Origin of the sequence: Streptomyces sp. NPDC059787 (genome assembly GCF_042732315.1) — a bacterium.
GTDB classification, from domain to species: domain Bacteria; phylum Actinomycetota; class Actinomycetes; order Streptomycetales; family Streptomycetaceae; genus Streptomyces; species Streptomyces atrovirens.
On the sequence record NZ_JBHWHX010000012.1, the window covers coordinates 166,117 to 211,702 of the forward strand.

Annotated in this window: 47 protein-coding genes; 30 read left to right on the forward strand and 17 right to left on the reverse strand. The window is 72.4% G+C overall.

What is annotated here, in order from left to right:
• The first annotated feature begins 161 nt into the window (after positions 1-161).
• From dhaK to ACFV5H_RS14485, 3 genes are read left to right on the forward strand one after another with little or no spacing between them, the layout of a single operon-like run.
• Positions 162-1,154: a dihydroxyacetone kinase subunit DhaK gene (gene dhaK, locus ACFV5H_RS14475; RefSeq protein WP_385048783.1), complete on the forward strand. Its 993-nt coding sequence runs from the start codon at positions 162-164 to the stop codon at positions 1,152-1,154.
• A 35-nt stretch (positions 1,155-1,189) separates the two neighbouring features.
• The gene (dhaL, locus tag ACFV5H_RS14480; RefSeq protein WP_385048904.1) at positions 1,190-1,789 is read left to right on the forward strand and encodes a dihydroxyacetone kinase subunit DhaL; all 600 of its coding nucleotides are present in this window, start codon (positions 1,190-1,192) and stop codon (positions 1,787-1,789) included.
• Positions 1,782-2,192: a PTS fructose transporter subunit IIA gene (locus ACFV5H_RS14485; protein WP_385048787.1), complete on the forward strand. Its 411-nt coding sequence runs from the start codon at positions 1,782-1,784 to the stop codon at positions 2,190-2,192. The genes dhaL and ACFV5H_RS14485 overlap by 8 nt, the downstream gene beginning before the upstream one ends.
• Before the next feature lie 24 nt (positions 2,193-2,216).
• Here the strand turns inward: ACFV5H_RS14485 and ACFV5H_RS14490 are convergent, their stop codons facing one another.
• Complete coding sequence (locus ACFV5H_RS14490; protein WP_385194907.1) at positions 2,217-3,140, reverse strand: glycoside hydrolase family 75 protein; 924 nt, start codon at positions 3,138-3,140, stop codon at positions 2,217-2,219.
• A 393-nt stretch (positions 3,141-3,533) separates the two neighbouring features.
• On the opposite strand from ACFV5H_RS14490, the gene ACFV5H_RS14495 reads away from it, so the two are divergent.
• Entirely contained in the window at positions 3,534-4,532 is a 999-nt protein-coding gene (locus ACFV5H_RS14495; protein ID WP_385194863.1) for a fibronectin type III domain-containing protein, read from the forward strand.
• Between the two features lie 168 nt (positions 4,533-4,700).
• Entirely contained in the window at positions 4,701-5,231 is a 531-nt protein-coding gene (locus ACFV5H_RS14500; protein WP_385048792.1) for a hypothetical protein, read from the forward strand.
• 68 nt (positions 5,232-5,299) lie between these two features.
• Here the strand turns inward: ACFV5H_RS14500 and ACFV5H_RS14505 are convergent, their stop codons facing one another.
• The 3 genes from ACFV5H_RS14505 to ACFV5H_RS14515 all read right to left on the reverse strand — a co-directional run bounded on the left by ACFV5H_RS14505 (position 5,300) and on the right by ACFV5H_RS14515 (position 8,396).
• A complete protein-coding gene (locus ACFV5H_RS14505) occupies positions 5,300-5,875 on the reverse strand; it encodes a PadR family transcriptional regulator (RefSeq protein ID WP_385194866.1) in 576 nt (191 codons plus the stop codon).
• A 31-nt stretch (positions 5,876-5,906) separates the two neighbouring features.
• Positions 5,907-7,922 carry an FAD-dependent oxidoreductase gene (locus ACFV5H_RS14510; protein WP_385194869.1) on the reverse strand — a complete coding sequence of 672 codons (2,016 nt, stop codon included), beginning with the start codon at positions 7,920-7,922 and terminating at the stop codon, positions 5,907-5,909.
• A 102-nt stretch (positions 7,923-8,024) separates the two neighbouring features.
• Positions 8,025-8,396: a hypothetical protein gene (locus ACFV5H_RS14515; RefSeq protein ID WP_385048800.1), complete on the reverse strand. Its 372-nt coding sequence runs from the start codon at positions 8,394-8,396 to the stop codon at positions 8,025-8,027.
• Positions 8,397-8,639: 243 nt separating this feature from the next.
• On the opposite strand from ACFV5H_RS14515, the gene ACFV5H_RS14520 reads away from it, so the two are divergent.
• Entirely contained in the window at positions 8,640-10,724 is a 2,085-nt protein-coding gene (locus ACFV5H_RS14520) for a SpoIIE family protein phosphatase (RefSeq protein ID WP_385048803.1), read from the forward strand.
• A 106-nt stretch (positions 10,725-10,830) separates the two neighbouring features.
• Here ACFV5H_RS14520 and ACFV5H_RS14525 read toward each other — a convergent pair whose 3' ends face one another.
• Positions 10,831-11,640, reverse strand: a complete 810-nt coding sequence (locus ACFV5H_RS14525) for a putative protein N(5)-glutamine methyltransferase (RefSeq protein WP_385194871.1) — start codon at positions 11,638-11,640, stop codon at positions 10,831-10,833.
• A gap of 857 nt (positions 11,641-12,497) precedes the next feature.
• Here ACFV5H_RS14525 and ACFV5H_RS14530 point away from each other — a divergent pair.
• From ACFV5H_RS14530 to ACFV5H_RS14550, 5 genes are all read left to right on the forward strand, one after another.
• Positions 12,498-13,103 (forward strand): sulfite oxidase-like oxidoreductase, encoded by a 606-nt coding sequence (locus tag ACFV5H_RS14530; protein WP_385194874.1) that lies wholly within the window; start codon positions 12,498-12,500, stop codon positions 13,101-13,103.
• Positions 13,104-13,125: 22 nt separating this feature from the next.
• Positions 13,126-13,902 carry a ferredoxin reductase gene (locus ACFV5H_RS14535; RefSeq protein ID WP_385048909.1) on the forward strand — a complete coding sequence of 259 codons (777 nt, stop codon included), beginning with the start codon at positions 13,126-13,128 and terminating at the stop codon, positions 13,900-13,902.
• A 163-nt stretch (positions 13,903-14,065) separates the two neighbouring features.
• Positions 14,066-14,647 (forward strand): hypothetical protein, encoded by a 582-nt coding sequence (locus tag ACFV5H_RS14540; RefSeq protein WP_385194877.1) that lies wholly within the window; start codon positions 14,066-14,068, stop codon positions 14,645-14,647.
• Between the two features lie 149 nt (positions 14,648-14,796).
• On the forward strand, positions 14,797-15,765 hold the full coding sequence (locus ACFV5H_RS14545; RefSeq protein WP_385048814.1) for an acetylxylan esterase: 969 nt from the start codon (positions 14,797-14,799) through the stop codon (positions 15,763-15,765).
• Positions 15,766-15,886: 121 nt separating this feature from the next.
• Positions 15,887-16,630, forward strand: coding sequence for a GntR family transcriptional regulator (locus tag ACFV5H_RS14550; RefSeq protein ID WP_385048817.1), 744 nt, complete (start codon positions 15,887-15,889; stop codon positions 16,628-16,630).
• On the opposite strand, the gene ACFV5H_RS14555 is transcribed toward ACFV5H_RS14550, so the two are convergent.
• Entirely contained in the window at positions 16,600-17,358 is a 759-nt protein-coding gene (locus tag ACFV5H_RS14555; RefSeq protein ID WP_385194880.1) for a class I SAM-dependent methyltransferase, read from the reverse strand. The genes ACFV5H_RS14550 and ACFV5H_RS14555 overlap by 31 nt on opposite strands.
• A 4-nt stretch (positions 17,359-17,362) precedes the next feature.
• Complete coding sequence (locus tag ACFV5H_RS14560) at positions 17,363-17,926, reverse strand: PadR family transcriptional regulator (protein WP_344555583.1); 564 nt, start codon at positions 17,924-17,926, stop codon at positions 17,363-17,365.
• Between the two features lie 69 nt (positions 17,927-17,995).
• Between ACFV5H_RS14560 and ACFV5H_RS14565 the strand changes: the two genes are divergently transcribed.
• The 3 genes from ACFV5H_RS14565 (at position 17,996) to ACFV5H_RS14575 (ending at position 21,154) form a co-directional block, all read left to right on the forward strand.
• Entirely contained in the window at positions 17,996-18,394 is a 399-nt protein-coding gene (locus tag ACFV5H_RS14565) for a nuclear transport factor 2 family protein (RefSeq protein WP_385194883.1), read from the forward strand.
• Between the two features lie 371 nt (positions 18,395-18,765).
• A complete protein-coding gene (gene rho, locus ACFV5H_RS14570) occupies positions 18,766-19,905 on the forward strand; it encodes a transcription termination factor Rho (RefSeq protein ID WP_385048826.1) in 1,140 nt (379 codons plus the stop codon).
• Between the two features lie 91 nt (positions 19,906-19,996).
• The gene (locus ACFV5H_RS14575) at positions 19,997-21,154 is read left to right on the forward strand and encodes a D-alanyl-D-alanine carboxypeptidase family protein (protein WP_385194886.1); all 1,158 of its coding nucleotides are present in this window, start codon (positions 19,997-19,999) and stop codon (positions 21,152-21,154) included.
• Between the two features lie 134 nt (positions 21,155-21,288).
• Here ACFV5H_RS14575 and ACFV5H_RS14580 read toward each other — a convergent pair whose 3' ends face one another.
• A complete protein-coding gene (locus ACFV5H_RS14580) occupies positions 21,289-22,305 on the reverse strand; it encodes an asparaginase (RefSeq protein WP_385048832.1) in 1,017 nt (338 codons plus the stop codon).
• Positions 22,305-22,979, reverse strand: coding sequence for a FadR/GntR family transcriptional regulator (locus tag ACFV5H_RS14585; protein ID WP_385194910.1), 675 nt, complete (start codon positions 22,977-22,979; stop codon positions 22,305-22,307). The genes ACFV5H_RS14580 and ACFV5H_RS14585 overlap by 1 nt, the downstream gene beginning before the upstream one ends.
• Positions 22,980-23,190: 211 nt before the next feature.
• On the opposite strand from ACFV5H_RS14585, the gene ACFV5H_RS14590 reads away from it, so the two are divergent.
• Positions 23,191-24,231, forward strand: a complete 1,041-nt coding sequence (locus tag ACFV5H_RS14590) for a fatty acid desaturase family protein (protein ID WP_385048835.1) — start codon at positions 23,191-23,193, stop codon at positions 24,229-24,231.
• Here the strand turns inward: ACFV5H_RS14590 and crcB (ACFV5H_RS14595) are convergent.
• The 6 genes from crcB (ACFV5H_RS14595) to ACFV5H_RS14620 all read right to left on the reverse strand — a co-directional run bounded on the left by crcB (ACFV5H_RS14595) (position 24,228) and on the right by ACFV5H_RS14620 (position 29,611).
• Positions 24,228-24,602: a fluoride efflux transporter CrcB gene (crcB, locus tag ACFV5H_RS14595; protein ID WP_385194889.1), complete on the reverse strand. Its 375-nt coding sequence runs from the start codon at positions 24,600-24,602 to the stop codon at positions 24,228-24,230. The two genes, ACFV5H_RS14590 and crcB (ACFV5H_RS14595), sit on opposite strands and share 4 nt — an antisense overlap.
• Entirely contained in the window at positions 24,599-24,979 is a 381-nt protein-coding gene (locus tag ACFV5H_RS14600) for a DUF190 domain-containing protein (protein ID WP_385194891.1), read from the reverse strand. The genes crcB (ACFV5H_RS14595) and ACFV5H_RS14600 overlap by 4 nt, the downstream gene beginning before the upstream one ends.
• The gene (gene crcB / locus ACFV5H_RS14605) at positions 24,976-25,419 is read right to left on the reverse strand and encodes a fluoride efflux transporter CrcB (protein ID WP_385048843.1); all 444 of its coding nucleotides are present in this window, start codon (positions 25,417-25,419) and stop codon (positions 24,976-24,978) included. Before crcB (ACFV5H_RS14605) ends, ACFV5H_RS14600 begins: the two co-directional genes overlap by 4 nt.
• Positions 25,420-25,494: 75 nt before the next feature.
• Entirely contained in the window at positions 25,495-25,752 is a 258-nt protein-coding gene (locus ACFV5H_RS14610) for a helix-turn-helix domain-containing protein (RefSeq protein ID WP_385048845.1), read from the reverse strand.
• Between the two features lie 163 nt (positions 25,753-25,915).
• A complete protein-coding gene (locus ACFV5H_RS14615) occupies positions 25,916-27,475 on the reverse strand; it encodes an arabinogalactan endo-beta-1,4-galactanase (protein ID WP_385048848.1) in 1,560 nt (519 codons plus the stop codon).
• 114 nt (positions 27,476-27,589) lie between these two features.
• The gene (locus tag ACFV5H_RS14620) at positions 27,590-29,611 is read right to left on the reverse strand and encodes a beta-galactosidase (RefSeq protein ID WP_385194893.1); all 2,022 of its coding nucleotides are present in this window, start codon (positions 29,609-29,611) and stop codon (positions 27,590-27,592) included.
• A 184-nt stretch (positions 29,612-29,795) separates the two neighbouring features.
• On the opposite strand from ACFV5H_RS14620, the gene ACFV5H_RS14625 reads away from it, so the two are divergent.
• The 6 genes from ACFV5H_RS14625 (at position 29,796) to ACFV5H_RS14650 (ending at position 34,873) form a co-directional block, all read left to right on the forward strand.
• Positions 29,796-31,115: an ABC transporter substrate-binding protein gene (locus ACFV5H_RS14625; protein ID WP_385048854.1), complete on the forward strand. Its 1,320-nt coding sequence runs from the start codon at positions 29,796-29,798 to the stop codon at positions 31,113-31,115.
• On the forward strand, positions 31,112-32,038 hold the full coding sequence (locus ACFV5H_RS14630) for a carbohydrate ABC transporter permease (protein ID WP_385048857.1): 927 nt from the start codon (positions 31,112-31,114) through the stop codon (positions 32,036-32,038). The genes ACFV5H_RS14625 and ACFV5H_RS14630 overlap by 4 nt, the downstream gene beginning before the upstream one ends.
• The gene (locus ACFV5H_RS14635) at positions 32,035-32,928 is read left to right on the forward strand and encodes a carbohydrate ABC transporter permease (protein WP_385048860.1); all 894 of its coding nucleotides are present in this window, start codon (positions 32,035-32,037) and stop codon (positions 32,926-32,928) included. Before ACFV5H_RS14630 ends, ACFV5H_RS14635 begins: the two co-directional genes overlap by 4 nt.
• Positions 32,925-33,956, forward strand: a complete 1,032-nt coding sequence (locus ACFV5H_RS14640; RefSeq protein WP_385048861.1) for a LacI family DNA-binding transcriptional regulator — start codon at positions 32,925-32,927, stop codon at positions 33,954-33,956. The genes ACFV5H_RS14635 and ACFV5H_RS14640 overlap by 4 nt, the downstream gene beginning before the upstream one ends.
• Positions 33,957-34,070: 114 nt before the next feature.
• Positions 34,071-34,421 (forward strand): VOC family protein, encoded by a 351-nt coding sequence (locus ACFV5H_RS14645; protein WP_385048864.1) that lies wholly within the window; start codon positions 34,071-34,073, stop codon positions 34,419-34,421.
• Between the two features lie 62 nt (positions 34,422-34,483).
• On the forward strand, positions 34,484-34,873 hold the full coding sequence (locus tag ACFV5H_RS14650) for a MarR family winged helix-turn-helix transcriptional regulator (RefSeq protein WP_385048867.1): 390 nt from the start codon (positions 34,484-34,486) through the stop codon (positions 34,871-34,873).
• 18 nt (positions 34,874-34,891) lie between these two features.
• On the opposite strand, the gene ACFV5H_RS14655 is transcribed toward ACFV5H_RS14650, so the two are convergent.
• Positions 34,892-35,296 (reverse strand): SseB family protein, encoded by a 405-nt coding sequence (locus ACFV5H_RS14655; RefSeq protein WP_385048870.1) that lies wholly within the window; start codon positions 35,294-35,296, stop codon positions 34,892-34,894.
• A gap of 199 nt (positions 35,297-35,495) precedes the next feature.
• Between ACFV5H_RS14655 and ACFV5H_RS14660 the strand changes: the two genes are divergently transcribed.
• Together ACFV5H_RS14660 and ACFV5H_RS14665 are read left to right on the forward strand one after the other, a co-directional pair.
• The gene (locus tag ACFV5H_RS14660; RefSeq protein WP_385048872.1) at positions 35,496-36,941 is read left to right on the forward strand and encodes a glyceraldehyde-3-phosphate dehydrogenase; all 1,446 of its coding nucleotides are present in this window, start codon (positions 35,496-35,498) and stop codon (positions 36,939-36,941) included.
• Between the two features lie 160 nt (positions 36,942-37,101).
• Positions 37,102-38,070: a hypothetical protein gene (locus tag ACFV5H_RS14665; protein WP_385048875.1), complete on the forward strand. Its 969-nt coding sequence runs from the start codon at positions 37,102-37,104 to the stop codon at positions 38,068-38,070.
• Between the two features lie 24 nt (positions 38,071-38,094).
• On the opposite strand, the gene ACFV5H_RS14670 is transcribed toward ACFV5H_RS14665, so the two are convergent.
• The gene (locus ACFV5H_RS14670; protein WP_385048878.1) at positions 38,095-39,957 is read right to left on the reverse strand and encodes an FAD-dependent oxidoreductase; all 1,863 of its coding nucleotides are present in this window, start codon (positions 39,955-39,957) and stop codon (positions 38,095-38,097) included.
• Between the two features lie 235 nt (positions 39,958-40,192).
• On the opposite strand from ACFV5H_RS14670, the gene ACFV5H_RS14675 reads away from it, so the two are divergent.
• From ACFV5H_RS14675 to ACFV5H_RS14705, 7 genes are all read left to right on the forward strand, one after another.
• A complete protein-coding gene (locus ACFV5H_RS14675) occupies positions 40,193-41,317 on the forward strand; it encodes a SchA/CurD-like domain-containing protein (RefSeq protein WP_385194895.1) in 1,125 nt (374 codons plus the stop codon).
• Between the two features lie 69 nt (positions 41,318-41,386).
• The gene (locus tag ACFV5H_RS14680; protein WP_385048883.1) at positions 41,387-41,854 is read left to right on the forward strand and encodes a cupin domain-containing protein; all 468 of its coding nucleotides are present in this window, start codon (positions 41,387-41,389) and stop codon (positions 41,852-41,854) included.
• The gene (locus ACFV5H_RS14685) at positions 41,851-43,119 is read left to right on the forward strand and encodes a beta-ketoacyl-[acyl-carrier-protein] synthase family protein (RefSeq protein WP_385048886.1); all 1,269 of its coding nucleotides are present in this window, start codon (positions 41,851-41,853) and stop codon (positions 43,117-43,119) included. Before ACFV5H_RS14680 ends, ACFV5H_RS14685 begins: the two co-directional genes overlap by 4 nt.
• Positions 43,116-44,360, forward strand: coding sequence for a ketosynthase chain-length factor (locus ACFV5H_RS14690; protein WP_385048889.1), 1,245 nt, complete (start codon positions 43,116-43,118; stop codon positions 44,358-44,360). The genes ACFV5H_RS14685 and ACFV5H_RS14690 overlap by 4 nt, the downstream gene beginning before the upstream one ends.
• A gap of 27 nt (positions 44,361-44,387) precedes the next feature.
• Positions 44,388-44,648, forward strand: a complete 261-nt coding sequence (locus ACFV5H_RS14695; RefSeq protein ID WP_073934959.1) for an acyl carrier protein — start codon at positions 44,388-44,390, stop codon at positions 44,646-44,648.
• 2 nt (positions 44,649-44,650) lie between these two features.
• Positions 44,651-45,133: an SRPBCC family protein gene (locus tag ACFV5H_RS14700; RefSeq protein ID WP_385048892.1), complete on the forward strand. Its 483-nt coding sequence runs from the start codon at positions 44,651-44,653 to the stop codon at positions 45,131-45,133.
• 26 nt (positions 45,134-45,159) lie between these two features.
• Entirely contained in the window at positions 45,160-45,495 is a 336-nt protein-coding gene (locus tag ACFV5H_RS14705; protein WP_073934961.1) for a TcmI family type II polyketide cyclase, read from the forward strand.
• Positions 45,496-45,586 lie beyond the last annotated feature (91 nt).

Sequence of the window (45,586 nt, forward strand, 5' to 3'; positions counted from 1 at the left end):
CCTCCGTAGGACTCCGGTCGGCATGCCGCCGATCCGCCGCGAGAGCCTGACACCATGTCACCGAAGTCGGCGTCAAGTCAGCATCAGTACCGCCACAGCCCGCTTCGACCAGCAAAAATACAGACCGACGACCCACCCGCTGAGCACACCAGGAGGTACCCATGAAGATGCTGATCAATGTCCCGGAGACCGTGGTCGCGGACGCTTTGCGGGGGATGGCGGCGGCCCATCCCGAGCTGGCGGTGGACGTGGAGAACCGGGTGATCGTACGCAAGGACGCACCCGTGGCCGGGAAGGTGGGCCTGGTGTCCGGCGGGGGATCCGGGCACGAGCCGCTGCACGGCGGGTTCGTGGGACCGGGGATGCTGTCGGCGGCCTGTCCCGGCGAGGTGTTCACCTCCCCGGTGCCCGACCAGATGGTGCGGGCCGCGGCGGCCGTGGACAGCGGGGCCGGGGTGCTGTTCATCGTGAAGAACTACACCGGGGACGTGCTCAACTTCGACATGGCCGCCGAGCTGGCCGAGGACGAGGGCATCCAGGTCGCGAAGGTGCTGGTCGACGATGACGTGGCGGTGACCGACAGCCTGTACACGGCCGGCCGGCGGGGCACGGGCGCGACCCTGTTCGTGGAGAAGATCGCGGGCGCGGCGGCCGACGAGGGGCAGCCGCTGGAGCGGGTGGAGGCCGTCGCCCGGCAGGTGAACGAGAACTCCCGCAGCTTCGGGGTGGCACTGAGCGCCTGCACCACGCCGGCCAAGGGCAGCCCCACCTTCGATCTTCCCGGCGGTGAGCTGGAGTTGGGCATCGGCATCCACGGCGAGCCGGGCCGGGAGCGGCGGCCGATGATGACGTCCGGTGAGATCGCCGAGGTGGCCCTCGACGCGATCCTGGAGGACCTCACGCCGCGCAACCCCGTCCTGGTCCTGGTCAACGGCATGGGCGCCACCCCGCTGCTGGAGCTGTACGGCTTCAACGCCGAGGTGCAGCGGGTGCTCGGCGAACGCGGGGTCCCCGTGGCCCGTGTCCTGGTCGGCAACTACGTCACCTCCCTCGACATGGCGGGCGCCTCGGTCACCCTGTGCCAGATCGACGAGGAGCTGCTGCGGCTGTGGGACGCGCCGGTGCGGACTCCGGGACTGCGCTGGGGCATGTGAGGGACGCTGGGGCCATGACCACACAAGGAGTTCCCGTGCTCGACGCCGACTTCTTCCGCCGTTGGATGACGGCCACCGCCACGTCCGTGGACCGCGAGGCGGAGCGGCTCACCGCGCTCGACTCGCCGATCGGGGACGCCGATCACGGCAGCAACCTGCAGCGCGGGTTCCGGGCGGTGAAGGACGCGCTGGACAAGGAGCCGCCCGCCACTCCCGGAGCGGTGCTGACCCAGGCCGGGCGGCTGCTCATCTCGACGGTGGGCGGTGCGTCCGGTCCGCTGTACGGGACGCTGCTGCGCCGCACCGGCAAGGCGCTCGGTGACGCCGCCGAGGTGGACGGCCGGCAACTGGCCGAGGCGCTGCGCGCCGGGGTGGACGCGGTGCGGCAGCTCGGTGGTGCCGCGCCGGGTGACAAGACGATGATCGACGCACTGGTGCCCGCGGTGGACGCCCTCGGTGACTCCTTCGCCGCCGCGCGCGACGCCGCCGAGGAGGGTGCCGTGGCGACGACTCCGCTGCGGGCGCGCAAGGGCAGGGCCAGTTATCTGGGTGAGCGCAGCATCGGGCACCAGGATCCGGGGGCCACGTCGGCGGCCCTGCTGATCGCCGGGCTCGTGGAGGCCGACGGTGAGTGACGGGAAGCCGGTGGGGATCGTGCTGGTGTCGCACAGCGCGGCGGTGGCCGCGTCGGTGGCGGAGCTGGCGCAGGGTCTGGCAGGTGCCGGCGGGGTGGTTCCCGTGGCGCCGGCGGGTGGCACCGAGGGCGGCGGGCTGGGCACGAGCGCCGAGCTGATCGCCGCGGCGGCCGCGTCCGTCGACCGCGGGGCGGGGGTGGCCGTGCTGACCGACCTGGGCAGCGCGGTGCTCACCGTGAAGGCGCTGCTCGCCGAGGGCGACGAACTCCCCGAACGGACCAGGCTGGTGGACGCGCCGTTCGTGGAGGGCGCGGTGGCCGCGGTGGTCACGGCCGCCACGGGGGCGGACCTGGCGGCGGTGGAGGCGGCGGCCGTGGAGGCGTACACGTACCGGAAGGTGTGAGGAGGACGGCGGCACCCGGCCGGTTCAGTCGTCCGTGTCCACGAACCGCCGCGCCAGCCGTTCCCCTTCCGTCACCGCGGCCCGGTGGTCCTCGATGGGGGTCACCCGGCTGTCCTTGAACACGATGTAGGTGACGCCGGAGGGTGTGCCGCCGCTGCGCGGGTCGGGGTCGATGCCGAGCGACTCGGCCATGGCGTAGGACGCCTCGCCGATGATGTCGGCGGGGCCGGTGTCGCCGACGACCGCGTACCGCACCCGGTCGCGGTACACCACCGCCACGACCGATCCGCCGCGCACGCCGTGGGACCGGTGGTTCCACACAGCGCTGGGCGCGGGCACCACCACGTAGGGGGTCTCCTCGGAGCTCAGCGGACGGCCGTCGGACTGGGCGAAGGCCGTGGAGGAGGAGAAGTACGGGTCGGTGCGGGCGTTGCAGCGGAGACCGGGGCGGCCGTCGCAGTCGATGTCCATGTCGGCCTTCCAGAACACGGCGTCGCGTGTGCCGCACACCGGGACGGTGGCCTTGGCACCCTGGTCCTCGCGGTAGCGGCCTCGGGAGACGGGGGCGCAGGTGCGCACCTTGGCCAGCAGGTCGGCGGCGGAGACGGGGGCCGTGCGCCGTGCGGGTGGTTCGTCGACACGTACCTCGGCCGGCGCGGTGACGGCGGGGGCCGTACGCCGCATGGCCGGATCCGCGTGTGCCTCGGCCGGCGTGACGGCGGGGGCCGGATCCGTGCGTACCTCGGCCGACGCGGTGGCGGCGGGGGCCGGACCCGTGCGCCGCATGGCCGGATCCGCGCGTACCTCGGCCGGCATGGCGGCGGGGGCCGGGGCCGTGCGCCGTGCGGCCGGTTCGGTGCGGGGCTGGGGTGCGGTGGCGGGGGGAGCCGAGGGAGCCAGCAGGGCGACACCGGCCATGGCCAGGGTGAGTGACTGGACACGGGACACGGTCAAGGGGGGCCTCTCGTCGGGGACACGGACGCACACTCACGGGCACTTTGCACCATTTCGTCCCGACACAGGTGGCGTGACGGCCCCGACAGGGCCGGACGGAGCACGATCACACCAGCGACCACGACAAGGGGCCGGGGCCCGGGTCCGGGTCGACCCGGGCCGTCCGGCCACCCGCGCCGGCGCGGGATCTGCGACGACAGCGGTCCGCGCCACGGACCCGAACTCCCTTGCCTCAAGGGGTGGTTCGGCCCGTTCGGACTTCAGCATACGTAACGCGCGCGAACACTCCTCCACCCCCACCCTCTTGATGTGATCGCGTCAGTCCGGCCATATTGGTACGGACCATTGTCCGGGCAGTCCCGTGTGTCACCCCCGGGAGGCAGAGTCGTGCGTGGCGTTCCCCCAGCCGTGTCCCCGCGTCGCCTTCTCGCGCTCGGCGGGGTTCTCCTGCTGCTCACCTCCTGCCGCTGGGGAGGCTCGGACGACCCCGGTGCCGGTGAACGGCCGCCCGGAGCGCCGACCGGTGTGACGGCCGAGGCGGGCAGCGCCACCAACGTGCACGTCATGTGGAACACGGTCGCCGCCGACACAGAGGTGAGCCAGTACGAGATATATCGGGGCACCACAAAGGTGAAAGAAGTGCCCGGTGCCGAGCACATGGTGGACGTCACCAGGCTCCGGCCCGCGACCACCTATGTGTTCACGGTGCGGGCCCGGGATGCGGACGGACGGCTCGGGCCGCACAGCCGGGAGGTCCGGGCGACGACACCCGGGGGGACCACGGCCGACGACACCGCCCCCACCCGTCCGACGGAGCTTCGCGGCCGGGCCGCCGGGAACCGGGCGGTCCAGTTGTCGTGGTCCGCCTCGAAGGACGACCGAGGTGTGGTGTCGTACAACATCTACCAGGGCGGAACGAAGATCCACAGTGTGGGCGGGAACCAGACGGCCGCCGTGGTGACGGGGCTGCGGCCGGGCACCCGCTACTCCTTCACGGTCCGGGCCCGGGACGCGGCCGACAACCTCTCCCCGGCCGGCGCCGCCGTCCGTCTCACCACCGCGGGCGGCGCGGACGGCCGGACCGGCGCTCCCACCGGCTTCCGGGCCACGAGTGAGCGGTCCGACGGCGCGTACCACATCGTCCTCCACTGGGTGCCGCCGCGCGTCGACGGGGTGGTCACCGAGTACGAGGTGCACCTGGACGGCCGGGTCGCCACCTCGCTCGTCCACGGCGGTGACGCACCGCGCGACCGGGCGACGTACCGCTTCTACGCCGGCCGGGAGGCCGGGGTCGCCCACCGGGTGCGGATCCGGGCGATGCTGCCGGACGGTACCTGGGGCGGCTTCTCGGCGGAGCGCACGGTGACGACGGGCGCCGGACGCTGACCCGGCCCCGGGGTCGGCCGCCCGGAGGAAGCCGTCACCTGCCCGGATGCCGCCGGAGTGCGCGCGGGTCCCAGGGCCCGTTGGCTTGCCTCGTGGCAGCACGGGCGCTCCCCGACCTCGGCGGCGCAAGGGATGTACCGCCGGCCGTGCCGCCGGAAAGCGGTCCACATGCGCACCTCGAAGCCACTGCTCCGCTCCGGTCCGACGGCGGCTGCCGCCGCCGCGCTCGCGCTGACCCTGGCCGGGCCGGCCGCCGCGGCCGGGATCTCCGTCAGCACCACCGGGTCGACGGTCTCGGTGAGCACCAGTTCGTGCACCCAGACCAACGGCCACTGGGGCACCGCCTCGCTGCTCAGCAGCGGCCAGACGAGCTTCTCGCAGGGCCGTCAGGTGGCGCTGTCGGGGAGCGGTTCGGGACAGTCCGCCGCCTGGTCGAACGTCGGTCCGGGCACGTACACGGTGGTCGTGGTGTGCTCGAACGGCAGCACCGCGGGCACGCAGTCCGTCGTCGTCTCCACGGCTCCCAGCCCTTCGGTCTCGCCCACGGCCTCGCCGTCCCGCGGGGTGATGGGCGGAATCGGCGGCGGTTCGACGGACTACGGCACGGTCACGCTGGTGGCGGGCGGCGCACTGGTCGGCACGGGGATCGCCGCCACGGCCTGGTACCTGCGCCGCCGCAGCGCTCCGCGCCACTTCTAGACCCGGCGCCGGCCGCCGTCACGTCCGACGCGCTCCGGGCGGGCGGCCGGCGTCGACCCGTCGCGGTGTCACGCCTCCCGTACGCCCGGAGGCTCCGGCTCACCGGCGTCCGGCAGCAGGGCGAACTCCGCCAGCGCGTGGTCGAGCCACTGGGTCCAGAAGGTCTCCAGGTCGATGCCGGCCCGCAGCACCAGATGGCGCAGCCGGTCCCCCGGTCCGTCCTTGCCGGGCGGGAAGTCGCGCCGCTCGATCTCCCGGTACTCCGCCAACTGGCGCTCGTGCAGCTCCCGGTGGCGCCGCAGATCGGCCGCCAGACCTTCCGTGCCGACCACGGCCGCCGCCCTCAGCCGCAACAGCATCGCGTCGCGGTGCGGCTTGGGATCCTGGGAGGCGGAGGTCCAGCGGGCCAGTTCCGCGCGCCCCGCCGGCAGGACCTCGTACGCCTTCTTCTGCCCCCGGGCCGGCTGCTCGGGGGGAAGGGCCCGGATCAGGCCCTCGGTCTCCAGTTTCCCCAGCTCGCGATAGATCTGCTGGTGCGTCGCGGACCAGAAGTAGCCGATCGACCGGTCGAACCGGCGGGTCAGCTCCAGCCCCGACGACGGCTTCTCGAGCAGGGCGGTGAGGATCGCGTGCGGGAGTGACATGGGCTCATCCTAGGGACGGGCCGCGCCCGCACTACAGCGTCGCCGCCAGCTCGGTGCCCTGCTTGATGGCGCGCTTGGCGTCCAGCTCGGCGGCCACGTCGGCGCCGCCGATCAGGTGGACGGGCCGTCCGGCGGCGACCAGTTCCTCGTACAGGTCGCGGCGCGGCTCCTGGCCGGTGCACAGGACGACGGTGTCGACCTCAAGGACGGTGCTCTCGCCGTCGACGGTGACGTGCAGTCCGGCGTCGTCGATCCGGTCGTAGCGCACGCCGGGGACCATGGTGACGCCGCGGTGCTTGAGTTCGGTGCGGTGGATCCAGCCGGTGGTCTTGCCGAGACCGGCGCCGACCTTGGACGTCTTGCGCTGCAGCAGGTGGACGGTGCGCGGCGGGGCGGGGCGCTCGGGTACGGCGAGGCCGCCGGGGGCGCGGTAGTCGAGGTCGACGCCCCACTGACGGAAGTACGTCCCGGGGTTCTCGTGCGCCTTGTCGCCGCCGTCGGTGAGGAACTCGGCGACGTCGAAGCCGATGCCGCCCGCGCCGAGGACGGCGACCCGGTCGCCGACGGGGGCGCCGTCGCGGAGCACGTCGAGGTAGCCGAGCACGCTCGGGTGGTCGACGCCGGGGATGTCGGGGGTGCGCGGGGTGACGCCGGTGGCGACGACGGTCTCGTCGTACCCGGCCACGTCGTCGGCGGTGACGCGCGTGTCGAGGCGTACGTCGACGGCCAGTTCGGCGAGGCGGGTGCGGAAGTAGCGCAGGGTCTCGTCGAACTCCTGCTTGCCGGGGACCTTGCGGGCCACGTTGAGCTGGCCGCCGATCTCGCTCGCGGCGTCGAACAGGGTGACTTCGTGGCCGCGTTCGGCGGCGCTGACGGCGCAGGCGAGGCCGGCCGGTCCCGCGCCGACGACGGCGACGCGCTTGCGGCGGCGGGTCGGGGAGAGGACCAGCTCGGTCTCGTGGCAGGCGCGCGGATTGACCAGGCAGGAGGTGATCTGCCCGCTGAAGGTGTGGTCGAGGCAGGCCTGGTTGCAGCCGATGCAGGTGTTGATCGCCTCCGGGCGGCCGTCGGCGGCCTTGGCGACGAAGTCGGGGTCGGCGAGCATGGGGCGGGCCATCGACACCATGTCCGCCGTGCCCTCCGCGAGCAACTGCTCGGCGAGTTCGGGGGTGTTGATGCGGTTGGTGGTGACCAGCGGGACCGACACCTCACCCATCAGGCGCTTGGTCACCCAGGTGTACGCGCCGCGCGGCACGGAGGTGGCGATGGTGGGGATGCGGGCCTCGTGCCAGCCGATGCCGGTGTTGATGATCGTGGCGCCGGCCTCCTCGACCGCCTTGGCCAGGGTGATCACCTCGTCCAGGGTGGAGCCGCCGGGCACGAGGTCGAGCATGGAGAGCCGGTAGACGACGATGAAGTCCTCGCCGACCGCCTCGCGCACCCGGCGGACGATCTCGACGGGGAAACGCATGCGGTTCTCGTACGAGCCGCCCCAGCGGTCGGTGCGGTGGTTGGTCTGCGCGGCGATGAACTCGTTGATCAGGTAGCCCTCGGAGCCCATGATCTCGACGCCGTCGTAGCCGGCCCGCCGGGCGAGGCGGGCGGCGCGGGCGTAGTCGTCGACGGTGCGCTCGACCTCGGCGTCGGTCAGTTCGCGCGGCGGGAAGGGGCTGATCGGTGCCTGCACGGGGCTGGGGGCGACCAGGTCCCGGTGGTAGGCGTACCGGCCGAAGTGCAGGATCTGCATCGCGATGCGCCCGCCCTCGCGGTGCACGGCGTCGGTGACGGTCCGGTGCTGCTCGGCCTCGGCCTCGGTGGTGAGCTTCGCGCCGCCCTCGTAGGGCCGCCCCTCGTCGTTGGGGGCGATGCCGCCGGTGACGATGAGGCCGACCCCGCCGCGGGCGCGGGCGGCGTAGAACTCGGCCATGCGGGAGAAGCCGCCCTCGGCCTCCTCCAGGCCCACGTGCATGGAGCCCATGAGGACCCGGTTGGGCAGGGTGGTGAAGCCCAGGTCGAGGGGGTTCAGCAGGTGGGGGTAACGGCTCATCGGGCCCTCCGTGCGCGGTGTCGTGCCTGTAGTTGTAAGGCACGCGCACCGCTTTATGCAACTAGTTGCATAAGAGACGGAGGGCACACGGGACCGGGAGCGTCACCGGCTTTCGAGGCGTACGTGCAGCTCCTCCTCCTGGTCGCCGGGGACCGTGCTCAGATCGTGCACCGTGAACAGGGAGCCCAGGGTCGTACGGAACCGGTCGATCGCCCAGTAGCCGCCGTGCACGTCGGCGTCGACCGACGAGGCCAGCCGGGCCTCGGGCCGGGTGCCCTCGTGCGCGTCGGCGACGTCGAAGGTGCCGAGCCAGACCGTCGGGCGGGTCTCGGAGAACTCCTCCGGTACGTCGTCGGAGCACCGGTCGGACGTGAAGCACGCGCACAGCGTGTCGAACACGATCCGGGCGTCGTCCTTGCTGCATCCGCTGATCTCGACCGAGACGGACTCCGGGTGCGGTCGTTCGCTGCCCATCGTGATCGCTCCTCTCGTGGCCCACACGTCCCCCGCCCCCTCACTCAGCAAAGCACCACCCGGCGAAGAGCACTACCCGCGCGCCGCTGCCGCGGCGACGGCTTCGCGGGCGCCCGCCCCGATGGTGGGAGAAGCTGGAACCGGACGGCAGGAGCGGCGGAGAATCAGCCCCGCGCGCGGTAGAACAAGGGGTGTCGGCACGGTGACGACGTGCCGTGGGAATCGGTGAAGGCGGGGCGTGCGATGAGTGCAGCGGGGTCACCCCCGGCCGACGGCGACGGGCCGGCGCGCGGACCGGTACGTCCCAGCGGGCTGCTCGACGTGCTGCGGGTGGCCTCGGTGGTCCTGGACGCCGAGGGGCGGATCGTGCTGTGGAGCCCCCAGGCCGAGGAGCTGTTCGGGTACGGCGCACGGGAGGCGCTCGGCCAGTACGCCGCCCGGATCATGGTGCACGAGCAGCACCTGGACCTCGTGGTGAAACTCTTCGCCGACGTCATGCGCACCGGACGGAGCTGGGCCGGGGCCTTCCCGATCCGCCGCAAGGACGGCGACACCCGGTTGGTGGAGTTCCGCAACATGCGGTTGCTGGACGCCCGGGGGAACGTGTACGCCCTCGGTCTGGCGGTGGACCAGTCGACCGTGCGCCGGCTGGAACAGGACGTGGCGCTGTCGACCCGGATCGTCGCCCAGTCCCCCATCGGGCTGGCCGTGCTGGACACCGGTCTGCGCTACGTCTCGGTGAATCCGGCGCTGGAGGAGATCAACGGCATCCCGGCCGAGGAGCATCTGGGCCGCACGGTCCGCGAGGTGCTGCCGCTGGTGGACACCGAGGAGCTGGAGACCGGCGCGCGCCGGGTCCTGGACACCGGCCGGCCCGTCGTCGACCGGCCCATGACCGGCCGTACCCCGGCCGATCCGGACGAGGACCACGCCTGGTCGGTCTCGCTGTACCGCCTGGAGAACGCGCTCGGCACGGTGCTGGGCGTGGCCGTGTCGGTGGTGGACGTCACCGAGCAGCACCGGGCGAACGCCGAGACCGAGACCGCGCGGCGGCGGCTCGCCGTGATCGCCGACGCCACCGCGCGGATCGGCACCACCCTGGACCTGGACCGTACGGCCGGTGAGCTGGCCGACGTGGCCGTACCGGAGCTGGCCGACGCGGCGGCGGTGGATCTGCTGGACGCGGTGGTACGGGGCCGTCGCAGCACCCTCGGCCCCACCGAGCCGGCGGTGATCCGGGCGCTGGCGGTGCGCGGGGTGGACGCGGCGTCCGAGGTGCTGGCGGCGGCCGACCCGCCGGGCCGGGTGACCCGGTACGCGCCGGACCGGCTGATCACCGAGTGCGTGCGCACCGGGCTGCCGGTGATGGTGCCGCGGACCAAGGACGAGGACCTGGCGCGGATCGCCCGCTCCCCGGAGGCGGCCGCGCTGCTGGCGCGGGCGGGAGTCCACTCGTATCTGGCCGTGCCGCTGATCGCGCGCGGGGAGGTGCTGGGCGCCCTCGACCTCACCCGCACGCGCAACCCCCTCCCGTTCGACGAGGACGATCTGCTGCTCGCGCGGGAGCTGGCCTCCCGCGCGGCCGTGCAGATCGACAACGCCCGCTGGTACCAGAACGCCCGCGGCACCGCCCTCACCCTGCAGCGCAGTCTGCTGCCGAGCCATCCGTCCGTGACGGGCGGCCTGGAGGTCGCCTCCCGCTACCAGCCGGCGGGCGCCACCAGCGAGGTCGGCGGCGACTGGTTCGACGTGATCCCGCTGGAGGACGACAGGACGGCCCTCGTCGTGGGGGACGTGATGGGCAGCGGCATCCCCGCGGCGGCCACCATGGGCCGACTGCGCACGGCCACCCACACCCTCGCCTCCCTCGGCCTCGATCCGGCCGTCCTCCTGGAGCACCTGGACCGGATCACCGGCGGCCTGGACCAGGCGATCGCCACCTGTGTCTACGCCGTCCACGATCCCCGCGGGCGGCGGTGCACGATCGCCAACGCCGGGCATCTGCCGCCGGTCCGGGTGCGGGCCGGGCACGCTCCCGAACTGCTCGATCTGCCCACGGGGGTGCCGCTGGGGGTGGGCGGGGTGGCCTTCTCCACGACCACCGTCGAGCTGGAACCGGGCGATCTGCTGGTGCTCTACACCGACGGTCTCGTCGAGACGCGCCGGCATCCGCTGGACGAGCGCCTGGACCGGCTGCTGGCCCTGCTGGACCACCCCGGCGACTCCCTGGAGGAGCTCTGCGACCTCCTCCTGCGCACCCTGCACGAACCCGACAACTTCGACGACGTGGCCCTGCTCATCGCCCGCGCGACGACACCGGGTCCCTGAGCGGTCCCGGGTCCTGCCGGCACGTTCCCGTCGTCCGCCCGGAGTACGGGCCCGGCGGCGCCCGGTACGTACCGGGCGTCGCCGGGCGGGAAGGTGGCGGCAGGGCCTAGGGCCTCACACCGATCACGACATGGGCGTACCGCTCGTCGGAGGTGGCCAGGCGGGTGCGCAGGCCGGCGGTGGTGAAGGCGTCGACGGCGGCGGGGGCCTGGCGGCTGCTGGTCTCCACCAGGAGGCAGCCGCCCGGCGCGAGCCAGCCGGGTGCCCCGGCGGCGACCCTGCGCAGCACGTCGAGGCCGTCCGCGCCGCCGTCGAGCGCGACCAGCGGCTCGTGGTCGCGGGCCTCCGGGGGCAGCAGGCCGATCTCGTCACTGGGCACGTACGGCACATTGGCCGCGAGGATGCCGACGCGGCCCCGCAGCCCGCCGGGGAGCGCCGCGAACAGGTCGCCGGTGTGGACCCGGCCGCCGAGTCCGGCGACGTTGCGGCGGGCGCAGCGCACGGCGGCCGGGTCGATGTCGGCGGCGTGCAGCTCGACCGTGCCGAGTCCGGCGGCCAGGGCCGCGCCGACGGCGCCGGAGCCGCAGCACAGGTCCACGACGACGGACGCGTCCGGCGCCTGGGCGAGTGCCTGCTCGACGAGGAACTCGGTGCGGCGGCGGGGCACGAAGACACCGGGTTCCACGGTGATGCGCCGGCCGTGGAACTCGGCCCAGCCGACGACGAGTTCGAGGGGCAGTCCGGCCGCCCGGCGCTCGACCATCGGGGCGATGTCCCGGGGGGTGGGCGCGGCGGCGAGGATCAACTCGGCCTCGTCCTCGGCGAAGACGCAACCGGCGGCGCGGAGCGCGGCCACGACGGCGTCCCGGGACGAGGACGGTGGAACGGCGGAGGGAGAGGATGACGGAGACGGCATGTGCGGCAAGAGCCTTGGGCCTTTCGGGAGCCGAAGGGCGCTCTCGCGGCCACCTACTGCCGGTGGCCCGCGTCGCTTCGAGGTGAGAGCACCCGACCTGACACAGCGGTAATGGGTCTCACCTCCGGGACGTCCTGCGGCTGGGGCGGTCCGCAGCCGGACGGCCACACTACCCGACGATCACCGCCGCCGTACGGCGTATCCGGGACCCGGGACCGCGGAGGGAGGTGTGCGCGGGCGGAGCAGCGTCCTGGACGAAGCCGCTCGGCCCGTGCCCGCCACGAATGCCCCGGCCCCGCCGACGAGGCGTCCTCCGCCGCCGGGACCGGGCCGGAGTCCGCGGACGGGCGGAGGGAGGTGTGCGCGGGCGGACGCGGCCGGGACCGCGGGGACCGGCCGGCGCGGGAAGACGGTCCGCGCCCGCCGTGCCCGTGCGCCCGCCGTGCCCGCGCGTCGGCCGGGCGTCGGCCGGGCGTGCGCACCCCGGGCTGCCGCCGGTGTCGTACGCGCCGCCCGGACAGCCGGGGACGAGCGGCGGCTGCGGGGCCGCCGGCCGCCCGGCCCTCACGCGCCGTACAGGCCGGCGGTGAGCCGCCGGGTGACCGTGCCGGAGCGGTCCGGCCCGGCCGGGCGGCGCCCTGGCCCGGAGGACCGCCGGGTGCGGGTGGTGCGGCCGGCGGAGGACGGCCGGCGCATCCCGGTCCGGGAGCCAGGATGCGCCGCGCGGCCTCCGTGGAGCGCCTCGCGGACCGGCCCGCGGGACCGTGACCGGCCTGGCACCGCAGCGGTCGCGGACACCGCGTACGGTTGAACACGAAAAACACTTGAGCACCAGTCGCAACGGAATCGCCGATCACGTGAACATCACCCGAGGCTTCACCGGCCGCCCTCGCGTGCACAATCCCGGACTGCCGCCGGGTCAGTACGACGCGGGCGACGAATGGCCCGTCCTGTCCGCCGAGGTCACACCCGACCTGGCGCCCGCCGACTGGACCTTCCGGATCGACGGACTGGTGGCGGAGCCCCGCACCTGGGACTGGGAGCAGGCGCACGCGCTGCCGGCCTCGGCGTACGAGGGGGCCATCCACTGTGTGACGAGCTGGTCGAAGTTCGGGGTGCGGTTCGGCGGCGTCTCGCTGGACGCGTTTCTCCATATGGTCCGGCCCCATGGGTCGGCGACACATGTGGTCGCGTATGCGCACACCGGCTACACCACCAGCCTGCCGCTCGCGGATGTGACCGGCGGCCGCGCCTGGATCGCCTGGGAGTACGACGGCCGGCCGCTGTCTCCCGAGCACGGCGGCCCGGCACGGCTGATCGTGCCGCACCTGTACTTCTGGAAGAGCGCCAAGTGGATCGCGGGGCTGCGGCTCCTCGACCACGACGAGCCGGGCTTCTGGGAGGGCAACGGCTACCACACGCGCGGCAACCCCTGGGAGGAGCAGCGGTACTCCGGTGACTGAGCGGACGACATCGACGACACCCATGACACCGGCGTCACCGGCCGCACCGGGGCGCTCCGCCCCGCCGACGCGGTTCGCGGTGCCCGGACGGATCGGCGTGAACGAGCAGACCGCGTCCGTGTGGCGGACGGCGACCCTGACGGAGATCCGCCGCGAGACCCCGCGGGCGACGACCTTCCGGTTCGCCGTACCCGGCTGGCCGGGGCATGTGCCCGGTCAGCATCTGCTGCTGCGGCTGACCGCCGAGGACGGCTATGTGGCCCAGCGCCACTATTCGATCGCGTCGGCGCCGGACGACTCCGGGCACCTCGAGCTGACCCTGGACCGGGTCGAGGACGGCGAGGTCTCGGGCTGGTTCCACACGGTGGCCCGCCCCGGTGACCGGGTCGAGGTGCGCGGCCCGCTCAGCGGCTTCTTCGCCTGGCCGGGCGACCGGCCCGCGCTGCTGGTGGGCGCCGGCTCCGGAGTGGTCCCGCTGATGTCGATGGTGCGGTACCACCGGGCCCGGGACATGAGACTGCCGCTGCGCCTGGTGGTCTCGGCCCGCAGCCCCGAGGAGCTGATCTACGCGCGGGAGTTCGGCGCGGAGACGACCCGGGTGTTCACCCGCAGCGCCCCGGAAGGTGTGCCCGTGGGACGTATGGCGGCCGCACATGTGGCGCCGCTCCTGGCCAAACAGCCTCCTGGCGGGTGGGAGGCCTATGTGTGCGGCTCCAACTCCTTTGCCGAGCACGCCTCCAGGCTGCTCGTGGCGGCCGGCCAGCCCGTGGAGCGGATCCGTATCGAGCGCTTCGGCTGACCGGGACGTCCCCGTCGGGGCGCCCGCCGTTTCGCACAGCCCCGGCCGGGCACCCGGCCGGGGCTGTTCCGTGGCTGCCGCGCGCCGCGGAGTGAGCCGCCGGGGGCCGCCGTCGCGTACGGCCGTCCGTGCCCCGGCCTCGGTGACGGCAGATAGGTCCGAGATGCGAACGCGGGTGCTGTGCCGGCGTCGGCGCAGCCCGCTGTGCCGCCGCTCGGACGTCGTCGAGGCGTGGACGGCGCTGGCCGTCGCCGCGCTGCTGTGTGTGGTGGCACCGCTGGCGGGGGCGGTCGCCGCCTGGTGGGCGCACGGTGAGGCGCGGGCGACCGCCCTGGAGCAGCGCGCCGACCGCCACCGTGTGCGCGCCGAGGTCGTGGAGCGGTCCGCACTGGTACGGCCCTCCGCCCGGACGGGCGGACGGCATGTGTTCCGCGCGGATGTGCGCTGGACGGAGCCGGGTGAGGGGCCGCGCACCGCCGTCGCCCGCGTCCCGGCGAACGCGCGCCCCGGCGACGTGGTGCACGTGTGGTTCGACTCCCGTGGGCGCGACGTGCCGCCGCCGGTCGACGACGCCTCGGTGTGGCAGTACGGCATCGGCATGGGGGCCGGTGCCGCGGGAGGCACCGCGGCCGTGGTGCTGCTCGCGCACCGGGCGGTGCGCGGGGCGACGATGCGCCGCAGGCTGGCGGAGTGGGAACGGGAGTGGGCCCGCACCGGACCGGAGTGGACGCACCGCGGCGTCTGAGCCGGTGGCCACCTTCCGCCGATACCCCCGACAGCAATCGCTTTCCATGCCCACCACCTGGGACTTTCCCCGAAGCCTCTGGCGATGGCGCCGGTGATCCACGTACGGTGTCATCGCTTCGCACTGTCTCTTCACGAAGGCGGTCCCTGATGGCCCTGTTCGACCTTCCCCTCGACGAACTGCGCGAGTACCGCAGCGCGTCCACCGCGCCCGAGGATTTCGACGCGTTCTGGTCCAAGACGCTCGACGAGGCGCGCGAGCACGATCTGGACGCCCGTTTCGAGCCGGTCGACACGGGACTGTCGACGGTGCGCGTCTTCGACGTGACGTTCGCCGGGTTCGGCGGTCACCCCGTCAAGGGCTGGCTGACGCTGCCCGCCGACGCCGACGCCCCGCTGCCGCTGGTGGTGGAGTTCATCGGCTACGGCGGTGGCCGCGGACTGCCGCACGAGCACCTGCTGTGGGCGTCCACGGGCCGGGCCCACTTCGTGATGGACACCCGGGGCCAGGGCAGCGCCTGGGGCGCCGGCGGCGGTACGGCGGACCCGGTGGGCGGCGCTCCGGCGTACCCCGGTTTCATGACACGCGGCATCGACGCGCCCGAGAACTACTACTACCGCCGGGTGTTCACGGACGCCGTACGGGCGGTGGAGGCGGCGCGGTCGCACCCGCTGACCGACGCGAGCCGCACGGTCGCCGTGGGCGCCAGCCAGGGCGGGGGCATCACCATCGCGGTGGGCGGTCTGGTCCCGGACCTGGCCGGCATCGCGCCGGACGTGCCGTTCCTCTGCGACTTCCCGCGCGCGACGACGCTCACCGACCGGCAGCCGTACCGGGAGATCGGCTCCTACCTCAAGACGCACCGCGGCCGCTTCGAGGACGCCCTGCGCACACTGTCCTACTTCGACGGCGTGCACTTCGCCGCCCGCGGCGGTGCGCCCGCCCTGTTCTCGGCGGCCCTGGAGGACCAGACCTGCCCGCCCTCCACGGTGTTCGGGGCCTTCAACGCCTGGGCGCACGACGACAAGGCGATCGAGGTGTACGACTTCAACGACCACGAGGGCGGCGGCGCGTTCCAGGAGGCGGCCAAGCTGCGCTGGATGCGCTCGTACATCTGAGGGACCGTACGGTTCCGGCCGAACTGCCGGACCACCCTTCCCTGCTGGTGTAGACCAATGGTAGATGTGGTGGCACAACGAGCCCGCACCGCTACGGACCGTCACCAACAGGAGGCGCGGCATGGCCCGCACCACCCCGCACGACCACTCGCCCACCGAAGGTGAGCCCCTCTACCGGAGGATCGCCACGGAGTTGCTCGGCGAACTGCGGGACGGAACGATTCCGCCCGGCGAACGCCTTCCAGGCGAGCGGCAGTTGGCCGAGCACTTCGAGGTGAGCAGGGAGACCGTACGGCAGGCGCTGCAGGTGCTGCGCCGTGACGGGCTGGTCGCCACCGACCGGCGGGGCAGCCATGCCACGCTGCCCGGCCCGCCGGTGGAGACGCCGGCGTCGTCCGGTTTCCCGCTCGGCGCGCGGTGGGCCGGCCGGGGCGCGGTGGCCAGGGCCACCGTGGCCTGGGAGGCTCCGCCGCCCGGGCACGCCGAGGCCCTGGGAGTGGCCCCGGCCCGGCCGACGCTGGTGCACCGCTACTGGTCGGCGTCGGCCGACGGGCGGGAGCTGCGGGCGGCGGTGACATCGTTTTCCGCCGTGGCGCTCGCGGAGGTCGAGGAGCTGGGCCGCTACCGCGACCGGGCCGACGGCACCGGTGCGGCGGAGCTGCGGCGGGCCTACGACTGGATGCGCCGGGCGGGTCTGACCCTGCATCACCGCGACACGATCACGCCGGTCGCGGGGACGCCGTCGGTCCGGGTCACCCGGCGGGTGCACGACCAGTACGCCCGCCCGCTGGAGATCACCGAACTCGTCATGGACGCCCAGGAGGACGTCCTGGTCTACGAGTTCACGGTCCCGGCGGCGGTCTGACCGGGTCCGGGGCGTCCGGCGACGACCAGCCGGACCCATGGACTGCCGTCCCGGCGCCGTCCGAACTCGGGCAGTGCCCACGACTCCACCCGGAACCCGGCCCGGGTCAGCTCGCGCCGCACGGCACCGAAGCGGAAGGCGCGGTAGTACATGACGAACGGCGGGCGCCACACCGCGTTGCGCACCCGCATCACGGCGTCGAACCCCAGCAGCATCCCGTACGTGAGCGAGCCCGGCCGGGGCGGCGCGACCACGGGGAAGACGAAGCGTCCGCCCGGCCGGAGCACCGAGTGGACCTGCGCGAACAGCCCCGGCAGTTCACGCGGCAGGAAGTGGCCGAACGCGCCGAAGCTGACCACGAGGTCGAAGACCGGACCGAACGGCAGTGCCCGCGCGTCCGCCCGCACCCAGCCGGTCGCCGGCCCCGGCGGCCGGACGCGTTCCCGCGCGACGGTCAGCATGCCGGTGCTGAAGTCCACGCCGGTGACGCTCCCCCGGCACACCTGCCGCAGTACGTCGACGCCCGCGCCGGTGCCGCAGCACAGATCGAGCCCGGCGTCGAAGGGTCCTGCCCGCCGCAGTGCCTCCGTGGTGGCGTCGAGCACCGAGTCGGGCGTACGGAAGGGGGTGTGGTCGAACTTCGGCGCGAGGAGGTCGTAGCCGCGTTCCACGGACGACAGCGCCTGGACGGCGAGTTCGCGCAGCCGGGGGCCTTCGGGGCTGAACATCCGGTCAGCCTAGGGGAGCACGGCCGCGCACCACGGTCAGCACCCGCTCGCACCAGCGCAGATTCTCCTCCTCGAAGGCGATTCCGCCCAGCAGGGTGAGATACGGTCCGACCCGGTCGGCCTCGCTCAGGTACTGCTCCTCGGAGCGGCCGTCCAGCAGGCGTTCGCGCACACGCGCGTAGCGGGCGAGTTTGCCGCGCGCCCACGCCATCCGTTCCTCGAGCAGCGCGGCCGTGGCCCCGGGGTCCGTACCGTCCATGGCCTGGATCTTGATCAGGAGTTCGTCGCGGATGGCGGTGGGCCGCCGGGGCGGCTCGGCGGCGAAGGCGCGCAGGTCGTCGCGGCCGGACTCGGTGAGGGTGAACATCCGCTTGTCCGGGCGGCGTTCCTGCCGTACCACCCGGGCCTCGACGAGCCCGTCCCCCGCCAGCCGTTCGAGTTCCCGGTAGAGCTGCTGGGGCGTACAGGCCCAGAAGTTGGCGAACGAGACGTCGAAGATCTTGGACAGCTCGTAGCCCGAGGCCTCGCCCTCCAGGAGGGCGGCCAGGACGGCGTACTTGAGGGACACGTGGACACGTTAGCAGTGAGTGATTATTGTCATCCGCACCTATTCAACAAGTTGACTACAGGAGCCGTGATGCGAGCATTCCGGGAGGCGGTGGAGGCCCATGACCTCGACGCCGCCGTGGCGCTGCTGGCGGAGGACGTCGTCTTCACCAGCCCGGTCGTGTTCAAGCCGTACACCGGCAGAGCGGTCACCGGGGCGATCCTGCGCGCGGTCGCGGAGGTCTTCGAGGACTTCCGGTATGTGCGCGAGATCGGCGACGCGGGCGGCCGTGACCACGCGCTCGTGTTCACCGCGCGGGTGGGTGACCGCCGGATCGACGGCTGCGACTTCCTCCACGTCGACGACGACGGGCGCATCGACGAGCTGACCGTGATGGTGCGTCCGCTGTCGGGTGCGCAGGCGCTCGCGGCGGCCATGGGGGCGCGGTTCGAGCGGATCGCCCGCGAGGCGGGAGAGAACCCCGCCTGAACCCGCGCGGGAGCGAGACTCCGACACGGGCCCGCCGGTCGTCACCGGCGGGCCCGTCGTCCGTACGGACCTCGTTTTCCCGACCCACCACCGCACCGGGTGGTACAGTGCATGCAGCACTCGTGTAACGCCCCCTCTTGTTCGGGCGTCGGTGCCAGTTCCTCCTCGCACATCACTTCGGTTCGCCGCTTCCGCCCGTCGTGTCCGACCGGCGTACGGCTTTCCCGCACCACCTCGTCGGCCGGGTCTCCTCCCGCCGTGACCGGGGTGCTGTTCTCCGCCGCCCGGAGGCGCGTGTCCGCCCTCCCCGCGCGGTTTCCCTCCTTCCCACCGCACGTCCCTGTCCGTCGTCCGCGAAAGGACCGACCCCCATGACCACCACCACACTCGATCACCCTCCCGTACGGCAGCGGCCCCAGCTCGTCAGCGGTGTCCTGGACATCGACGCGGCCGGGAAGGGGCGGCTGCGCGCCGAGAACTGCCTGCCCTCCCCCTCCGACCCGTCCGTCTCCCCCGCGCTGCTGCGCCGCCACGGCCTGCGCAAGGGCGATCTCGTGGAGGGCGTGCGCGGCGACCGGCACGCCCTGACCGAGGTCACCCGCGTCGAAGGCCGCACGCCCGACGCACTGCGCGACCGGCGCCACTTCCGCGACCTGACGCCGCTCCACCCGCACCGGCGGCTGCGCCTGGAGCACCCGGCGTCCGGCCTCGCCGGGCGGGTCGCCGATCTGCTCGCGCCGGTCGGCAAGGGGCAGCGCGGGCTGCTCGTGGCGCCGCCCAAGACCGGCAAGACCGTCCTCCTCCAGCAGCTCGCGGCGGCCGTCGCCGGCAACCACCCCGAGTGCCGGCTGATGGTGGTGCTGCTCGACGAACGCCCCGAGGAGGTCACCGACATGCGGCGCTCGGTGCGCGGCGAGGTGTACGCCTCGACCTTCGACCGGCCCGCCAAGGAGCACATCGCGCTCGCCGAGCTGGTGATCGAGCGGGCCAGGCGGCTGGTCGAGGCGGGCGAGGACGTCGTCGTGCTCCTCGACTCGCTGACCCGGCTGTGCCGGGCGTACAACAACGCGGCCGCGTCCGGTGGCCGCACCCTCAGCGGCGGTGTCGACGCCTCCGCGCTGCTCGGGCCCAAGCGGTTCTTCGGCGCCGCCCGGCAGGCCGAGGAGGGCGGCTCGCTCACGATTCTCGCCTCCGCCCTGGTGGAGACCGGCTCCCGGGCCGACGAGTTCTGGTTCGAGGAGCTCAAGAGCACCGGCAACATGGAGTTCCGGCTGAGCCGCGAGGCCGCCGCGCGGCGGCTGTTCCCCGCCGTCGACATCACAGGATCGGGCACCCGTCGCGAGGAACTGCTGCTCACCCCGGTCGAGTTGACCGCCGTACGGGGACTGCGGCGCGTGCTGCGGTCGCGGGACGGGCTGGCCGACCTGGAGACCCTGCTGGGCCGGATGCGTGAGACCCCCGACAACGCGGCGTTCCTGCGGCGCGTCCAGCCGACCCTGCCGGGCGGCTGAGGCGCCGTCGGCGTGTGGCATCCGGGTGCTCGCGGACGGCCCCCGGCCGGGGCAGCGCGGTGATTCGGGGGTCCATTCCTACGTTTGCGGTATGACTATCGGATTTACTTCGCGGGCTGCCGTGTCGACCTGTGTGCTCTGCACGGCGAGCCTGCTGGTGACGGCGCCCGCCGCGGCGATCGCCGGCGTCGACCCTGGGCCGCGGGTGACGGCCGGGTCACTGCTGTACCGGCCCGGCACCCACGTCCGCCCGCGCCCGGGGGCACCCGAGGTCCCGGATCCGTCCGCCCTGTCGTGGCTGGTCGCCGACGCCCGCACCGGCGACGTACTGGCGGCGCACGACGCGCACCGCCGGCTGCCGCCGGCCAGCACGCTCAAGACGCTGTTCGCGCTCACCGTGCTGCCGATCCTCCCGGCCGGCATCCGGCACCGGGTCGGCGAGGAGGAACTGGCGGGCATCGGCCCCGGCAGCAGCCTCGTCGGGGTCGTGGAGAACCGTACGTACCGGGTGTCCGACCTGTGGAACGGGGTCTTCCTCAGTTCCGGCAACGACGCCGTGCGCGTGCTGGCCGCGCTCAGCGGGGGCTGGCGGGCCACGGCCGAGCGGATGCAGGCCAAGGCCCGCGCGCTGGGCGCCCGCGACACCCGGGTCAAGTCACCCGACGGCTACGACGCACCCGGCCAGGTGTCGTCGGCGTACGACCTGGCGGTGTTCGGCCGGGCGGGGCTGCGCAACGACGAGTTCGCACGGTACTGCGCCCGGCACGAGGCGCTGTTCCCGGCCCGCGACGGCGGCTCGTACGGCATCGTGAACACCAACCGGCTGCTCACCGGCGCGGACGGCGTCGAACCCTACGAAGGTCTGCTCGGCATCAAGAACGGCTACACCGGCAACGCCGGCAACACCCTCGTGGCCGCGGCACACCGGGACGGTCACACTCTTGTGGTGACGGTCATGAACCCCCGGTCGGGCGGCGGCCACGCGGTGTACGAGGAGGCCCGCACGCTGCTGGACTGGGGCTTCGAGGCGATCGGGCACGTGACCCCGGTGGGCTCCCTGGACGCCCTGCGCCCCGGCCCGCCGGCCGGCCCTCAGGCGGAGCCCGCCACGACTCCCGTGGCCCGGAGCCACGGCACCCCGACCCGCCCGGTCACCTGGACCATCGTCGCGGCCGCCCTCCTGGGCGCCGCGAGCGTGTCACTGTACCTGCGCCTCAGATGGGGCCCGGTACCTACAGATCAGCGGTAAGGGCAGCGCCCCGAAAGGGGCGCGGGGCCGTATTCGACATGCGGCTCCGCCGCGTGGGCGCGACCAGCCCCCAACGGCCCGCAGCAGAACGCGAATCCGCAACCGATTCCAAGGGGCGCGGGGAACTGCGCGAATCACGTCAACGCCGGTGCGGTCACCGAATCCAGCGCAGGGACCGGCCGCACCTGCCCGACCGGCCGCCCACCCCCGAGCAACACCTCACCCCGGAACTCCCCGAGCAGGGACGGATCCACCCCGGCCCGCACGAGCGCACCCGCCGCCACGGGGACCCGCGCCCGCCCCGCCCCGTCCGCGATCTTCACGGCAACCGCCCGCCCGTCCGGCAGCGCGGCGACCTGCACGCCCTCGAAGCCGTCCTTGACGAGCAACCCCGGCACCGCCCGCATCAGCGCGGCCACGTCCCGTCCCGACCCGGAGGCCATCTCCGCGTGCTCCCGCATCGCGTCGGCGACGCACGCCTCAGGGGTGCCCGACGCGGCGGTGGTGATCCGCGCGGCGGCACGGGCGAGACCCCGCAGGGAGACCGCGAACAACGGCGCGCCGCAGCCGTCGACGGTGACCGTGGCGACGCGCTGCCCGGTGAGGTCCTCGACGATCTCGGCGATCGCCTGCTGGAGGGGGTGGGCGGGGTCGAGGTAGTCGTCGAGGGACCAGCCGTTCAGCCTGGCCGTGTACAGCATGGCGGCGTGCTTGCCGGAGCAGTTCTGTGCGAGCCGGGACGGCGGGCGGCCCTCGCGCACCCAGGTGTCCCGGACGACCGGGTCGAACGGCAGGTCGGGGACGTTGCGGAGGTCGTCCTCCGTCAGCCCGGCGAGTTCGAGGACGCGCCGGACGCCGGCCAGGTGGCGTTCCTCGCCGGAGTGGCTGGCCGCGGCGAGCGACAGCAGTTCGCCGTCGAGCGGCAGCCCCGCGCGGACCATCGCCACCGCCTGGACGGGCTTGAGCGCGGAGCGCGGGTAGCAGGCGGCCTCGATGTCGCCGAGCCGGAAGCCGACCTCGCCGTCGGCTCCGAGGACGACGACGGAGCCGTGGTGGACGCCTTCGACGACCCCGCCGCGTATCAGGTGGGCGACGGGGGCGTGGAGGGGTTCGCGGATCAGGGGGGCGTCCGCGGGGATGGTGCTGTACATCACACTGCCTGGGGGGAGTCGTGGGCCGGCGTGCGCGCGGGGCGCACGATGTCGGTGAGGGTCGTCTCGACGCGGTCGAGGTGGTGGGTCATGGCCTCGACGGCGTCGTGCGCGGAGCCGTCGGTCAGTGCCTCGACGATCGCCCGGTGCTCGCGGTTGGACTGCTCACGGCGTCCGCCGAGTTCGTTGAGGAAGGCGGACTGGCGGGCCAGCGCGTCCCGGATCTCCTCGATGACCCGGCGGAAGACCGGGTTCTGGGCGGCCTCGGCCACGGCGAGGTGGAAGAGGGTGTCCATCGCGACCCACGCCATGGTGTCGGTCTCGTGCTCCATCCGGTCCAGCAGACGGGTCAGCCGGTCCAGGTTCTCCGGGGTGCGGCGCTCGGCGGCGTACCCGGCGACCGGGATCTCGATGTGCCGGCGCACCTCGAGCAGGTCGCTGGCCGCGTAGTCGCCGAAGGTGGGGTCCTCGACGGCGTCGGCGACGACGAAGGTGCCCTTGCCGGTCCTGGACACGGTCAGGCCCATGGTCTGCAGGGCCCGCAGCGCCTCGCGCAGCACGGGCCGGGAGACCTCGAGGGTGCGGCACAGTTCCGCCTCGGAGGGCAGCTTGTCGCCGATCGCGTACTCGCCGCGTTCGATGGCGCCGCGGAGGTGGGAGAGGACCGCTTCCATCGCGCTGACGCGCCGCGGACCCGCACCACCTGTCTGGCTGTCTGACAGGTTCACGGGACCGATGGTGCGGGGGCGGTGCGGGCGCTGTCAAGCGAAGGGCCCGTGCCGGGAGGGTGGGGTCAGCCACACCCCCTGTCGGGGGGTCCCGTCACTCCCCCTCCGGGGGCCAACGTCATTCCGCTCCGCGGAAATCGTTCACATACTCAAGCGCATGGTCGATCCGACGGTACTCACCGCTGTCCCGCCCGCACGCGAAAAGGGAAGCGACTTTTCCGAATTGTCACGGCGCATGGCCGAAGCGGGTCTGCTGCGGCGCCGCCCTCTCTATTACACGCTGCGCTTCGGGGCCGTGGGAATGGCGCTCGCGGGCGGTGTCGCCGCTTTTCTCGTCCTGGGTGACAGCTGGAGCCAGCTGATCGTCGCCGCCGCTCTGGCCGTGGTGTTCGGGCAGCTCGGGCTGGCCGCGCACGATCTGGCCCACCGCCAGGTGTTCTCCCGCCGGCGCCCCAGTGAGACCGGCGGGCTGCTGGTGGCCAATGTGCTGCTGGGCATGAGCTACGGCTGGTGGACGAACAAGCACACGCGCCACCACGCGAACCCCAATCACGAGAAGAAGGACCCGGATGTCGCTCCCGACATCATCGTGTGGTCGCGGCGTCAGGCGAAACAGGCGAAGGGGCCGGCGCGGTTCATCGGAAAGCACCAGGCGGCCCTTTTCTTTCCGCTGCTGACCCTGGAGGGCCTCAATCTGAGTTTCAGCAGTTTCAAGGCCCTGCGCAGCCCGTCGATGAAACGGCCGGTGCTGGAGGGGACGCTGCTGGTCGTCCATTTCGCCGTGTACTTCGGCGGTCTGTTCCTGGTCCTCTCCCCCGGCAAGGCGCTCGCGTTCATCGCCGTGCACCAGGGGCTGTTCGGGATCTACCTGGGCTCCGTGTTCGCCCCCAACCACAAGGGCATGCCGATGATCGAGGAGGGCACCGAGCTGGACTTCCTGCGCCGCCAGGTCCTCACCTCCCGCAACGTCGACGGCGGGGTGTTCATCGACGTGTTCATGGGCGGGCTGAACCACCAGATCGAGCATCACCTGTTCCCCGGCATGCCGACGCCGGCCCTCGGCCGGGCCCAGGTCATCACCGAGCGGTACTGCGCCGAGCTGGGCATCCCGTACTGCCGGACGGGTCTGCTCGCCTCGCACCGTCAGGCCCTGCGCCACCTCAGGCAGGTCGGGGAGCCGCTGCGCGACAAGGCCTAACCCCACACCGCCTCGGCCAGGGCCGCGCCCGCGAAGGCCGCGCCCAGGCCGGCCGTCACACTCGCCGCCACGTTCACGGCGGCGTAGCCGCGGGCGCCGGTCTCGGTCAGGCGGAGGGTCTCGTAGGAGAAGGTGGAGTAGGTGGTCAGGGCGCCGCACAGGCCCGTGCCGAGGAGCAGCTGAAGGCGGGAGTCGGCCGCGCCCGCGGCCACCGCGCCGGTGAGCAGGCCGAGGACCAGGCTGCCGGTGACGTTGACCGTGAAGGTTCCCCAGGGGAACACCGAGTCGTGGCGGGACTGCACCGCGCGGTCGGTGAGATAGCGCAGCGGGGCGCCGGCCATGGCGCCCAGCACCACGTACAGCCAGTTCACCGCGGCGCCCCGTCCGTCCGGTCCGTGGCACCGGTGCCGTCGCCGCGGCGCGCGTACCGGACGACCTCGCAGCGGTCGAGGAGGACCAGGCCCTCGCCGACCAGCCCGTCGAGTTCCGGCAGGAAGGCCCGTACGCGCTCGTCGGTGTCGACCAGGACGACCGCCACCGGCAGGTCCTCGCTGAGGGAGAGCAGCCGGGAGGTGTGGACGACGGAGGAGGTGCCGAAGCCCTCGACGCCGCGGAAGACACTGGCCCCCGCGAGCCCGGCCGCGTGGGCCCGGTGGACGATCTCCGAGTAGAGGGGCCGGTGGTGCCATGTGTCGTTCTCGCCGACGTACACGGTCAGGCGGAGGACGGTGCCGGTCAGCCGGGTCATGGCTGCCTCCTGATCAGGATGCGGCGGGTCGCCGTGGCGGCCGTCCACACGGCGGCGAGCGCCGCGAGCGGGGTCACCGCGAGGTACACGAGTCCGGCGCCCGCCCTGCCGCCGTCGAGCAGGTTCCGGATGTCGACGGCGTACGTCGAGAAGGTGGTGAAGCCGCCGAGGACGCCGGTGCCGAAGAACGGGCGGAGCAGGGGGTGGGCGGCGCGGACCTCGGTGATGGTCACCATGAACACGCCGATGACGGCGCAGCCGGCGACATTGACCCAGAGGATCGTCCAGGGGAACCCGTGCGCCGGTGTCGGCCACCACAGGGAGGCCGCGTACCTGGCCGCCGCTCCCGCTCCCCCACCGAGCGCGACGGCGGCGACGACGGGGGCCCGGGCGCGGAAGGCGGGGCGGGCCCGAGGGCTCTCGGTCTCCGGGGCTGTCACCGTCGTACGTCTCCCACTCGCTCGGGATCAGCCTAACGTCCCGGAACGCGGCGGGTCATGTCGCGGCCCCACGCGCTACCAGTCCTTCTCGAACAGCCGCGCCACCTCGGCGATCCGCGCCTCGTCGCGCCGGTAGCGCACACGGGCGCCGGAGCCGTCGGTGCGCAGCAGGCCGAGGGCCATGAGCAGCCGCAGGTGGGTGAGGGCGGCCGGGTGGGGCAGACCGAGCCGTGCGGCGACGGCCTCCGCGGTCAGGCCGTCGGCCGGCGCGTCCTGTTCCCTCAGCAGCGTCAGGACGCGCAGTCGTGTCCCGTCGACGGGGGTCCTCAGCATCTCGTACACCTCCGCGCCGGGCCTCGCGCTCCGGAGCCCTTCCACTCTGCCGTGAGCGGGGGCTCCGTGTCCCGGTCCGACCGCACCTTGTCCGGGACCCAATGGGCCTGCGGCTAAAGGCCGTTCGGCCCCGCCCCCGGTCTGCGGGGCGGGGCCGGCGGGCTCACCGGTGGCGGAACCAGGCCGTCGCGGGCAGCGCGCGGTCGTCGTAGCCGAACAGCGCCTGGTTCTCCCAGCCGTTGCCGGAGGACGGGTCGGCGGGGTCCCAGCCGTTGCCGGCGCGGGCGGTCCAGGTGGCCTCCCAGTAGAAGACGCCGAGGCCACGGCCGTTCGGGACGGCTTCCACGATGCTCGCCACGTCGTTCATCCAGCGGGTCTGCCCGGTGGTGGACGCCGGGTAGCCGGGGACGAGTTCACCCTCGAGGTCGATGATGTTCTCGAGGCCGTCCTCGCTGTCGAGACGGAAGGGGTAGGCCGTCTCGGCGACGAAGACGGGCTTGCCGTAGCGGCCGGCCGCGTCGTCCAGGGTCGTCTGGAAGTCGTACAGCGTGCCGTGCCAGTAGCCGTAGTACGACAGGCCGATGGCGTCGAACTTCACGCCGTGGGAGACCGCGTTGTCGAACCACCAGCGGGTGCCGTCGAGGTCACCGCCCTCGGCGAGGTGCAGCGCGGCGACCGTGGACGGGCTGACCTCCTTGACGGCGTCGTAGCCGGAGTTGAGCAGGCCGGCGAGTTGGGGCCAGTTGTCGGTGGAGCCCTCGTTCCACAGCGTGCCGCCGTTGATCTCGTTGCCGACCTGGACCATGTCGGCGGTGGTGCCCTGCCTCTTGAGGGCGTCGAGGACGTCGTACGTGTGGTCGTGGACGTCCTTCTTCAGCTGCCCGTAGCCGTGTCCGGCCCAGGCGGCGGGCTTGTTCTGCTTGCCCGGGTCGGCCCAGGCGTCCGAGTAGTGGAAGTCGACGAGCAGCTTCATGCCCTGCGCCTTGATCCGCTTGGCCACGGCGAGGACGTGCGCCTTGTCGTTGTAGCCGTCGGCCGGGTTCACCCAGACCTTCAGGCGGGCGTAGTTCATGCCGGCGGACCTCAGGATCGCGACCGGGTCGCCGGTGGCGCCGGACGCGGTCCGGTAGACCCCGCCCTTGGCCTCGCTCTTGGGCAGGGAGGAGATGTCGGCGCCCTTGACCGCCAGACCCGAGGTGCCCCGGACGAAGCTCAGGTCGTCGACGTTGATCCAGTTGCCGGCGTTCGCGTCGCTGTTGACGCTGACCGTGCACTGACTGCCGGTCACCTTCACCGGCACGACGATCCGTATCCATCCGGAGTCGGAGACCGGCAGGTCGGTGCGCTGCTCGGCGCCGCCGCAGTTCTTCAGGGCGAGGTACGCGGAGTTCTGGCCGCCGCCCGAGCGGACCCAGGCGGTGAGCTTGTAGTCGCCGCCTGCCAGACCGGACAGGTACTGGTACGTCTCCACCTTGTAGGCCGAGGACGACCAGTGGGACAGGCGGTGACCGCCGCTGTGGCCGCCGGACTCCGTGTACGAGGCGGCCGTGTCGCCGTACTCGGACCAGCCGGCCGGGGTGGCGGTGCCGGAACCGCCGGTCTCGAAGCCGCCGTTGGTGAGCGTGCTCGCGGCCGTCGCGGTCTGGGCGGGCAGGGCGGTGAGGGCGAGCCCGGCCACGAGCGGCGGCAGCAGGGCCCGGAGTGTGCGTCTGGGATGGAACATGGGCGTTCGTCGTCCCTTCGACGTGGGGAGGGGGGCGCCCTGCGCCCGGAGGGCGAGGGCGAGGCCCCTCCGCCCGCGGCCTGTGTGCTCACGCGGGCGGAGGGGAGTCGCGGCTCAGCCGTCGAGTCGTACGACCCGGACGGCTCCTGCCGGGACCGCGAGGCGGCCCGCGGCGCGTTCACCGGTCAGCAGCTCGGTGCCGGGGGTGTCCAGCGGCACCTTGGCGTCGGTGGCGGTGTGGTTGATCGCGAACAGGAAGGCGCCCGACTCGCCCGCGCGGCGCACCACTTCGACATCGCGGGGCAGGTCGGCGCGCGGGGCGATCCGGGCGTCCTCGGCGGCCCGGCCGAGCAGGCCGGCGAGGCCCTCGGCGCCGAGCCGGGTGGAGACGTACCAGGCGGTGCCCTCGCCGAGGCGGTGCCGGGTGACGGCCGGGCGTCCCCCGGTCAGGCCGTCGGCGTACGTCCACACCGTCTCGGCGCCCCGCGGCACCACGAACTCCGTCCACACGTCGGCGTCGAGTTCCGCGCCGTCGGGGCCGGTCAGGCGGACCCGTTCGCCCTGGAGGAGGGGGGAGAACTCCTCGACGGTCAGGCCGAGGACGTCGCGCAGGGCGCCCGGGTAGGGGCCCTCGTGCACGGCGTCGTGCTCGTCGACGATGCCGGAGAAGTACGACACCACGAGGGTGCCGCCGTTCTCGACGTACTCCCTGAGGTTGTTCCCGGCCGCCTCCGTCATCAGGTACAGGGCCGGTACGACGACAAGGGGATACCTCGACAAGTCGGCTTCGGGGTGGGCGAAGTCGACGGTGAGGTGGTGGTCGTAGAGGGCCTCGTACCAGGCGTCGGCGCGTTCGCGGGCGTCGTGGTCCTCGCTGGGGCGCCAGTCGAGGTTCTGCGCCCACCAGGAGTGCCAGTCCCACAGCACGGCGACGTCGGCCTCGGTGCGGGTGCCCCGGATCGAGGTCAACGAGTCGATCGCCGCGCCGAGTTCGGTCACCTCGCGGAAGACACGGGTCTCCGTGCCGCCGTGCGGCAGCATCGCGGAGTGGAACTTCTCGGCGCCGCGCCGGGACTGGCGCCACTGGAAGAACATCGCGCCCTCGGAGCCGCGGGCCACATGGGCGAGGGAGTTGCGGGCCATCTGGCCGGGGGCCTTGGCGGGGTTGCGGGGCTGCCAGTTGACGCCCGAGGTGGAGTGTTCGAGCAGCAGCCAGGGGGCGCCGCCGGCGACGGAGCGGGTGAGGTCGGCGGCCATGGCGAGGTTGACGTGGGTGCGGCGGCCGTCGGTGATCAGATAGTGGTCGTTGGTGACGAGGTCCACCTCGCGGCCCCAGGCCCAGTAGTCGACGGAGTCGCACTGGCTGAGGGCGGTCATGAAGTTGGTGGTGACCGGGACGCCGGGTGAGAGGCGGTGCAGGATGTCCCGCTCGGCGGTGAAGTTCTCGCGCATGGTGGCGTCGGCGAACCGCCGGTAGTCCAGAGCCTGGGCCGGGTTGCCGACCGTCGGGGTCCGGCGCGGCGGGTTGATCTCGTCGAAGGCGGCGTAGCGCTGGCCCCAGAAGGCGGTCCCCCAGGCCTCGTTGACGGCGTCGACCGTGCCGTACTCCCGCTCCAGCCAGCGGCGGAAGTGGGCGGCGCAGGAGTCGCAGTAGCAGGCGGAGACGGGGACGCCGTACTCGTTGTGGACGTGCCACATCGCGAGCGCGGGGTGGCCGCCGTAGCGCTCGGCGAGCTTCGTGGTGATGTTCGCGGCGGCGGCCCGGTAGTCGGCGTTGCTGTGGCAGATGACGCCGCGGGAGCCGAACTCCAGGCGCACGCCGTCCTCGGTGACGGGCAGCGCGTCGGGGTGGGCTCGGTAGAACCAGGCGGGCGGCGCCACGGTGGGCGTACCCAGGTCGACGCGGATGCCGGCTCCGTGGAGCAGGTCGAGGTTGCGGTCGAGCCAGCCGAAGTCGTACGCGCCGGGCGCGGGCTCCAGCAGGGCCCAGGAGAAGATCCCGGCGCTCACCATGGTGACGCCGGCCTCCCGCATCAGCCGTACGTCCTCGTCCCAGACGTTTTCCGGCCACTGCTCGGGGTTGTAGTCCCCACCGAAGGCGAGCCCGGTGAGGCCCCTGGGGGTGGTCTCCGGCATGGATTCTCTCCCGATGTGTCGATCTTTTGGGAACGTGCACACACATTTTCGGCGGTGCGGGGCCAACATAACCGCACAGCAACAACCATTGACAAGTGTCCGGGATGTTTCTCTACTGTGAACGCTCACAGAAGCATGGCAGGTTCTCGCAGCAGGCGAGGACCCCAGGTCAGGGGAGAGTTCCATGCCGTACACGAAGCGCCGTCGCCTCGTGAGTTCCGCCGTCGCCGTCGCGCTCGGCGCCACCGCACTCGCCGCCTGCGGCTCGTCGTCCGACGACGGCGAAGCCCAGTCGGGACCGGTCTCACTGACGTACTGGACCTGGACCCCCGGCATGGACAAGGTCGTCGACCTGTGGAACAAGGGGCCGGGCAAGAAGGAGCAGATCACCGTCACGGTGAAGAAGCAGGCGTCCGGCGACACACTGGTCACCAAGATCCTCACCGCGCACAAGGCCGGCAAGGCGCCCGACCTGGTGCAGGCGGAGTACCAGGCGCTGCCCACGCTGGTCAGCAACGACGCGCTCGCCGACATAGGCGACACCGTGGGCGACGCGAAGAGCAAGTTCGCCGACGGCGTCTGGCAGCAGACCACGCTCGGCACGGACGCCGTCTACGCGGTCCCGCAGGACATCGGGCCGATGATGTTCTACTACCGCGAGGACCTGTTCAAGGAGTACGGGCTCTCCGTCCCGGCCACCTGGGAGGAGTTCGCCGAGACCGCGCGCAAGCTGAAGAAGGCGGCCCCCGACAAGGACCTGACCACCTTCTCCGCCAACGACTCCGGCCTGTTCGCGGGCCTCGCCCAGCAGGCCGGCGCCCAGTGGTGGACCACCTCCGGCGACAAGTGGAAGGTCGGCATCGACGACGACGCCACCAAGAAGGTCGCCGAGTTCTGGGGCGGCCTGGTGAAGGAGGGCGCCGTCGACAACCAGCCGATGTACACCCCGGCCTGGAACAAGGCGCTCAACACCGGCAAGCAGATCGCGTGGGTGAGCGCGGTGTGGGCGCCGGGGACGCTGACCACGGCCGCGCCCGACACCAAGGGCAAGTGGGCCATGGCCCCGCTCCCCCAGTGGAGCGACGGCGAGAGCCGCACCGGCAGCTGGGGCGGTTCCTCCACCGGTGTGACCACCGACTCGAAGAACAAGGAGGCCGCCGCGAAGTTCGCCGCCTGGCTGAACACCGACGGCGACGCGCTGAACGCGCTGGCGAAGGAGGGCGGCATCTACCCGGCCTCCACCTCGGCCCAGCTCAGCGGCGCCTTCATGAGCCCGCCCGAGTACTTCGCCAACCAGCCCGACTTCTACAAGAAGGCCGCCGCGATCGCGGAGACCACCGCGCCGTCCGCCTGGGGACCGAACGTCAACGTCGCCTACACGACGTTCAAGGACGCCTTCGGTGCCGCCGCGAAGAACAAGTCGGACTTCACCGCCGCCCTGGACACCATGCAGCAGGACACGGTCGCCGACCTGAAGAAGCAGGGCTTCGGAGTCGCGGAGTGAAGTCCCCGGCCCGCCGGACGTCGTACGGGGTCAAGGGGGCCCCGTACGCGTTCCTGATCCCCGCGATCCTCCTGTTCGCCCTGTTCTTCGCGCTGCCCATCGGGTACGCCGTCTGGCTCAGCTTCCGCAAGGTGCAGGTGTCCGGCCTCGGGCTGGGCGCCGGCGCCCGTGAGGAGGTCTGGGCCGGACTGGAGAACTACACCGGCGCCCTGTCCGACAGCGAGCTGCTGGACGGCGCGCTGCGCGTGCTCGGTTACGGCTGCATCGTGGTGCCGGTCATGCTGGGCCTGGCGCTGCTGTTCGCGCTGATGCTCGACTCCGAGAAGGTGCGGCTCGCCCCCTTCACCCGGCTCGCGATCTTCCTGCCGTACGCCGTCCCCGGTGTGGTGGCGGCCCTGCTGTGGGGCTTCCTGTACCTGCCGGACGTGAGCCCGTTCTACTTCGTGCTCGACAGGTTCGGTCTGCCTCAGCCGGACCTGCTGGACGGCGGGCCGCTGTACCTGGCGCTGTCGAACATCGCCGTCTGGGGCGGCACCGGCTTCAACATGATCGTCATCTACACCGCGCTGCGGGCCATCCCCGCCGAGGTGTACGAGGCGGCCAAGCTGGACGGCGCCACCCCGCTGCAGGTCGCACTGCGGATCAAGATCCCGATGGTGGCGCCCTCGCTGGTGCTGACCTTCTTCTTCTCGATCATCGCGACGCTCCAGGTGTTCAGCGAACCGACCGTCCTCAAGCCGCTCACCAACTCCGTGTCCACCACCTGGAGTCCGCTGATGAAGGTGTACCAGGACGCCTTCGGCAACGGCGACATCCACGCGGCCGCCGCCCAGGCGACCCTCATCGCGCTCGCCACCCTGGTGCTGTCCTTCGGGTTCCTGCGGGTGACGAACCGGCGCAACAAGCAGGAGGCCGCACGATGAGCTCCCTCGCCCTGCCCAAGGCCGAGCCCACGGCCGGCACCGCCCGTGGCCCGGCGCGCCCCCGCCGGACCGCGCTGGTCCCGACCGTGACGCTGCTGCTCGGCGCGCTGTACTGCCTGCTGCCGGTCGCCTGGGTGGTCATCGCGTCCACCAAGTCCGGCTCGGAACTGTTCTCCACCTTCACGTTCTGGCCCGGCACCGGCTTCGCCGACAACCTCTCCGACCTCAACGCCTACCGCGACGGCGTCTACTGGCAGTGGATGGGCAACTCCGCCCTGTACGCCGTACTGGGCGCGCTGCTGTCGACGTGCGTGTCGGCGGTCAGCGGCTACGCGCTGGCGGTCTACCGCTTCCGGGGCCGCGAGACACTGTTCAACGTGCTGCTCGCGGGCGTGCTGATGCCGCCGGTGATCCTCGCCGTCCCGCAGTACCTGCTGCTGGCGCAGGTGGACCTCACGGACTCCTATCTGTCGGTGCTGCTGCCGCAGATCCTCTCCCCGTACGGCGTCTACCTCGCGCGGATCTACGCCGCGGCCGCGGTGCCGGCGGACGTGGTGGAGGCCGGGCGGATGGACGGCGCGGGCGAGTGGCGGATCTTCTCCCGGATCGCGCTGCCGATGATGGTGCCCGGCCTGGTGACGGTGTTCCTGTTCCAGTTCGTGGCGGTCTGGAACAACTTCCTGCTGCCGTACATCATGCTCAGCGACGACGAGAAGTTCCCGATCACCCTCGGTCTGCACACCCTGCTCGAACAGGGCTCCAACACCCCGGCGCTGTACACCCTGGTGATCACGGGCGCGTTCCTCGCCGTGTTCCCGCTGGTCGCGCTGTTCCTGGTCGTCCAGCGGTTCTGGAGCCTGGATCTGCTCTCCGGGGCCGTAAAGTCATGACCATGAGCAACACGGGGGGCAGGCGCAAGCCGCCGACGATCCACGACGTGGCGCGCGAGGCCGGTGTCTCGCGCGGCACGGTCTCGCGGGTGCTCAACGGCGGCCACTACGTCAGCCCCGCCGCGGCCCAGGCGGTCGACGCCGCCATCCGCAAGACGGGCTACGTCGTCAACCGGCACGCCCGCTCACTGATCACCGGCCGGTCCGACTCGGTGGGCTTCCTGCTCACGGAGCCCCAGGAGCGGTTCTTCGAGGACCCCAACTTCAATGTCCTGCTGCGTGGTTGCACGCAGGCGCTGGCCGCGCACGACGTGCCGCTGCTGCTGATGCTGGCCGGTACGGACGACGAACGGCGGCGCATCACGCGGTACATCACCGCCGGGCACGTCGACGGGGTGCTGCTGGTGTCCAGTCACTCCGGTGACCCGGTGGCCGAGGAGCTGCGGGCGGCGGGGGTGCCGCTGGTCGCGTGCGGCAAGCCGATCGGGATGGGCTCGAAGGTCAGTTACGTGGCCGCCGACGACCGGGACGGCGCGCGGGACATGGTGCGGCATCTGCTGGCGCTGGGCCGGCGCCGGATCGGCGTGGTGACCGGTCCGCTCGACACCCCCGGTGGTGTGGAGCGTCTGGCCGGTTACCGGGAGGTGCTCGCCGAGGCGGGCGTGGAGGCCGACGAGCGGCTCGTCGTCTCCGGCGACTACAGCCGGGCCAGCGGTGAGGCGGGCGCCGAGCGGCTGCTGGCGCGGGCCCCGGACGTGGACGCGGTGTTCGTCGCGTCCGACCTGATGGCCCAGGGCGTGCTCACGGCGCTGCAGCGGGCGGGGCGCCGGGTGCCCGAGGACGTCGCGGTCGGCGGCTTCGACGACTCCCCCGCGGCCGTCGCCGCGAGCCCGGAGCTCACCACGATCCGCCAGCCGTGGGACCGCATCAGCACGGAGATGGTGCGGGTGCTGCTGGCTCAGATCGGCGGCGAGGACCCGGCGGCGGTGATCCTGCCGACGGAGCTGGTGAAGCGGGACTCGACGTAGAACCCCGAAGAAACCTGACGGTCAGGATCGGAGAAGCCGTGCGACGCTCCCCCGGCCTAGCGTGAGGGGACCGGCGCGTTCGGGCGCCGGTCCCGCTTCGATGAGGAGTACGTCATGATCGACGGCCTGAAGACGATCGTCTACCCCGTCAACGACCTCGGCCGGGCGAAGGCGCTGTTCCACGCCCTGCTCGGGGTGGAGCCGTACGCGGACACGCCGTACTACGTCGGTTTCCGGACCGAGGCGCACGAGATCGGCCTGGACCCCAAGGGCCACGCCAAGGGCATGACCGGGCCGGTCCCCTACTGGAGGGTGGCCGACATCCGGGAGACCCTCGCCGCCCTGCTGGAGGCGGGGGCGAAGCCCGTCCAGGACGTGCAGGACGTCGGCGGCGGCGCGCTGACCGCCTCCGTGCAGGACCAGGACGGCAACCCCGTCGGCCTGTTCCAGGACGCGCCCGTCTGACCTGCCGCGAGGGGCCGCTCTTGCGCGTTCATTGAATATCGAACGAGTGTTACCGTTCACATATGGGAGCGAAGACGGCCGAAGCGCGCCTCGAGGAACGGTGGCGTGACATCCTCGCGGTGCACGCGCGCACCCTGGGCGAGATCGACCGCGCGCTGCATCCGTACGGTCTGGGCGCCTCCGACTTCGAGGTGCTCGATCTGCTCGCGACCGCGACGCCTCCGGACGGCGAGCAGTGCCGGGTGCAGAACCTGGTGGGCCGGGTCCACCTCAGTCAGAGCGCGCTGTCCCGCCTCATCGCCCGCCTGGAGAAGGACGGCCTGGTGGAGCGCAGCATGTGCCTGGAGGACCGGCGCGGGGTGTATGTGCGGCTCACACCGAAGGGGCGCGCGCTGCACGCCGAGGCGCTGCCGGTGCAGCGCGCCGCCCTGGCCCGTACGCTGGGCGGGTAGCGCGCCGGCCCGGCCGGCTCACGGGCGGGCCAGCAGCGTACGCACCCCCTCCGAGGTGAGCGTCAGACGGTGCTCGGAGCTGCCGTCGATGGTGAGTGACAGCTCCTCGGCCGGCCACTGGGCGGCGAGCGCGCCGAGCGGGACGAGCCGGTAACGGGAGACGAACGGCAGCAGTCCGGCCATCTCCAGTTCGGACGTGAACACGGGCACCACCTGGGTGCCGCCCGGCTGCTCCAGCACCGGAAGGGCCACCGCGCCGGGGTCGGCGGCCTCCTCGTCGCCCGCGTCGTCCGGGACCGGGATCAGTACGTCGCTGTTCGCGAGGGCGTCCAGCGCCATCGTGTCCTCGGTGTTCTCCGACAGGACGTCCAGGGCCCGCTGCGCGGGCGTGGGGGCGTTGTTCTCGTGCGCGGGTGTCTCCATGGCAGATTCCCTGGTAGCGGCGGTCGTACGGCCCGCCCGGGACAAGATCCGGCCCGGGCACGGTGCTGCACGCGTACCCGTTCGCATGTCGCGCAACCCTGCGGGTTCCGGCCCGACCGCCACCCTTCCGGCACCCCCTCCGGCCCCGATGATCCGCATGGCTATCATATGAGCACCCTCTAGCTCGAAAGATGATCCTGTGACTGTCAACGAAGACTCGTTCACCAGCTGGAAGCACCGCGAGGAGATCGCGGAGTCGATGATCCCGATCATCGGGAAGCTGCACCGCGAGCGGGACGTCACCGTCCTGCTGCACAGCCGCTCCTTGGTGAACAAGTCGGTGGTCAGCATCCTCAAGACCCACCGCTTCGCCCGGCAGATCGCCGGCGAGGAGCTCTCGGTCACCGAGACGCTGCCCTTCCTGCAGGCGCTCACCACACTCGACCTCGGCCCGTCCCAGATCGACATCGGCCTGCTCGCCGAGGCCCACCGCGCCGACGACCGGGGCCTGTCGGTGGCCGAGTTCACGGCGGAGGCCGTCGCCGGCGCGACCGGCGCCGACAAGATCGACCGCCGCGAGCCGCGCGACGTCGTCCTCTACGGCTTCGGCCGCATCGGCCGCCTCCTGGCCCGGCTGCTCATCGAGAAGTCGGGGTCCGGCAACGGTCTTCGTCTGCGCGCGATCGTGGTCCGGCAGGGCGGTGAGCAGGACATCGTCAAGCGGGCCTCACTGCTGCGCCGCGACTCCGTGCACGGCCAGTTCCAGGGCACCATCACCGTCGACGAGGCGAACAGCACGATCACCGCCAACGGCAACACCGTCAAGGTGATCTACGCGGGAGACCCGACGGAGATCGACTACACGGCGTACGGCATCAAGAACGCCATCCTCATCGACAACACCGGCAAGTGGCGCGACCGCGAGGGGCTTTCGCTGCACCTGCGTCCCGGCATCGACAAGGTGGTGCTCACCGCGCCCGGCAAGGGCGACGTGCCCAACATCGTGCACGGCGTCAACCACGACACCCTCAAGCCGGACGAGCGGATCCTGTCCTGCGCGTCCTGCACCACCAACGCGATCGTGCCGCCGCTGAAGGCGATGGCGGACGAGTACGGGGTGCTGCGCGGGCACGTGGAGACGGTGCACTCGTTCACCAACGACCAGAACCTGCTGGACAACTACCACAAGTCGGAGCGCCGCGGCCGTTCGGCGCCGCTGAACATGGTGATCACCGAGACGGGTGCCGCCTCGGCCGTCGCCAAGGCGCTGCCCGACCTCGACGCGACCATCACCGGCAGCTCGATCCGGGTGCCCGTGCCGGACGTCTCGATCGCGATCCTCAACCTCCAGCTCGGCCGCGCCACCGACCGCCAGGAGGTCCTCGACCACCTGCGCAACGTGTCACTGACCTCGCCGCTCAAGCGCCAGATCGACTTCATCAGCGCGCCCGACGCGGTCTCCAGCGACTTCATCGGCTCGCGCCACGCCTCGATCGTCGACGCCGGCGCGCTGAAGGTCGAGGGCGACAACGCGATCCTCTACCTCTGGTACGACAACGAGTTCGGCTACTCCTGCCAGGTCATCCGGGTCGTCCAGTACGTTTCCGGGGTGGAGTACCCGACCTACCCGGCCCCGGCGGTCTGACCCGGAAAGCCGGCAAGCGGAACGGACACGACGACGGGACGGGGCGGGCGGGATGCCCGGCCCCGCCCCGGTCTGCCCGCGGTACCGGCGGTAAGGGGCAGATCGGTAACGATCATCCCGTCCGGGTTGCTGGGGCACGTGGAGTTCCTAGTCTTCCGGCATGGCCCTCTTCAGCAGTCGCACCGGTAAACGCCCCCGTATCGTGCCCGCCCTCGACGACGCCGAGCTGGCGCGCGTACTGGGGCGGTTGAGCAAGCGGAACGGGGGCGGCAGGGCCGCGGACGTGACCCTCGTGTCCTCCTTGCTGGAGGAGACGGGGGACGACTGGGACCGTCGCGGTCACCGGGTGTCCGTACTGGCCGAGGCGACGGCCGACGCGGGGATCGCGGCGGCGTGGCTGGGCCGGGAGCCGCAGAGCGCGGACGCCCTGGTGTTCCACTCCTGGACCGGGCTGGTGCGCGGTCTGCGGGACGGACACCTGGAGGACGCCGGGCAGTTGGTCTCCCAGTGCCACCAGGCCGCCGAGCGAAGACCGGAGGATCCGCTGCCGTGGGTGGTCCTGCTCGGTGTGTCCCGGATCGAGCGCTACGGCCAGAACGACGTGAACGCCGTCTGGCGGGAGGCCACCGGGCGCGACCGCTGGCACCGTGAGGCGTATCTGCAGATGCTCGCGTACCTGTCGCCGGAGGAAGGCGGGTCCAGCGCGGCCGTCCTCGACTTCGTCGACGTGGTGCGCACCCGTATCCCGGCCAACGCGGCGTGCGCGGCGGTCGAGCTGACCGCGGCCGTGCGGCAGTACCAGGGACTGCTGGCACAGGGCGGGGTGCGGGCCATGACGGCCGGTCAGCTGTGGGAGGGCGGACAGGTCGCGGCCGCGCTGGACCAGGCGGCCGCGCTGTGGGCGAAACCGGGCTTCTTCCAGCACGCGGCGGCGCAGGCCGATCTGAACGTGCTGGCGTACGCGCTGTGCGCGGCCGGCCGGGCCGTCGACGCGCACCACGTGTTCCAGACGCTGCAGGGCCTGGTCACACCCTGGCCGTGGAACACCGACGGACCCGCGCTCCAGCGGTTCGAGCAGCACCAGGCCAAGGCGGAACGGGGACGGCAGGGCGGCGTCGGCGGAGGGTGACGTCCACCGGCCGCCGCTCCCGCGTCAGTTCCGTGCCAGGACGGTGGTGACGGCCTCCCGCAGCACCGCCGCCGGGTCCGGTACGGGTCCTTCGGAGCGCCAGGCGACGAAGCCGTCGGGGCGGACCAGTACCGCGCCGTCCGCGGTGATCCCGTGCGTCCGGGCCCAGTCGGCACCGTCCTCGGGGGTCAGTTCCGCGTCGGGGCCGTCGCCCACCCGGTACGCGTCGAGCGGTACGGACAGGTCCTTCGCGACCTTCGCCGCCGCGGTGTGCCAGTCGCAGGCGCCGTTCGCGGAACTCAGCAGCACGCACGACCGCTCGTACAGGTCGAGCGTGGAGATCCGGGTGCCGGAGCGGTCCAGCCACATGTGCGGGGCGCGGCTGCCCGGCTCGCCGGTCAGCATCACCCCGTCGGGGATGACCGGTGTCGCCGGGTCGACGCCCAGGACCGCGCCGCGCGGGTAGCGGTAGCAGAGCGCCACGTTGAGGATGCCGCCCGGCTTCATCCCGGGACCGCCTGGGCCACCGGGGCCGCCGGGGCCACCGGCTCCGGGACCACCAGGGCCGCCAGGACCACCGGCTCCGGGACCACCAGGGCCGCCAGGACCACCGGCTCCGGGACCACCAGGGCCGCCAGGACGACCGGCTCCGGGACCACCGGCGCCGGGACCACTAGGACCACCGGCTCCGGGACCACCAGGGGCGGGGGCGCCGAGGGCGGGGGCGCCGGGGGCGGGGGTGTAGCCGGGGTGGCTGTGTTCGCTCGAGCGGGAGGAGGCACGGGCGCTGGTCGCCTCCGCGACGGGCCGGCGTTCGGCGTCGTAGGACTCCAGCAGGCCGGGCTCGGCCCAGCCGCCGAGCACGGCGGCCAGCTTCCAGGCGAGGTTGTGGGCGTCCTGGATACCGGTGTTGGAGCCGAACGCCCCGGTGGGCGACATCTCGTGGGCCGAGTCGCCGGCCAGGAACACCCGGCCGTCGGCGTACCGTTCGGCGACCCGTTCGGCGGCGTGCCAGGCGGCCCGGCCGGTGATCTCCACGTCGAGGTCCGGCACGCCGACGGCCTTGCGGATGTGGGCGACGCACCGCTCGTCGGTGAACTCCTCGAGGGTCTCGCCGTGTTCGGGGTGCCAGGGGGCGTGGAACACCCAGTGCTCCCGGTTGTCGACCGGCAGCAGGGCTCCGTCGGCGTCCGGGTTGGTCAGGTAGCAGACGATGAACCGCCGGTCCCCGACGACACCGGCGAGGTCGCGGGAGGTGAACGTGAGGCTCACGTTGTGGAACAGGTCGCCCGGACCGTTCTGTCCGATGCCCAGCGACTCACGGACGGGGCTGCGCGGGCCGTCGGCGGCGACGAGGTAGTCCGCCCGGATCCTGGTGTGCTCACCGGTCTCCCGGCTCTTGACCAGCACCGTCACACCCTCGGTGTCCTGGTCGAAGGAGAGCATCTCCGTCCCGAAGCGCAGGTCCCCGCCGAGCTCCCGGGCTCCCTCGAGGAGCACCGGTTCCAGGTCGTTCTGGCTGCACAGGCACCACCCGCTGGGGCTGAAGCGGGCGAGCCCGCCACCGGGGTCGATCTCCTGGAGCAGCCACTCGCCCTCGTCACCCGCCAGGCTCGGGGTCTGCCAGATGCCGTGGTTCTCCGCCAGGACCGACGCGGCCCGGCCGATGCGCTGCTCGACCCCGGCCGCCCGGAACAGCTCCATGGTGCGTACGTTGTTGCCCCGCCCGCGCGGGTGGATCGACGTGCCCGCGTGACGTTCGACGAGCGTGTGCGGCACGCCGAGGCGTCCCAGGAACAGGGACATCGACAGGCCCACCAGGGAGCCGCCGACGATGAGGACCGGCGTGCGGTGATCCGCCCGGCCGGCCGTGTCCGATCGATTCATTGAAACGCCTCCAGCGTCGCCCTCGACGGGCTGTGGAACAGGACGCACCTTTCATGCCCGGTGCGGGACGGTTCGCGTCCCGGCGGCACCCGGATGGCACGCGGTTCACCCACCTGCCCCGTGTCGCTCGCGCGCACCGGAAGGTCGCGTCAACGATCGACTCATGGCGACCCCGGCCCTTCTGCGGGCACGACGGTCGTTCCCGACCTTCCGACGAAGAGGAGAGGTGCGCCGGATGACCATGTCGGCACGCGTATCGCAGTCGGCGTTCGACGGCTCGAGGCTGCGGGTGATCCTGCTGCTCGACCTGTACGAGGGCGCCCAGGAGCAGTTCCTCGACGCGTACGAGCACATGCGCAACAAGGTCGCGTCCGTCCCCGGTCACATCAGTGACCAGCTGTGCCAGTCGATCGAGAACCCCTCGCAGTGGCTCATCACCAGCGAGTGGGAGAGCGCCCTGCCGTTCCTCGCGTGGGTGAACAGCGAGGAGCACATCCAGATCGTCCGGCCGATGCACAGTTGCGTCCGGGACACCCGGTCGATGCGCTACAGCATTCTCCGCGAGACCCGCCCGGACCAGCCGCTCACCACCGAGGTCGCGCGGGCGAGCCTCCAGAAGACGGCCCGCGTGGGCGCCGGGATGACCCGCCACGCCCTCACCTTCACCGTGAAGCCGGGCTCCGAGTCCAAGGTCGTGGACATCCTGGCCAACTACGACGCGCCCGAGACGCGGATCAACGGCGTCACGCGGCTGCACCGCACCTCGCTCTTCATGCACGGCAACCGCGTCGTGCGGGCCGTGGAGGTGGAGGGCGACCTGCTGGCCACCCTGTGCCACGTGGCCAGCCAGCCCGAGGTCCAGGCGGTGGAAGAGGCCATCAACCCCTATCTGGAGCAGGACCGGGATCTGTCCGACTCCGACTCCGCGCGGGTGTTCTTCACCCGGGCGGCGCTCCCGGCCATGCAGCACGTGGCGGCCGGCCGTCCGGAACCCGCCGGTCTGCAGCGGCACATGCTGTACTACCCGGCCGTGGCGGACCGCGGCCTGGAGCTGGCCCGGTTCCTCGCCCACCAGGACGAGGCCGCGGCGAACGACCCGGACAGCCCGGTGTACGCGAGCACCGTCTTCCAGCGCGACGACGTCGTGGTCCGCATGATCGACGTCACCGGCGAGCTCGATCTCGACCCCGCCGCCGCCCTCGGCGTCAAGGGCCCGGGCAAGGCGGCCGAGCTGGAGCGTCTCCTGGACGGCGCCGCGATCGGCGTCGAGGGCTCCCTGGACTCGGAGCGCACCCTGCACCGGCTCCTGGCGCACGCCGACATGATGCCCGTCACCGACCGCACCTCTGCGAATTCCTGACGGTCGACCGCGGTGACGTCCGCGGCCGTGCCCGCCCGGACGTCACCGGCACACCCGGAGGTAACAACCATGTCCAAGCAGCATCCACGCATCGTGGACCTGAGCGAGACGGAACCCAACCGACGGCGCGGAGGTGACCTCAGAACCCTGCTCACCCCGGCCACCGTCGGCTCCACCAGCGGCTTCATGGGCCTGGCGATCATCAAGCCCGGTGAGCGCATCGGCGAGCACTACCACCCGTACTCCGAGGAGTTCGTGTACGTGGTCAGCGGCGCGCTCGAAGTGGACCTGGACGGCGAGCCGTTCGCGCTCCGCGCCGAGCAGGGACTGATGATCCCCATCGACATGCGGCACCGCTTCCGCAACGTCGGTGACCAGGAGGCCCGCATGGTGTTCCACCTGGGCCCGCTCGCCCCGCACCCGAGTCTCGGCCACGTCGACACCGAGGAGACCGAAAGCGCCTCCGCCGGGCCGCAGTTGACGGTCGGCGGCCCCGGGACCGGCCGGTCGGCCGAGCCGAGCGAGGCCATAAAATGACCCGGCGAGTGGCTGTCACCGGTATAGGTGTGGTCGCTCCCGGCGGCATCGGAGCGACGGCGTTCTGGGATCTTCTGACAGCCGGCCGCACCGCGACCCGCGGCATCTCCCTGTTCGATCCGGTGGGTCTGCGCTCACGCATAGCCGCCGAGTGCGACTTCGACCCGTTCGAGCACGGCCTGGACGCGGATCTGTGCCAACACGCGGACCGGTACATCCAGTTCGCCGCGGTCGCCGCCGCCGAGGCCGTGCGCGACTCCGGACTCGACACCGAGACCATGGACCCGTGGCGCACCGCGGTCTCGCTGGGCAGCGCGGTCGGCGGCACCACCCGGCTGGAACACGACTACGTGCTCGTCAGCGAGGGCGGCCGGCGCTGGGACGTGGACCACCGGCAGGCCGAGCCGAAACTGCACCTGGCGTTCTCGCCGAGCACCCTCGCCTCGGTCGTCGCCGAGCGGTTCGACGCCCGGGGTCCGGTGCAGACCGTCTCCACCGGCTGCACCTCCGGGCTCGACGCGGTCGGCTACGCCTTCCACACCATCGCCGAGGGCCGGGCCGACGTCTGCGTCGCCGGGGCGTCGGACTCGCCGATCTCACCGATCACGATGGCCTGCTTCGACGCCATCAAGGCGACGTCGCCCAACAACGACGACCCCGAGCACGCCTCCCGGCCCTTCGACGCCCACCGCGACGGCTTCGTGATGGGTGAGGGCGCGGCCGTACTCGTCCTGGAGGAGTACGAGCACGCGCGGGCCCGCGGCGCGGAGATCCTCTGTGAGATCAGCGGCTACGCCACCTACGGCAACGCCTACCACATGACCGGTCTGACCAGTGAGGGACTGGAGATGGCCCGGGCGATCGACACCACGCTCGACCAGGCCCGTATCGATCCCACGCTGGTCGACTACGTCAACGCGCACGGCTCCGGCACCCGGCAGAACGACCGGCACGAGACGGCCGCCGTGAAGCGGTCCCTGGGGGCGCACGCCCACGAGACGCCCATGAGCTCCATCAAGTCGATGGTGGGGCACTCGCTGGGCGCGATCGGCGCGATCGAGGTGGTCGCCTGCGTCCTCGCGCTGAAGCACCAGGTGGTGCCGCCCACGGCGAACTACGAGACCCCCGACCCCGAGTGCGACCTGGACTACGTACCGCGCACCGCCCGCCCACGGAAGCTGAACCACGTGCTCTCCGTCGGCAGCGGATTCGGCGGCTTCCAGTCCGCGGTGCTGCTGTCCGGGCCGGGTGGGAGGACACGATGAGCAATCGGCGCCCCGGGCGCGCGGCCGTCACCGGCATCGGTGTGGTCGCGCCCAACGGACTGCGGACCGACGCCTACTGGAAGTCCGTCCGCGAAGGCCTCAGCGTGCTGGACCTGATCAGCCGCGAGGGCTGTGACCATCTGCCGCTGCGGGTGGCGGGCGAGGTCCGGGCCTTCGACCCGGCGGCCCTCATCGAGGACCGGTTCCTGGTGCAGACCGACCGGTTCAGCCACTTCGCGATGGCCGCCGCCGCCCTCGCCCTCGACGACGCCGGACTCGGCGGCGAACCCGCCGACCCGTTCTCGGTCGGCGTGGTCACCGCCGCCGGCTCGGGCGGCGGCGAGTTCGGCCAGCGCGAGCTGCAGAAACTGTGGGGGAAGGGCTCCAAGTTCGTCGGCCCCTACCAGTCCATCGCCTGGTTCTACGCCGCGAGCACCGGCCAGATCTCCATCCGCGGTGGCCTCAAGGGCCCCTGCGGGGTGGTGGCCAGCGACGAGGCGGGCGGTCTGGACTGTCTCGCGCACGCGAGCCGGGCGGTGGGCCGCGGCACCGACGTCATGGTCGTGGGGGCCACGGAGGCGCCGCTGGCCCCGTACTCGATGGTGTGCCAGCTCGGCTACCCCGAGCTCAGCACCCTCGACGACCCCGACCGCGCCTACCGCCCGTTCACCGAGAAGGCGTGCGGTTTCGTGCCCGCCGAGGGGGGCGCGCTGCTCGTCGTCGAGGACGAGTTCCGTGCCCGTGACCGCGGAGTGCCCGTACGGGCCACCGTGGCCGGCCACGCCGCCACGTTCACCGGGGCCTCCCGCTGGGCGGAGTCCCGGGAGGGCCTGGCCCGCGCGATCCGCGGCGCCCTCGACGAGGCGGGCTGCGCGCCGGAGGAGATCGACGTCGTGTTCGCCGACGCCATGGGCGTCCCCGCGGCGGACCGCGCCGAGGCGCTGGCGATCGCCGACGCGCTCGGCGCGCACGGCACCCGCGTCCCGGTCACGGCGCCCAAGACGGGCATCGGCCGCGCCCACTGCGCGGCGCCCGTGCTGGACACGGTGGCCGCGGTGCTCGCCATGGAACACGGCCAGGTGCCCCCGACACCCAACGTGTTCGACATCTGCCACGACCTCGACCTGGTGATGTCGCACGCTCGCCCCGCCGAGCTGCGCACCGCCCTCGTCCTCAGCAGGGGACTGATGGGCTCCAACGCGGCGCTGGTCGTGCGCCGCGGTGACGATTCCGCCCGGTAGGAACGGGCGGGGAAGGAGCAGTCACCCATGATCACCACCGAAGTGACCTTCGACGAGTTGGCCGCGCTGATGAAGCAGGCGGCCGGCATCACCGTCGACCCCGAGGAACTGAAGGACTCCGCGGAGTCCCCCTTCGACGTCTTCGGCCTCGACTCGCTCGGCCTGCTCGGCATCGTCGGCGAGCTGGAGAACCGGTACGGCGCGTCGCTCCCCCCGGACTCGGAGCGCTGCCGGACGCCGCGGGAGTTCCTGAACCTCGTCAACAGCACCCTCACGGCTGGAGCCTGAAAGTGGCCGGACACACCGAGAACAGCATCACCATCGACGCTCCCTTCGACCTCGTGTGGGAGATGACCAACGACCTGGAGAACTGGCCGCGGCTGTTCAGCGAGTACGCGTCCGTGGAGGTCCTCTCCCGTGAGGGGGCCACGACGACGTTCCGGCTCACCATGCACCCGGACGAGAACGGGAAGGTGTGGAGCTGGGTGTCGGAGCGCACCCCGGACCGGGAGAGGCGGACCGTCCGCGCCCGCCGGGTCGAGACGGGCCCGTTCGCCCACATGGACATCGTGTGGGAGTACGCGGAGCTGCCGGGCGGTGTGCAGATGCGCTGGACGCAGGACTTCGCGATGAAGCCCGACGCCCCGGTCGACGACGACTGGATGACGGACAACATCAACCGCAACTCCCGTACGCAGATGGCCCTGATCCGGGACCGGATCGAGCAGGTCGCCCGTGACAGCGAGAGCGCGTCCGTCGCGTCCTCGCGCTGAGCGCCGGTCCAGGAAGGACATCCCCCATGCACCACGCCCTCATCGTCGCCCGGATGAAGCCCGGTTCGGCACCGGACATCGCCGACGTGTTCGCCGCCTCCGACCGGGGTGAACTCCCCCACCTGGTCGGTGTCAGCCGGCGCAGCCTCTTCCAGTTCGGCGACGACGTGTACCTGCACCTCATCGAGGCCGAGCAGGACCCGGCACCGGCGATCGCGAAGGTCGCCGGGCACCCCGAGTTCCGCAGCATCAGCGAGCGGCTGGAGGCGTACGTCAGCCCGTACGACCCGGCCACGTGGCGCAGCCCCAAGGACGCCATGGCGCAGTGCTTCTACCGCTGGGAGAGCGGCGCCCGTTCCTGAGCGGGAAACCCCGAGGCCGCCCGCGCCCCCGCAGTCGCGGGGGCGGCGGCCGCGGGGGTGTGGGCGCGCCCATAGGGCAACCCGGGGCGGG

What these genes read in the sequence shown, in the direction of transcription:
- ACFV5H_RS14610 (WP_385048845.1), bottom strand. Translation starts at nt 25,752, where the DNA reads ATGCTGAGGACCCCCGTCGACGGGACACGACTGCGCGTCCTGACGCTG.
- ACFV5H_RS14675 (WP_385194895.1), top strand. Translation starts at nt 40,193, where the DNA reads ATGACCATGTCGGCACGCGTATCGCAGTCGGCGTTCGACGGCTCGAGG.
- ACFV5H_RS14585 (WP_385194910.1), bottom strand. Translation starts at nt 22,979, where the DNA reads ATGGAAGCGGTCCTCTCCCACCTCCGCGGCGCCATCGAACGCGGCGAG.
- ACFV5H_RS14525 (WP_385194871.1), bottom strand. Translation starts at nt 11,640, where the DNA reads ATGCCGTCTCCGTCATCCTCTCCCTCCGCCGTTCCACCGTCCTCGTCC.
- ACFV5H_RS14520 (WP_385048803.1), top strand. Translation starts at nt 8,640, where the DNA reads ATGAGTGCAGCGGGGTCACCCCCGGCCGACGGCGACGGGCCGGCGCGC.
- ACFV5H_RS14580 (WP_385048832.1), bottom strand. Translation starts at nt 22,305, where the DNA reads ATGTACAGCACCATCCCCGCGGACGCCCCCCTGATCCGCGAACCCCTC.
- ACFV5H_RS14510 (WP_385194869.1), bottom strand. Translation starts at nt 7,922, where the DNA reads ATGAGCCGTTACCCCCACCTGCTGAACCCCCTCGACCTGGGCTTCACC.
- ACFV5H_RS14705 (WP_073934961.1), top strand. Translation starts at nt 45,160, where the DNA reads ATGCACCACGCCCTCATCGTCGCCCGGATGAAGCCCGGTTCGGCACCG.
- ACFV5H_RS14535 (WP_385048909.1), top strand. Translation starts at nt 13,126, where the DNA reads ATGACACCGGCGTCACCGGCCGCACCGGGGCGCTCCGCCCCGCCGACG.
- ACFV5H_RS14500 (WP_385048792.1), top strand. Translation starts at nt 4,701, where the DNA reads ATGCGCACCTCGAAGCCACTGCTCCGCTCCGGTCCGACGGCGGCTGCC.
- ACFV5H_RS14635 (WP_385048860.1), top strand. Translation starts at nt 32,035, where the DNA reads ATGAGCTCCCTCGCCCTGCCCAAGGCCGAGCCCACGGCCGGCACCGCC.
- ACFV5H_RS14550 (WP_385048817.1), top strand. Translation starts at nt 15,887, where the DNA reads ATGGCCCGCACCACCCCGCACGACCACTCGCCCACCGAAGGTGAGCCC.
- ACFV5H_RS14645 (WP_385048864.1), top strand. Translation starts at nt 34,071, where the DNA reads ATGATCGACGGCCTGAAGACGATCGTCTACCCCGTCAACGACCTCGGC.
- ACFV5H_RS14565 (WP_385194883.1), top strand. Translation starts at nt 17,996, where the DNA reads ATGCGAGCATTCCGGGAGGCGGTGGAGGCCCATGACCTCGACGCCGCC.
- ACFV5H_RS14650 (WP_385048867.1), top strand. Translation starts at nt 34,484, where the DNA reads ATGGGAGCGAAGACGGCCGAAGCGCGCCTCGAGGAACGGTGGCGTGAC.
- ACFV5H_RS14590 (WP_385048835.1), top strand. Translation starts at nt 23,191, where the DNA reads ATGGTCGATCCGACGGTACTCACCGCTGTCCCGCCCGCACGCGAAAAG.
- ACFV5H_RS14515 (WP_385048800.1), bottom strand. Translation starts at nt 8,396, where the DNA reads ATGGGCAGCGAACGACCGCACCCGGAGTCCGTCTCGGTCGAGATCAGC.
- ACFV5H_RS14505 (WP_385194866.1), bottom strand. Translation starts at nt 5,875, where the DNA reads ATGTCACTCCCGCACGCGATCCTCACCGCCCTGCTCGAGAAGCCGTCG.
- ACFV5H_RS14695 (WP_073934959.1), top strand. Translation starts at nt 44,388, where the DNA reads ATGATCACCACCGAAGTGACCTTCGACGAGTTGGCCGCGCTGATGAAG.
- rho (WP_385048826.1), top strand. Translation starts at nt 18,766, where the DNA reads ATGACCACCACCACACTCGATCACCCTCCCGTACGGCAGCGGCCCCAG.
- ACFV5H_RS14540 (WP_385194877.1), top strand. Translation starts at nt 14,066, where the DNA reads ATGCGAACGCGGGTGCTGTGCCGGCGTCGGCGCAGCCCGCTGTGCCGC.
- ACFV5H_RS14685 (WP_385048886.1), top strand. Translation starts at nt 41,851, where the DNA reads ATGACCCGGCGAGTGGCTGTCACCGGTATAGGTGTGGTCGCTCCCGGC.
- ACFV5H_RS14690 (WP_385048889.1), top strand. Translation starts at nt 43,116, where the DNA reads ATGAGCAATCGGCGCCCCGGGCGCGCGGCCGTCACCGGCATCGGTGTG.
- dhaK (WP_385048783.1), top strand. Translation starts at nt 162, where the DNA reads ATGAAGATGCTGATCAATGTCCCGGAGACCGTGGTCGCGGACGCTTTG.
- ACFV5H_RS14665 (WP_385048875.1), top strand. Translation starts at nt 37,102, where the DNA reads ATGGCCCTCTTCAGCAGTCGCACCGGTAAACGCCCCCGTATCGTGCCC.
- ACFV5H_RS14625 (WP_385048854.1), top strand. Translation starts at nt 29,796, where the DNA reads ATGCCGTACACGAAGCGCCGTCGCCTCGTGAGTTCCGCCGTCGCCGTC.
- ACFV5H_RS14545 (WP_385048814.1), top strand. Translation starts at nt 14,797, where the DNA reads ATGGCCCTGTTCGACCTTCCCCTCGACGAACTGCGCGAGTACCGCAGC.
- ACFV5H_RS14615 (WP_385048848.1), bottom strand. Translation starts at nt 27,475, where the DNA reads ATGTTCCATCCCAGACGCACACTCCGGGCCCTGCTGCCGCCGCTCGTG.
- ACFV5H_RS14680 (WP_385048883.1), top strand. Translation starts at nt 41,387, where the DNA reads ATGTCCAAGCAGCATCCACGCATCGTGGACCTGAGCGAGACGGAACCC.
- ACFV5H_RS14670 (WP_385048878.1), bottom strand. Translation starts at nt 39,957, where the DNA reads ATGAATCGATCGGACACGGCCGGCCGGGCGGATCACCGCACGCCGGTC.
- ACFV5H_RS14555 (WP_385194880.1), bottom strand. Translation starts at nt 17,358, where the DNA reads ATGTTCAGCCCCGAAGGCCCCCGGCTGCGCGAACTCGCCGTCCAGGCG.
- ACFV5H_RS14655 (WP_385048870.1), bottom strand. Translation starts at nt 35,296, where the DNA reads ATGGAGACACCCGCGCACGAGAACAACGCCCCCACGCCCGCGCAGCGG.
- ACFV5H_RS14575 (WP_385194886.1), top strand. Translation starts at nt 19,997, where the DNA reads ATGACTATCGGATTTACTTCGCGGGCTGCCGTGTCGACCTGTGTGCTC.
- ACFV5H_RS14620 (WP_385194893.1), bottom strand. Translation starts at nt 29,611, where the DNA reads ATGCCGGAGACCACCCCCAGGGGCCTCACCGGGCTCGCCTTCGGTGGG.
- ACFV5H_RS14640 (WP_385048861.1), top strand. Translation starts at nt 32,925, where the DNA reads ATGACCATGAGCAACACGGGGGGCAGGCGCAAGCCGCCGACGATCCAC.
- ACFV5H_RS14600 (WP_385194891.1), bottom strand. Translation starts at nt 24,979, where the DNA reads ATGACCCGGCTGACCGGCACCGTCCTCCGCCTGACCGTGTACGTCGGC.